This window comes from Streptomyces griseofuscus (assembly GCF_014673495.1).
Lineage (GTDB): Bacteria > Actinomycetota > Actinomycetes > Streptomycetales > Streptomycetaceae > Streptomyces > Streptomyces murinus.
The window spans coordinates 8030960-8087203 of the sequence record NZ_CP051006.1; the positions used below are offsets into that span (position 1 = coordinate 8030960).

Sequence of the window (56244 nt, forward strand, 5' to 3'; positions counted from 1 at the left end):
AGTCCGGGCAGGCCCGCGCAGGCCAGCCCGGTCGCCACCCCGAGCAGCACGGCCGGGAAGATCGGGCCGCCGCGCAGACTGCCCAGGCTGATGCCCCAGGCGAGCGCCTTGCACAGGACCAGCGCCACCAGCGCGAGCACCGACCACCCGTGCGGGTTCTCGGCCAGCTGCCCGAGCGTCGTCTGCCCCGACAGGGCCGCCTCCTCGGGCGAGCGGCCGGTCAGCAGGGCGTACGCGGTCAGACAGACCCCGGCGGCCACGGCGCACACCACGGTGCGCACCGCCGTACCCCGTGCGGAGGTCCAGCGGTGGGTGCGCTCGCCGAGCCCATGGGCCACCGAGACGATCACGGCGATCAGCGCGGCCGCGGGCAGCCCCCACAGGAAGTCGCCCGCGTCCGGGACGGTGTCCGGGGGCACCTTCGGCAGCCCGAGGGCGCCGATCGACAGGCCGGTCCAGTGGCCGAACCCGGTGAACACGAGTGCGCCCGCCCCGCTCGCGGCCAGGCAGGGCAGCAACAGCACGGCGAGCCGGGGCCCGGCGAGACCGGCGGCCTCCATGACCATGACGGCGGCCACCACCGGGCCGCCCAGGATGGTGGAGATGGCCGCGGTGGAGCCCGCGGTGGCCACGACCGTCGCCGAGGCGGCGTCCGCCGGGTGCCGGCGCAGCGCGCGCACCCCGAGCAGGGCGAGGGCGGACCCGACCGCCATCAGCGGCGCCTCGGGACCGAGGGTCACGCCCAGCGGAAGGGTGAGGACGGCGGCCAGCACCACGCCCGGCAGGGCGCGGGGGCCGATGGGGTCCCCGCCCAGACCGTGCACCGGGACATGCCCGCCGGCGCCGGGCAGCCGGGTGATGATCGGGGCCAGGATCAGTCCGGCCAGCGCCAGCGTGGGCAGCGGCCACCACCAGGGGGCGTGCCCGAGCCCGAGCGCGTGCGGCAGCTCCTGCCACACCTGGTGCTGGAGCCAGTGCTGGAGGCTGACGAAGAAGAAGCTGGCGAGCGCGATCGGCACCCCCAGGGCGAGGGAGAGTGCCAGCAGCCGGAGATAGCCGCGGCTCAGCAGAGCCCGCGCCGGGTCGTCGGCGGCGGGCGACCGGCCGTCTTCGGCCTCGCGAGATCGACCGTCCTCGGCCTCGCGGGACCGACCGTCGTCGGCCGCGGAAGGCCCGACCGTGCCGCTCACGCCCGCTCCACCTCCACCGCCCTCGGCGCCCTCGGACGGCGTTCGGCAACGCACCGGGCGGGCTTCAGTAAACGGCCGCCCGCCCCGCCCCGCATCTCGGCGGGCGCCTGATCAGCCCAAGGACCCGGGCGCGGCGGCTTCGTCCAGCGCCAGCCGCATGAGGGTCAGAGCGCCAGCCGCATGAGGGTCAGATCGAGCCGGCGGCCGAACTTGATCCCGGCCTCCCGGACCGTTCCTGCGTGCTCGAACCCGAAGCGCTCATGGAGCCGGATCGAGGCACCGTTGCCCGCCTCGATCCCAGCGATCATGAGGTGATGGCCCGCCGCGCCCGCCGCCGTGATGAGCGTGGTCAGCAAGGTGGAGCCGATGCCGAGCCCGTGCCGGCCCTCGCGGACGTAGACCGAGTCCTCCACCGTGTGCCGGTAGCCCTCCAGCTCCCGCCACGGCGCGAACACGGCGAACCCCGCCACCTCGCCGCCCGCCTCGGCCACGAACGCCGAACCGCGCTCCAGATGCCGCGCCAGCCAGGCCGCGCCCTCGGCGGCCGACTGCGGGATCTCCGTCCACAGGGCCGTCGAGTGCTCGATCGCGTGGTTGCGGATCGCACGCACCGCCTCCGCATCACCGGCGCACGCCGGGCGCACGGTCACCGCACGATCTCTCTCATATATTGGAAGCATGTCCAACATAGTAGATCCCCTGGTGGGGCGGATCGCGGCCCGGATCCGCGCGGAGCGGGAACGGCGCGGCTGGACCCTGGCCCAGCTGGCGGAGGCGTCCGGAGTCTCCCGCGCCATGATCAACCGGATCGAGCGCGGCGAGAGCAGCCCCACCGCCGTCGTGCTCGGCAAGCTGTCCGCCGCCTTCCAGCTGAGCGTCGCCTCGCTGCTCGCCCTCGCGGAGGGCACACGGCCGGAGTCCGCCGAGGAAGCGGGCGTGCGCCGTCATACCGAGGCGCCCGAATGGCAGGACCCCGCCACCGGCTACCGGCGCCGCCAGATCACCGGTGCGCACTTCCCCGCGGAGGTCGCCGAGATCCGGCTGCCCGCCGGGGCCCGGGTGCCGTACCCGGCCGCCGCCTTCGCCTTCGTACGCCAGGTCGTCTGGGTCCTCGACGGCCGGCTGACCTTCCATGACGGCACGGAGATCCATGAACTCGGCCCGGGCGACACCCTCGAACTCGGCGACCCCGCCCCGCGCGTCTTCGCCAACACCACCGGCGCGGAGTGCCGCTACGCCGTCATCCTGACCCGGGGTGCCAAGCCCTGATCAGTGCCGGTCAGCCCGTGCGGGTCAGCCCGTGCCGCCGGTCGGTCCGCGCCGGTCAGTCCTCGCCGTGCTGGCGGCGGATCCGGGAAGCCACCTCGTTCTGCTCCGTCTCCCACCAGGGCCGTACCCGTACGGCCTCGGCCCCGTCGGACGCGGCCTCCGCACGGCCCGGCGCGGACACCGGGGCCGCGACCGGCGTGAGGTCCCGGTCCAGCCGCCGGTCGAGGGCCGCGGCCTGCACACGCTCGGCGCGCGCCCACTGCACCAGGATCGCCAGCAGGAAGGGCAGCGCGACCAGCTCGGCGATGCTCAGCATGGCGCCGCCGCCGATCTGCTGGTCGCGCTGGACATCCGGCGACCAGGTGGGCGCGTGATGCAGATACCAGGCCCCGGCGATCAGCGTGCCGTGCGTCATCACCACCAGGCCGGGCACCGCGTCGATGATGCCGTCCAGGAACACCAGCGCCGCGCGCACCGGGTGACTGCACCACTTGGGCAGCGCCTCCTCCCGGGTGAGCACCGGTACGACGAACAGGCAGCCAGCCGCCAGCAGATGCAGATACATCAGCTCGTGCAGCCAGCCGACCCGCAGAGCGGTGGCGAAGTACGGCGTGAAGTAGACCGTCAGCTCGGTCCCCAGCACCAGCGCCGTGCTGACCAGGGGGAAGGTGAGCAGTCGTACGACCCGGCCGCTCATCACCTTCTGCACCCGCCCGCCGCCCTCGCCCGGCAGCGCCTCGATGGCGAGCCGCAGCGGATCGCCCAGGGCCAGGCCCAGCGGGGCGATGAGGTCCAGCAGGACGTTCTGCACCGCGGCCGGCCAGAACAGCACATGGTCGTAGACCGCGAGACTCGACATGGTGGCCACCGCGAGCCCGCCGAGGCCCAGCAGCGTGAACGCGAGGGTCCGGCCCGGCGACCAGGTTCCGCCCGCGCGGCGCACCCGGAGCACACCCCAGCCGTACAGGCCGCCCAGGAGGGCGATCAGGATCAGCGCGGGCACATCGAGCTGCCACGATCCCAGCGCGCGTGCGGGTGTCAGCTCCGGCAGGCTGCCGACCGCTACGACGGCCGTCGCGTGACCAGACATGGAAAAGCTTCCTCCACCTGCCTATAGGGAGCACACCGGACGACAGGTGACAGTAGCCGCTGACGGCAGGCGCCCCGTCGGCAGGGTCGGCCCCAGTGGGCCGGTCGGCCGGAGGTGCTGAAGCGGGCCGCGCGGCGCCGCGGATGGCGGTGGGCGACCTCCGCGCGAGGACCGGTCTCACCCGGCCGGGTCCGGTAGAGGAGACGCTTGCCCACCTCCACCAGGGCGAGACAGCACAGCACCATCCCGGCCAGCGCCGCGGAGTAGCCGAGCGGGAGCCGCTGGAAGCCGAGGGTGGGCGCGAGCGGGGTGATCGGCATCAGGGCACCCACCACGACCACCGCCAGCGTGGTCAGCACCAGCGGCAGACTCGCCCGGCGCAGATCCGCGGGCACCGCATCGCCGAGCCGCAGCTCCACCACATCACCCAGTCGAGTGACGTCGACCTCGCGCGGCCGGCCGCCGCGCAGCACCAGCACCGGCGGTCTTCTCCGCCCGGTACTCGTTGACGAAGCCGAGGCCCACCGAGAGCGCCACGATCACCGCGATGATCACGGCGTCGTTGCGCTCGCCCATGAAGTACGACACGACGGCGTGCGGCCAGCAGCAGACCGAGCAGTGGGGAACGCACCTGGTGCCAGAGGACCAGCAGCCCGCGCGCCCGGTGGGAGCGGACCGCGTTCGGCCCCCAGCGCTCCAGCCGCCGCGCCGCCTCCTGCTCGGTCAGGCCGACTGGTGTCACCTCCAGCTCGCGCAGCACATCCTCGCCGGGCCGGGCCGCCGCCGCGCCGATTCCGCTCGCGGCACCGGGTCCGGCGCCCACGGCCGTGGTCACCACGACCGGCCGCCGAGGTCGCTGCCGCTGGGTTGCCGCATGACGAGAACACTCCTGCCCGATGGGACGCCGGCCTTCCGGCCGCTCGGTCACCAGTCTCCGCGTCCGCCCCGCGATCGCCACGGGGCCGTTCGGTCCATCTCCAAGCGCCTGAACGGCCCCGCCCGTGGATCCGGTCTACGGCAGGATGGGCTCCGTGCCGACCAAGCCGAGCAAAACGGACCGTGCAGGCCGCGCAGACCAGGCGGACCGGATAGCGCTGACCGAGGACGAGCTGCGGGAGATCACGGGCTTCGCGGCCGACTGCGCCGCCAGGGTTCTGCACCTGTTCGAACAGAGCCTTCCCGCCGACCCGCGCCCCCGCGAGGCCATCGAGGCGGCCCGTGCCTTCGCGGGCGGCGGCAGGCGCACCCAAGCCCTGCGGATGAGCGGCTTCGCGGCGTTCCGCGCGGCACGCGAGCCCGCCGCACCGGCCGCCGCCGAGGCCGCACGCGCGGCGAGCCATGCGGCGGGCGCCGCGTTTCTCCACCCCCTCGCCGACGCCCACCAGGTCAAACACATCCTCGGCGCGGCGGCCCACGCCGCACGTGCGAGGGAACTGGCGGCCGACGGGGATCCGGCCGTCGCCGCGGACGCCCTCGCCTGGGCACGCACACACGCCCCGGCCGCCGTCACCACCGTCCTCGGCCGCCTGCCCGCGGCTCCCGCCGGGGGTGGGCAGGTGGGGGAGTACCTGCGGGGCCTGGACGGCGCGCTGCGCGCGTGAGCCATGCCACCGTCCCCAGCCAGCGCTCTGTCACTCAGCGCTCCGCGAGGCGGTCCTTCTTGACGCGGTCGTCCGTCGCTCAGCCCGCCTCGCGGTGCAGGACGCGGCGCGCCGCCTCGGCCTCGGCCGCCGGCGGGGAGAGTTCGTCCAGGGTGTCCAGCTCGTCGTCGGCCTCCAGTTCCCGCTCCCAGGCCGCGGCCAGCTGCTGCTGTTCGGCGCGTGGCTTCGCGCCGATGGCCGCCCGCTGGTCGGGGTCCAGAGCCGCCATGAATCGTCCGATCGCGTCCATCGGCATGCCGTGCTCCTTGTCGCGCAGAACTGCCGGTCTCAGCCCAGCATGGCCAATCGGCCGGGCGCCCGCCTCTCGGCGGCCGGTCAGACGGTCAGCTCCGTGCGCGCCGGTGCCGTGGTGGCGAGATCGTGCCGGATGAACCACTCCGTGCCCATCAGCCGCCTCCACTCCGGTACGGACAGACGCGCGAGCAGACCCGGTACGGCCCCGCGCTCCACCTCGGAACGGTGCGCCAGCACGGCGGCGATCTTCCGCTCCAGCCAGGGTCCGACATCGACCGCCGCCGTCACCTGCTCGTCCGGCACGCTGTAGGCCGTCTTGCGCTCCCCGACCACCGCCCGCAGCGCCGGCACGGCCGAGTGCGGATGGGTCGCCAGGTACAGGGCGCGCGGCTGCCAGGGAGCACCGGCGTCCGGATGGAACCGCGCCAGCCCGGCCGCCTGGGCGGCGAGCATCGTCACCCGGTGGGTGTGCACATGATCCGGATGCCCCGTCACCCCGCCGTACGCGTCGTGCGTGACGACGATCTCCGGGCGGAACGCGCGGATGTGCGCCACCAGACGCCCTACCGCCTCGTCCAGCGGCGCGTCGCAGAACCGCGCGCGGCCCGGCGCCGACCGCGGCACCCGCGCGTCGGCGTACCCCAGCAGCCGGGGCTCCCCGGCGCCGAGGATCCGCAGTGCCTCGGCCAGCTCGGCGGCGCGACCGGTGTCCGCGGCCCAGGTCGAGGTGACGACGCCGGTACGGGCGCCCGCGGCCGCATGCCGGGCCAGCACCCCACCCGCCGACAGCGACTCGTCGTCCGGGTGCGCGAACACCGCGAGCAGACTCGGTACGGACATGGACGGACCACCTTCGTGACGGGGATCTGGCGGACGGCTCACACCGGCCGCGCGTACGCCGACCGACCGTCACCCTGGGGACGGCGCACGGTCAGGCCGCTCACCTCGAACGACATCTCGCTCGTCGCCGGCTCCGGCGGCGGGTGGTAGCGCCCGGCGCACACCGAGAGAGCGACGATGAGATGGGCCCGCCAGGCCTGCCCCACGCCCCGGTGGTCGGCGAAGACCGAGGCGCCGTTCAGCGACCAGATCACACAGCGCGGCCCGAACTCGGTGCGCAGATCCACCCAGGCGCCGGGCCGGACCGCCTCGTCATGGAGGTAGCAACTGGCGCTGCGCACACGGTTGGTGAACTCCAGATGGTCGGGGTTGTCCACGTGGTACTCGAACACGTCCACCCCCTGACCGCCGTCCCGCCAGGTCCTGATCGCGGGCCAGGCGCCGGTCTCCAGGGGCAGCCGGACGCGTGCCTCCAGCACATCGCCGGGCTGCACGGTGAACCCCTCCCGGCTGCCCTCCGTCGTCAGCAGCCCCGTGTCCCAGCGGCCGTCCGCCCGGCGGGTGGCCCGGAAGACGCCCGAGCGGCAGTAGCCGGGATCGGGCACCAGCCTGTCCAGCCGGTCCTCGTCCGGATGAGCCGGGCCACCGCCCGGGAACGCCCGCGAACGGCCCGCGACCCACTGGGTCGTGGAGGCGAAGTCCGCCGTGAACACCACATCGGTCGCGGCCGGGAAACGCGGGGCGCCCGATAACGGGTCGCCCCGCGGCGGTTCGTCCATGTTCATCTCCATGACCGATGTCTCACCGCCTGGGAGCCGGTCATGCGCCCGCGCCGCGAGTCTTGGCCGGATATACCCATCCGGGTGAACGGCCGGTATGCCCACTCGGCGACCGGCCCCCGGCAGGCGCTCCCGCGGACGGCGAACTCGGGCCGTCCGTACGGCTATTGCTCCGCCGTCTCGTCCTGCTCGGCCAGTCCTTCCGGGCGCCGTCCCCGGGGCTGCTGCGGCTCCGGGTGCACCGGCGGGGGCGGGACCGGGCGGTCCTGCGGCGCGTCGGTGGCCACGGTGACCGGGTCGCCGTAGTGCAGGACTGTCACCGGGTCGCCCTCCACCAGCCGGTAGCACACCTGCGTCGGACCGATGTCCACCTTCAGCCGGCGCCCGCGCACCTGCACCGTGAACACCACCCGGGACAGCGCCTCGGGCAACCGCGGCGCGAAGCCGAGCACATCCGGCCGCTCGTCCTTGCCGAGATGCCAGCGCAGGCCGCCGAAGCCGCCGACGACGGCGATCCACGTCCCGGCGAGGGAGGCGATGTGCAGCCCGTCGCGGGTGTTGTGCTCCAGGTCGTCCAGGTCCATCAGCGCGGCCTCGGCGAGATAGGCGTACGCCAGCCGGAGATGCCCGGTCTCGGCGGCGAGCACCGCCTGGCAGCACGCCGACAGGGAGGAGTCACGCACCGTCAGCGCCTCGTAGTAGGCGAAGTTGCGCGCCTTCTCCTCCTCGGTGAACGCGTACGGGCACTCCATCATCGCCAGCACCACATCGGCCTGCTTCACCACCTGCTTGCGATACAGGTCGAAGTAGGGGTAGTTGAGCAGCAGCGGATAGTTCTCGGGCGGGGTCCCCTCGAAGTCCCAGCGCTGGAAGTGCGTGTATCCGGCGGACTGTTCGTGCACACCCAGGGCGTCGTTGTACGGGATCGCCATCCGGGCCGCCGCGTCCCGCCAGGCCGCGGCCTCCTCGTCGTCCACACCGAGTTCGTCGGCCCGGTCCGGATGGCGGATGGCCACATCGGCCGCCGCCAGCAGGTTCTGGCGGGCCATCAGATTGGTGTAGAGGTTGTCCCGGGCGATGGCGCTGTACTCGTCGGGCCCGGTGACCCCGTCGATGTGGAAGACGCCCTCCGGGTCGTGATGACCGACGGAGCGCCACAGCCTGGCGGTGTCCACCAGGATGTCGAACCCCACCCCGCGCTCGAACTCCTCGTCCCCGGTCGCCGCGATGTACCGGACCGTGGCCAGTGCGATGTCCGCGTTGATGTGGAACGCGGCGGTCCCGGCCGGCCAGTAGGCGGAGCATTCGGCGCCGTTGATGGTCCGCCAGGGGAATGCCGCACCCTCCAGGCCCAGTTGACGGGCGCGTTCGCGGGCCGCGGGCAGGGTGCTGTGCCGCCAGCGCAGCGCGGACGCCACCGCCTTAGGCGCGGTGAATGTCAGCACCGGCATCACATACGCCTCGGTGTCCCAGAAGGAGTGCCCGTCGTACCCCGTCCCGGTCAGACCCTTCGCGGGGATCGCCCGGTTCTCGCCGCGGGCCGCCGCCTGGAGCACATGGAAGAGAGCGAACCGCACCGCCTGCTGGATCTGCGCGTCCCCCTCCACCTCGACGTCCGCGCCCGCCCAGAACTCGTCCAGATACGCCCGCTGTTCGGCGACCAGACCGTCCCAGCCGGTGCTGACGGCGACCGCCACTGCCCCGTCCACCTGGTCGTGCATGCTCGGCAGCGAACGCTCCCCGGACCAGCCGTAGGCCACGAACTTCACCAGCCGCAACGGCTGTCCGGGCGTCAGGTCCGCGGTCACCGTCAACCGGCTGACGTCGGGCTCGCACTGCGCCGACCAGCGGGTGTTCTCGGGTCCCTCCACCAGATGGTCGGCCGCCGCGCCCACCCGCAGCCCGCTGCGGTCGGTGTGGTGCACCAGCCGCAGCCGGGTCTCCTCCGCGTAGTGCTCCTCGGCCGTCAGCGGGGACTCGGTCGCGGCTGCGACCCGGGGATCGCCCTCCACATGGGGGAGTTGCTCATTGGCGACCAGCTCGGACTGGAGGGCCACCGAGGCCGGGCCGTCCTCCGGCTCCACCTCGTAGACCACGGCGGCCACCGCGCGCTGGGTGAAGGACACCAGCCGCCGTGAGGTGATCCGGACCGTGCGCCCGCCGGGCGAGGTCCAGCGGGCGGTGCGGCTGAGCACCCCGGTACGGAAGTCCAGGACCCGCTCGTGGGACAGCAGCCGGCCGTAGCGCAGGTCGTAGGGGTGGTCGTCCACCAGCAGCCGGATGACCTTGCCGTCGGTGACGTTGATCGCGGTCTGGCCGGATTCGGGATAGCCGTAACCGGCCTCCGCGTACGGCAGTGGATGCTGCTCGTGGACGCCGTTGAGATAGGCGCCCGGCAGCCCGTGCGGCTCGCCCTCGTCCAGGTTGCCGCGCCAGCCGACATGCCCGTTGGACAGCGCGAACACCGACTCGCTCTGCGCGAGCACATCCAGGTTCAGCTCGGTCTCGCGCAGGGACCAGGGCTCGACGGTGTAGCTGGGATGTGTGATCACGGCGACTCCAGAAGTTCCGCCAGGTCGCGTACGACGATGTCCGCGCCGTGCGCCCGGAGCTGCTCCGCCTGCCCCACCCGGTCCACCCCCACGACCAGCCCGAACCGTCCCGCCCGCCCGGCTTCGACACCCGCCAGCGCGTCCTCGAACACCGCCGCCGCGCCGGGCTCCACGGACAGTTCCCGCGCCGCCTCCAGGTAGGTGTCCGGAGCGGGCTTGCCGCGCAATTGCCGCTCGCGGGTCACCACCCCGTCGACCCGCTCGTCGAACAGGTCCGCGATACCGGCCGCGGCCAGTACGTCCCGGGCGTTCGCGCTGGACGACACCACCGCGCAGGCCAGACCCGCCGCGCGGACCTCGTGCAGAAAGCGGACCGAGCCCTCGTACGGCTCAACCCCGTCCTCCCGGATCCGGCGCAGCACCAGCTCGTTCTTGCGGGCGCCCAGCGCCTGGACCGTCTCGGCGTCCGGCGGATCCTGCGGCGAGCCCTCGGGCAAGTGCACCCCGCGCGCCGCGAGGAAGGTCCGCACCCCGTCCTCCCGGGGCCGCCCGTCCACGTACTCGTCGTAGTCCCGCACCGCGTCGAAGGGCACGAACTCCGTGCCCTCCCGCTGCGCGCGTTCGCGTAGATAGGCGTCGAACATCTCCTTCCAGGCCGCCGCGTGCACCTTGGCGGTCTGGGTGAGCACGCCGTCGAGATCGAACAGACAGGCGCGTACATGTGCGGGAAGCCGGGGCATGCTCCGAGGCTAGGAGCCACCGGCGACCGACGGCGCGGGGACACCGGACCGGCGCGCCGGAAGGCACCCGCTCGGGGGAGGCGTGCGCCGGGGCGCATGACAGGATGCGCTGATCATGAGTGCTGACTGGTACATCCTCATCGAGGAAGACATACGGGACACGAAACATCTCCAGGCCATCGAGTTCAGGCTGCATCACTGGAAGCTGGCGGCCGCGCACCGCGTCAAGGGGGACGAGGCCAGGATCGCCGCCGTGGCCGAGGACGCGGCGCTGCACTACCTGCCGACCACCCTGACCCGCTACGCCAAGCCGGGGGACCGGCCCGCGCGGCACGCCTTTCTGGCCCAGGACGGTTCGTGGGTGGTCCTCGTCGGGCTGCGAGGACACCAGTGCCACATACGGGTGAGCACCGCTCGGCTCATGCATGTGCACGAGGAGAAGGAGACCCCGCCGAAGACCCTCAAGGAGACGCTTCGCGGCGCGTGGGAGGGGCCGCCGCCCCCGGAGCAGCCCTGGTCCCCGCCGGCGGAGGACGAGGACCGGAGCGAATCCCGTACCGGCGAGGACCGGAGGGGGACCGTACTGGCGGAGAGGGCAGGATTTGAACCTGCGTGGACCCCATAAGGATCCGACCTCGAGGCGAGCTCGTCGGTCCCCGATAAACCACTCCGGGCACCTCTCCTTGTTCCCGGTCCGGGGTGGTGCCCCGTTCCGTTCACAAGAAGAGGATGGCAGCGGCCCCTGACCGGGTGCTGATGTGTCCCTGACGCGTCAGGGACGGGCCCGAGGGCAGGAGATGTCCGCTGCGGGCAGCCGGCCGGTCGCGAGGTAGGCGTTCACCGCGTTGTCCACGCACGCGCTGCCGAAGATGCCGAAGACCGCGTGCTGGTCGGCGTCGTGCAGGGTTATCAGGCGGGAGCTGGGCCAGCCGCGGTGGACCGTCTCGGCGCCGGAGTAGAGGGTGCGCGGGTCGCCGGTGGCGTTCACCAGCAGCGCCGGGAGGTCGGCGCGGATGGTGGTCGGCGCCTCACGCGGAGGAGCCCAGAACGCGCAGGCGTTGATGTTGTTCGTGACGGGAGCGAACAGCCGGTCCTCGGGGTCGGCCCGCCGCAGATCGCGCCAGTAGGACTCCGGATCGCGGGGCGCACTCCCGTCGGCGCACAGGATCGCCGTCTGCGCGCTGCCGTAGCCGGAGTCGTGTCCCGTCAGCAGGAACTGGAGCACGCCGGTCAGCCAGGGGGACGGGGACACCGGGCGCCCCTCGGCGGCGCGCCGCAGATCCCGCACCCCCTGGGCGAAGTCGCCGAAGGCCGTGGGGTTGTCCTGGGAGAGGCCGTTGAAGATGACGGTGGGGACGATCCGGTCGTCCACCCGGTAGCCGCCCACCCGCAGCGGAGCGCGCTCGGCGGCCGACTGGATCGCCTCCAGCGTCGCGAGGACCGCGCTCCTGGTACGGCCCAGTCCGTAGTCCTTGTCGCGGGCGGCGGTCCAGTCCGCCCAGTCGCTCAGGGCGTGCTTCCCGGCGGCTTCCGTGCCCCGCAGCAGCCGGGGACCGTAGCGGGCGGGGTCGATCACACCGTCGAGGACCACCCGGTCGGTGCGACCGGGGAACATCGTGGTGTACACCTCGCCGAGGTAACTGCCGTACGAGTAGCCGAGATAGGAGATCCGGCGCTCGCCCAGCGCGGCCCGGACGACATCCATGTCGCGGGCGGTGTCGCGGGTGCTCGCGTACGGCACCAGGTCGCCCGCGCGGGTGCGGCAGCGACGGGCGAGATCGGCGGAGAAGGACGTCATGTGATCGAACTCGGCGCGGCCCTTGCCCGCGCCGCGGATCATGCTGCCGGTCGGCCATCCGCAGTCCAGCGCGGTGCTGCGGCCCACGAAGCGGGGATCCACCCCCACCACGTCGTACCGTCCGCCGGCGTCCTTCATCGCCTTGCGCACCCACGGCGGATCACCGATGGTCTGCCCGCCGGGGCCGCCGCTGTTGAGCACGAGCGCGCCGATGCGGTGCGCGGAGTCGGTGGCCCGGATCCGGGAGAGCGCGACGGTGATCGTACGTCCGTCGGGGTGTGTGTAGTCCAACGGCACGGTGACATCGGTGCATTGGGCGCCCGCCTGCGCCAGCTCCTTGCCGGTCTCGTCGTCCGGGCCGAGCAGACAACTCTTCCAGGTGAGGTGCTGGTGGTGGTAGCGGGCCAGGGGATCGGCGGGGGTCGCCGGGGCGGCGGGGGCGGCGCTCAGGGTGAGCGCCCCGGCCAGGCACAGCGCGGCCACCGGGCCGGTCCGTGCGATGAGCCCGCGTAAGCGGTGCCCGCGGCGCAGGTCGTCCGCGACGAGTGAGGCGGTCATGCGGTTGTCCTTCCGTTGGGGGAGCCTTCGTCGCAGAAGGCCTTGTCCACGACGTCGAGGAAGTCCAGTTCGGCCTGGAGCGTCGCGGGTACCGCGTTCAGCGCCACGGCGACACTGCGCCCGCCCGGTCCCACGGCCACCAGCGCCCGGTGCCCGCCCGGCACCGTCCCGGCATGCCCCCACCAGGCGCCGCCGCAGGACAGCGGGGTCGTGATCAGACCGAGTCCGTAGCGCGCACCGGGCCAGAGCCGGTCGGGGTCGGCGGCCACCGTGCGCCGCATCTCCGCGAGTTGGGCCATGGGCAGCAGCCGCCCGCCGAACAGCGCGGTGGCGAACCGTGTCAGGTCCTCCGGCGTGGACACCAGGGCGCCGCCGACGTCCCCGAAGGTCATGTTCCAGTCGGTGCCGTCGGCCCGGTGGCCTGCGGCGTCCGTGAAGTAGCTCTGGGAATGGGGGCCTTGGATCCGGGGGTCGTCGCCGGGCCAGTAGGTGTCGCGCAGCCCGAGGGGCAGGATGACGCGCCGGGTGATCTCCGACTCGGGTGAGTGGCCGGTGACCGCCTGGACGATCAGCCCGGCGACGACGTAGTTGGTGGTCGCGTAGTGCCAGGACTGTTCCGGACGCGGCAACCGGATTGCGTCGGCGATGAGTTCACGTGGTTCGAAGTGGCGACGGCGCAGCGCCTCCGGGTTCGCCCACTCGGATGCTTCGAGGTAGTCGGGCAGACCGCTGGTGTGCTGGAGGAGCTGTCGGACGGTGATCCGGCGGCCGTCGTGGCCATGCCCCTGGATCAGGCCGGGCAGATAGCGCTCGACCGGGGCGTCCAGGGACAGCCGGTGCTCGGCGGCGAGTTGCAGGACCACGGTGGCGGTGAACGTCTTGGTGATACTGCCGATCCGCAGCCGGTCCGTGGTGTTCGTACGGCGGCCGGTGCGCAGGTCGGCGACCCCGTCCGTGACGGCCCAGCGGGCGCAACCCGGCACCGCGGACCGCCCGTTGACGAGGACCGCGGCCCCGGGGATCCGGTCCTCGGTGACCAGCCGTTGCACCGACCGCCGTACCGCCTCGTGCGTGGCGCAGGGCCGGGACGCGGCCGGTGCCCGGGCGGCGGCCAGGGGCGCGGCGAGCAGGACCAGGGTGACGGCCCAGGCCACGAGCGCGGCACCTCTGCGAAGCGCGGGTGAAAGTAAAGGAATTGCCATGCGCACCACGGTAGAGATCGCCCACGACACGATCACTCCTGCTGGCAGCCGGACCGGTACGGGGGCCAGCACCAGCCCGCGAGCGGGGGCGGACCGGAAGCCCCCCGGTCGGCTACCCCCCGACGAGTGGCTTGCCGTACACCGTGGAACTGCGCCGCACCGTCATCCCGATCCGCTCGTACAGCGCCAGCGCCCCCGTGTCCGAATGCGTCCACAGGACACAGCTCCGCCTGCCCTGGAGGTAGAAGGCGCGGAACGCCTCTCGCAGCAGCAGCCGCGCGATACCCCGGTTGCGCTGATCACGGCGCACCGCGACCCGCTCCACGTACCCCTCGCCGCCGTCCAGGTCCCCCGTGTCCAGCGACAGCACCGCGCCGACCAGCCGATCACCCTCGAAGGCGAGCGGCGACGCCCACGGGGCGAACGTCGTCCGACCGACCGTGAGCCGAGCCCACTCGGCGTACGGCTTGCGCCGCTGCTGCCACTCGTCGAACGCGTCCTCGGTGAGCCGGTACACGGCCTCCTCGTCGCCCGCGCGAAACGCCCGCACCGTGATCCCCGCGGGCGGCTCCGGAACCACCGGTTCGCCGGGCAGCGGCATCTCCAGCAGCCACTCGGTGACCATCCTGACGTACCCGGCGGAGCGCAGCAGTGCCGCGGCCGCGAGATCGCTGTCGGAGATCGTCTGGGCCAGCCGGTCGCCGCCCAGCTCCCGGGCCCGCGCCTCGGACCAGGCGAGCAGGGCGGTTCCCAGCCCCCGCCCCAGGTGCCCGGGATGCACCTGGACGGTGGCCCGCCGCCCCCGTACCCAGGCCCAGGCGGCCGGGTCCCCTGCGGGACCGGTGACCAGCACCGTGTCGCACGCCGCGGCGTCCCCTGTCATGCCGAGATCGGCCGCGATGCGATCGGCGTCGGTCGTGGCCAGGCCGTGCAGCGCGCGCTCGCCCGCGCCGACCAGGTGGTGCACGGCATCGGTGTCGGCGGTGGTGGCGGGGCGGACTCGATAGCCGGCCGGCCATGCTCCCGCGGAAGGATCAGCCATGGAGGAACCCTGCACCGGGGCACCCCACCGGAAACAGGGAGAAGGCCCCCGGTCGGCACTGACGCCGGCCGGGGGCCTCTCCATACCCGGTCGGGTGCGTCAGCCGTCGTTCTCCGGCGACGGGATGTACGCGCCCGGGACGTCGTTCGGCGCGTACAGCTTCTTCTCACCGGGGTACGGCTTGGCCCAGTTGTGGGTCTGGTACCACGTGTAGTGGTTCATCTGGGCCGGGTTGGCGTAGTCGGGAACCGCGTTCGGCCCGGTCAGCCGCTGCTTGGACTTCCAGCTGTCCCACTGCGCCGCGAGCGGCTTCTCGGCCGCCGGGACCTTCGTGGCGGGCACCGCGGCGGCCTTCGGGTCCTGCGGCGCCGGGGTGTCCACACCGCAGGACGGCGGGGTGCTCAGACCGTCGGTCAGTGAGGTCCGGTTGGGCAGCGCGGTGAACGGCGTGTAGTCCGGGTGACCGGTGAACGCCCTGGTCATCGGGGTGGCCGCGCTGTCCTTCTGGTTCATCGGGTGGATCCCGAGGATCTGCTCGATGGTGCGGATCACCGTGATCTGCGAGTAGTAGTGGCTGTCGACCTTGCCGTGCTGCGACCAGGGGCTGATGATCTGGATCGGGGCGCGGTGGCCGTCGACGTGGTCGAGACCCGCCTGGGAGTCGTCCTCGACGACGAAGATCGCCGAGTCCTTCCAATACTTGCTGTGCGAGATCTCGTCCACGATCCTGCCGGTGGCGAGGTCGTTGTCCGCGACCTGCGCGCTCGCGCTCGCCGGACCACCGGTGTGGTCGCTGGAGAGCCAGAACATGTTCAGGTTGGCCGGACCGTTCTTCTCGAAGTCCTGCTTCCAGACCTGCTCCCGGTAGACGTCCGGCACGCTGGTGTCGAACTTCGCGAAGCCGTGCACCGACACGTCGTTCAGGGACGGGATCGGCGAGGACGAGTTCAGCGTGTAGGCGGAGCCCTGACCCGTCGCGTCCATGTTCTTGGCGTCGCAGTACAGGTTCTGCCAGCTGGAGCCCGACGGCTTGGTCAGGAACTGCTGGAACTCGCCGAAGTCCCGCACCGACTTGCCCGCCGCCTGCGCACCGGTCCACAGGAACCCGGACTTCTGGTGGCCGAGGGCGTCGTCCTCGGTGTCGTAACTGCGCGCGTACTCACCGGCGGAGGACTCGGTGTACTCCGGATTGTCCGCCTGCATCAGCCAGTTGTGGCCCTCGGCGGAGTTGGTGCCGATGTCGTACGTGTTGTCGTACAGGCCGAACTGCGAGGCCATCGCATGCTGGTTGGGCGTGACGTTCTCGCCGAACTCCGTCAGCGACGGGTCGCCGTTGCCCTCGGGCATGTCGCCGAGCACCTGGTCGTAGGTGCGGTTCTCCTTGACGATCAGGAAGACGTGCTTGATCGTCGACGGGTCGCCGAGGCGCGCCGGGACCGGCACCGGCCGGCCCTTGTCCTTCCCCTTGGCGAACTTCACCGAGCCGGCGGTCCAGCCGTTCTGCCGGAACACCTTGGACGTCTGGGCCCGGATCACGCTGTCGTCGGGCAGTGTGAAGCGCTGCACGCTCGACGTGGTGTCGTGGGTGCCGTGCCCGGCGCTGGTGGTGGGCCGCAGCGCGTCGATGCCGCGGGTGTTGGAGACCACCACCTGCCGGCCGACGCTCGCGATCTCCGAGGGGAAGTAGTCCGTCGGCAGCAGACCGACGTAACTCACCGGCTCCAGCGGGCTGTTGTAGCGGTAGACGGCGACCGCGTTCGCCCGGCCGAGCGTCACCAGCAGATGCCCGTCGTCGGTGAGGGTCACCGCGTCGGGCTCATAGCCCACCGACGCCTCCGGCCACGGCTGGGTGGAGATCGTCTGGACGACCTTGTCCTTGGCCGTGTCGATGACCGACACGTCGTTGCTCGCCGTGTCGGTGACGAACAGCGCGCCCTCCTTGGCGTACAGGGCGGTCGGATGCAGCCCGACGTCGATGCTGCTCGCGGCGTCGGCCGGGTGCGCCAGGTCGATGACGCTGACCGTGCCGGTGGTGGTGGCGCCGGTCTCCGGGTCGGCCGGCACCTGGGTGCCGTACGAGTTGATGGTCGTGTCGCCCGGCTTCGCCGGGCGGCCGCCCTCGTTGCTCACGTACAGCTTGTCGCCGACCTGCACCAGGCCGCGCGGGGCGTTGCCGACGGCCCAGCTCTGCTTGATGCTCCCGGTCGCCGTGTCGATGGCGACCACCCGGTTCTGGCCGTTGACCGCCGAGTACACGGTGGAGCCGTCGGCCGAGAACACCGTGGCGCCCACCAGCGCGTGCTTGGCGCCGTCCGCCGGGACGGTGATGTACGTCGGGTCGGCGACCGTGCCGTCCGCGTTCACGGTGAAGCGGGTGTAGCCGTTGGTCTGGCCGAGCCACAGCTGCTTGCCGTCGGGGGAGTAGGTGGGGCCCTCCTGGCCGACGTCGTTGCCCTTGATGCGCGGGCTGGAGGAGGCGGCGTTGCCGACGACCTGCTGCACCTTCCAGCCGTTCAGGTCCACGACGGCCAGCGCGGCGTTGCCGTCGGTGACGGAGGCGGCCAGGTGGGTGCCGTCGGGGCTGACGGTGGACGACATGATCTTGCCGTTGTTCACGACCAGATGCTCGCCGTACGGCGCGAGGTACTGGTCGCTGGAGATGACCTGGCCGTTGTGGGTGGTCTGGCCGACCTGCTCGGTGCCGAACTGGTGGGTCTGAGCGAAAGCGGCACCGGCGGCGACGAGTGCGAGCGCGGAGGTCCCAGCGGTCACCAGTGGTATCCGGCGGCCGAAGCGTCTGGACAGAAAGCCCGAACGCTCCTTCTGGACACGCCTGCGGTGGCGTGTTACCTGCATGGGTTATCCCTTCGAGGTGGGAAGCAGCTCGACGTTGCCGTCGAACTGCCACAGCGGGTTCGGCGCGTCCCCCTCGGGGGTGCGCACCAGGAAGTAGCCGTTCACTTCCTTCGGGCCGTCGCCGTCGGCGACGAACCGCCCGTCCGAGGTGACGTCGAGCTGGTAGACGGCCGTACCCGTGGCCTCGACGCCGGGCAGATGCCAGGACACGACACAGCGCCAGTCGTTGCCCGGCCCCTGGGCGGCGACACGGTCGCTGCCCTTGTCGCACGCCGCCGTGGCCCTCAACTGCGCCTCGGTGACGGCCGGTCGATGGAGCTGCTCGGTCTGCATCCGGTACAGATGGGCGAAGGCGGTGGCGAGCGAGCGCTGGACCTTGTCCTGCTCGATGCCGGAGCCCGACACACCGGTCGCCGGTGCGATCACGGCGGCCGAGACGGCGAGCAGCCCCGCGAGCGGCAGGAGTCCCGCCGTGACCGCGCGCCTGCCCGAACCGTCGTAGCCCAGATCGGTGAAGTCGCGCCGCAGGAACAGCACATAGGCCAGCACGGTCGCGGTGAGGGCCCAGGCGAGGCTCACCGCGACGCCGATGAGCAGCGGGCCGACCTGCCCCGGGTCGGTGAACAGGCCGTTCCAGGCGATGAAGGCGTACCCGGGCAGCGCGAGGCGTACGACGAGGGGCAGCGGCAGCATCTGGGCGAGCTGCATCGCGAGCGCCACGACCGCGGGCAGCAGCAGCCCCATGGGGGAGCGGCCCAGGGTCACGGAGCCGAGCAGCCCGATCCCGGCGAGCGCCAGCGTCGGGGCGAGCACCGCGACCCAGGCCAGCAGGACCTTGACGGCGGCGTCCGAGGGCGCGAGCAGATGGCCGTCGAGACCGGCCAGCGGCTGGTTGCCGACCGCCAGCAGCCCGCCGACCGCGCCGGAGACGGCCAGCCCGGCCATGAGCAGCAGGATGACGGTCAGGCTCGCCAGGGTCTTCGCCACGAAGATGCGCCGGGCCGACCGTACGACCACGAGCAGATGCCGCCAGGTGCCCAGCCGGTCCTCGGCGGCGAACACATCACCGGCGACCACCGACGTCAGCAGCGGCAGCGCCCAGGTGCCCGCGAATCCGAGCACCACCAGCGGTCCGGCCCAGCCGGTGGCGTGCATCCAGCGCCCGAACAGGGTGTCGGAGGGCAGGGTGCTCTGCACACTCACCCCGGCGACGAACAGCGCCGGCACGATCCAGCAGGCGAGCACCAGCAGCCGGATCCGCCACTGCGACACCAGCTTGACCAGCTCGAAGCGGTAGGCGCGCGGCACGGAGACCGGACGGGCGGGGGCGACGCGCTCCGCCGCCAGGGTCGCGGTCATCGGCCGGCCTCCTGCTGTTCGGTGAGCGCGAGGAACGCGGCCTCCAACGGGGAGACCACGGGCGCCAGTTCACGCACCGCGATCTGTGACCGCACCACCTGGGACACGAGTCGATCGAGCGCGGGCACCGACGCCCGTACGACGAGCACCTCGTCGCCGTGGCGCGTCCCGCCGTCCTCGACGACCCGGACGTCCTCCGCCTCGGCCGCCAGCCGGCGTGCGGCGGCGGGGTCGGAGGTGAGCAACCGGTACTCCAACTCCCGGTTCTCGGCGGCCAGTTTGGCGAGCGGGCCGGAGAAGACGACCCGTCCGGTGGCGAGGATGGTCACCTCGGAACACAGCGCCTCGACGTCGTCCATCCGGTGGCTGGAGAGCACCACACTCGTGCCGTCCGCCGCGAGCCGGTTCAGGACACGGTGCACCTGCCGCTTGCCCGAGGGGTCGAGGCCGTTGGAGGGCTCGTCCAAGACGAGCAGGCGGGGCCGGGTGAGCAGGGCGGCGGCGAGCCCGAGCCGCTGCCGCATGCCGAGCGAGAAGCCGCGCACCCGGTCGTCCGCCACATCGCGCAGACCGACCTCGGTGAGCACTTCCCCGATCCCCGCCGTACGCGCGTCGCGCCCGCGCAGCGAGACCAGCGCGGTCAGGTTCTGCCGGGCGGTCAACGACGGGTACAGGCCCGGCCCGTCGACAAAACCGGCCACTCCGTCAACGGCCGAAAGACCGCGCCCGACCGGCACGCCGAGGACCTCCAGAGTGCCCGCGTCGGCGACGGCGAGCCCCAGCAACAGGCCGAGCAGCGTTGTCTTCCCGGCTCCGTTCGGCCCGACCAGGCCATGGATCTGACCCTGGGTCACATCCAGGTCGACACCGTCGAGCGCGACCACATCACCGAAGCACTTCGTGATCCCGCGCGCCCGCACCGCGAGCACTGCGTCCATGAACTCCTCCTTCGAGACCGCAAGGACCGTAGGCGTGTGCCGAAGAACCCTGGCAGGGAGGTGAGTTGAACGTTCCGGGAACGAGGAGCGACAGATGGTCGACCCCTCGCGCGCACCCTCCGCACCCGGCCCGATCCGGACCGCGTGGCACCCCCGCCCCCACCCGCGCGTGCGCGTCCGGCGCCTCTCCTGCCCCGCGGGTGAGGCGCCGCAGCGGTCACCCTAGAGCGCGTTCCGCCCGGCAGGGGGGCCGTACCGCGATGCCCGGCCAGCGGCGCACGCGGTCCGGGCGCACAGGCTGGCCGGGTACCCTGCCCCCCCACTGCGTCGGCCGTCGTATTGCCGAAGCGTGACCGGACGCTGGCGTACAGGTGGCGTCGGCCAGGCCCTACACTCACTTGGTAGCCGCAAGCAACGGAATGTGAGTGATGATCGGCGCAGAGAGCCGCAGAGGCCATGAGGGCGCCGTACGGATGGATGCCGTACGGGCGGACGACGCGCGCACGGACGACGCACCGTCCGCCGGGGCGGCGTGCACCGCGACCGCGCTCGCCGACGCGGTGGGTGCCGAGGCCGCGGTGATCACGGAGGCCGTGGGTGCCGAGGCCGCCGCGTCGGGACTCGGCGCCGAGATGGTCCGCCTCATGCGGCTCTTCGCCGCCTGGACCCAGCGCGCCGGATTCGAGTGCGGGGCCGCCGACCGCGTGCTGCTCGCCCGGCTGGTGACCTGCGGCAGGCGCCGCGCGACCGACCTGGCGGCGGACGTCTTCCTCGATCTGTCGACGGTCAGCCGGCAGGTGCGCTCGCTGGTGGACCGGGGACTGGTGGAACGCCACCCGGACCCGGAGGACCGGCGCGGCTCGCTGCTCAGCGCGACCGAGGCCGGTCGCGCCGCGTACCAGAGCGCCGTACGCCGCCGCGAGGCGGAACTGACCCGGCTCCTCGAACCGTGGCCGATCGAGGACCGCACCGTTCTCACCCGCCTGCTGAAGCGCCTCAACGACGACCTGGTGGACAGCACGTACACGAGCCTCGGAACCGGGCAGCACCCGGTGGGCGAGGCGAGGCAAGGAGATCTGCACGCATGACCATGTCCGCGTCCCCGGCCCGCGGGGGAACATCAGCGATATCCGCGTCGCCGCCGCCACCGGCCGGCCGGCTGACGCACCGCCAGATCATGACGATCCTCAGCGGTCTCATGCTGGGCATGTTCCTCGCCGCCCTCGACCAGACCATCGTCAGCACCTCGATCCGCACGATCGCGGACGATCTGCACGGACTCAGCGCGCAGGCGTGGGTCACCACCGCCTACCTGATCACGTCGACCATCAGCACCCCGCTGTACGGCAAGCTCTCCGACCTCTACGGCCGCAAACCCTTCTTCCTCGCGGCCATCACGATCTTCATCGCCGGCTCGGCGGCCTGCTCCTTCGCCACCTCGATGAACGAGCTGTCGGCCTTCCGCGCCTTCCAGGGCATCGGCGCCGGCGGTCTGATGTCGCTGGCGCTCGCGATCATCGGTGACATCGTGCCACCCCGCGAGCGCGCCCGGTACCAGGGCTACATGCTCGCCATGTTCGGCTCCTCCAGCGTCCTCGGCCCGCTGATCGGCGGCTTCCTCGCCGGTCGCAGCAGCATCCTGGCCATCGCGGGCTGGCGCTGGGTGTTCCTCGTCAACGTCCCGGTCGGCATCATCGCGCTCTTCGTCGTCGCCAAGGTCCTGAACCTTCCGCACACCCGGCGCGAGCACCGCATCGACTGGTGGGGCGCGCTCACCATCGCCATCGGCGTGGTGCCGCTGCTGCTGGTGGCAGAGCAGGGCCAGACCTGGGGCTGGACCTCCACCAAGTCGTACGTCTGCTACGCCGTCGGCCTGGTCGGCCTGATCGCCTGGGTCTTCGTGGAGCGGGCCATGGGCGACGAGGCGCTGATCCCGATGCGCCTGTTCCGCAGCTCCGTGTTCAGCAAGATGAGCCTGCTGTCCGTGCTCATCGGTATGGGCATGTTCGGCGGGATGATGATGGTCCCGCTGTACCTCCAGATCGTGAAGGGCGTCAGCCCCACCAAGTCCGGCCTGCTGATGCTGCCGCTGATGGTGGGCATGATCGCCGGCACCATGGTGGTCGGCCGGATCATCTCCAAGACCGGCAAGTACAAGATCTTCCCGATCGTCGGCACAGTCCTGCTGATCGCCGCCATGCTGCTGTTCCACTACCGGGTCCAGTGGGACAGCCCGCTGCCGGAGACCATGGCCTACATGGCGCTGTTCGGCCTCGGCCTCAGTGGCTGTATGCAGATCCTGACCCTGGCGGTACAGAACTCCGTCGAGCCCAAGGACATGGGCGTCGCCACCGCGTCGGCCACCTTCTTCCGGCAGATGGGCGGCACCGCCGGTACGGCGATCTTCCTGTCCGTGCTGTTCAGCACCGTCGGCGACAAGATCAGCTCCGCGTTCCGGTCGGCCGCGCAGACGCCCGCGTTCCAGGCCGCCCTGCACGACCCTGCGGTGCGCGCCAACCCGGCGAACGCCCCCGTGCTGGACATGCTCAAGCACCCCGCGGCGAGCGGCGGCGGCTCGGGTGTGCTGGACGACTCGTCCTTCATCCAGCAGCTCGACCCGCGGCTGGCCCAGCCCTTCAAGGAGGGCTTCACCGACGCCATGCACGTGGTGTTCCTGTGCGCCGCGGCCATCATGGTGCTCGGCTTCCTGGTCGCGGTGTGGACCAAGGAGGTGCCGCTGCGCAAGGTCTCCGGCCTGGAGGCACGCGCCGCCGAGGCGGACGGCACGCAGGCCGAGGCCGCCGATGTGAAGGACGCCCAGGTGAACGCCGTGGCGGCCGACAGCGGCCAGGCGCCCGCTGTCCCGCTCGTGGAGGACGCCCCGGTGGCCGTCGCCTCCGTGGCCGCCACGGGACGGCTCGTCCGCGGCCGGGTCCTCGACGGCGCGGACGCCCCGGTTCCGCAGGCGGCGATCACCCTGATCGACGTCCGCGGCCGGCAGCTCGACCGCGCGGTCAGCGCAGTGGACGGCACCTACACGGTGTCGGTGCCCGGCGCCGGCACGTATGTGCTGATCGGCGCCGCCGGTGCCCGTCAGCCGCAGGCCGTCACCGTGCTGGTCGGCGACGAGCCGGTGGTCTGCGATCTCGTCCTCGGCGGCAGCAGCGCCGCGCTCACCGGCTCCGTCCGGGACGCGGCCCAGGGCAACCCGTTGCCGGGCGCCCTGCTGGTCGCGACCGATCTGCGCGGTGAGGTCGTGACCTCCGCGACCTCCGCCGCCGACGGTGGCTTCTCGCTGGTGGACCTGGTCCCGGGCAGCTACACCCTCGCCGTGAACGCGCCGGGCTACCGTCCGGCCGCCGTCCCCGTCGAGGTCACCCCGGGCGCGGCCGAGCCCTGCGAGATCCGTCTCGAATCCGGTGCCCAGCTGCACGGCGTCATCAGCGCCGCCACCGGCGGGCCGCTCGGCGATGCCAAGGTGACGCTGCTGGACGCGGCCGGCAATGTGCTCGGCACCGCGACCACCGGCGCGGACGGCGCCTACGGGTTCACCGACCTCGACCTCGGTGAGTACACCGTCATCGCCAGCGGGTACGCCCCGGTCGCCACCTCCGTCCGCGTGGACGCCGGCGGCACCACGGACTTCGACCTCGAACTGTCCCACGAGGACACCGCCAAGTAGCGAGTCCGAAGCACCCCCGGGGGAACCCGACCAGGGCCCGCGATCCACCGGATCGCGGGCCCTGGTGTCATGCCCGGGTCCCTCGTAGGGCCGTGTTCCGGGGCCGCGCCGAGCGCCTCGGTGACCGGCCCCGCCGTGTGCCGCTTGACTTGGAGAGCACTCCAATTCGTAGCGTGCCGGGCATGAGTACTGCACAGCACAAGATCGGGTCCGGATTCGGCGCCACCAGCACCGCCGACGAGGTCCTGGAGGGTATCGACCTCAGCGGCAAACTGGCCCTGGTCACCGGGGGCTACTCGGGGATCGGGCTGGAGACCACACGCGCGCTCGTCAAGGCCGGCGCCCGGGTCGTCGTACCGGCCCGTCGTCCGGAGACCGCGGAGCAGGCGCTGGCCGGGCTGCCCGGTGTCGAGGTGGACGAGCTGGATCTCGGGGATCTGGAGAGCGTGCGCCGGTTCGCGGAACGGTTCCTCGCCTCCGGACGCGGCCTGGACATCGTGATCGACAGCGCCGGGATCATGGCCTGCCCCGAGACGCGGGTGGGCGACGGCTGGGAGGCGCAGTTCGCCACCAACCACCTCGGCCACTTCGCCCTCGTCAACCGGCTGTGGCCCGCGATCGCGCCGGGCGGCGCCCGGGTCGTCTCCGTGTCCTCGCGCGGCCACCACGCCGCCGGCATCCGCTGGGACGACATCCACTGGCGGCAGGGCTACGACAAGTGGGAGGCGTACGGCCAGGCCAAGACCGCCAATGTCCTGTTCGCCGTCCAGCTCGACAAGCTCGGCCGCGACGCCGGGGTCCGCGCCTTCGCCCTGCACCCAGGGGGCATCCTCACGCCGCTCCAACGGCACCTTGCCCAGGAGGAGATGGTCGAGCGCGGCTGGATCGACGAGGAGGGCAACCTGCTCCACCCCGAGGTGTTCAAGACCCCGCAGCAGGGCGCGGCCACCCAGGTCTGGGCGGCGACCTCCCCGCAGCTCGACGGTCTCGGCGGTCTCTACCTGGAGGACTGCGACGTCGCCGAGCCCGCCCAGGACACCGACGCCCGTGAAGGCGTCAAGGACTGGGCGATCGACCCGGAGCAGGCGGCCCGGCTGTGGACGCTGTCGGCCGAGCTGACCGGGGTGGACGCGTTCGCGTCCTGACCGGGACCGCTCGCCCGCGCGGTCGGCGGGGCGAGGCGTCCGCCGTCACCCGTCCGGCGCACCGTACCGGCGCCGCCTCCGTGCCGCGCGCTCCCGCGTGCGCCGTTGGAGTGCGGCCGGGTACGGCTGTGCCGGGGGCCTTCGGCGGCCCGGGATTCCGCACGGCGGCGCAGCATACTGGCCCGAAAGGGGCATAACACCCGCCCGACTCGCGGAGGTGCCAGGATGCGCGACGACGTCGAGCACGACGACGGGCCCGTCGAGGAAGCCGAGCCGTACGACGCGGTCGATGACGAGTACGAAGAAGGGTACGAGTACGAGGCCGACGGCCCCGAGGCGTACGCCGAGACCGAGCCGTACGCGGAGGACGCCCCGGCGGTGGTCCGCGGGGGCGGCGCCGAGGTGGACCCCGATGTCTTCCTCGACGTCCCGCACCTGAGTGTCGACGAGATCGAACTGGACGTGGAGGACCTGCGGGCCCGTGTCTCGCTCCAGGCCGAGGTTCTGGACCTGCTGAAGCTGAACGTGGGCGCCGATGTGGCCCTCGGGCGGGTGCACCTGGGGATCTCGGGCGTGGAGGCGCAGGCGCAGCTCAAGGTGCGGCTCGACAATGTCGCGTCGATCATCCACCGGGTGCTCACCACCCTCGATCGCAACCCGCAGATCCTGGAGGAGCTGGCACGCGGCGTCGGCTCGGCGGTGCGGGACGTCGGTGGCGGGGCTCGCCTCGCCGTGGGCGAACTGGGTACCGGGGCGGGCAGAGCCGTCGAGGACGTCGGACGGGGCGCCGGGTACGCCGTGGAGGGTGTCGGGCGCGGAGTCGGCGGCGCCGTCGAGGATGTGGGCCGGGGCGCGGGTTCGGCGGTGCGGGATGTCGGCCGCGGTGCCGGCTCCGCCGTGCGGGTCGTCGGTGAGGGCGCGCAGGGAGCCGTCGAGGACGTGGGCGGGGGAGCCGGGCGGGTGGTGGGGGACGTCGGGGGCGGCGCTGGACGTGCGGTGGAGGACGTCGGCGGCCGGGCCGGCCGGGCCGTGAGTGACGCGGGTGGAGTGGTGCGGGAGACCGGGCGGGCCGCGGGGCGCACCATGAGGAAGACGGGAGGCGCCGCGGGCGAGGCGGTCGATGTGGCGGGGGAGCCGGCCGACACGGGGGACGTCGGGGGCGGCGCTGGACGTGCGGTGGAGGACGTCGGCGGCCGGGCCGGCCGGGCCGTGAGTGACGCGGGTGGAGTGGTGCGGGAGACCGGGCGGGCCGCGGGGCGCACCATGAGGAAGACGGGAGGCGCCGCGGGCGAGGCGGTCGATGTGGCGGGGGAGCCGGCCGACACGGGGGGCGAGGCGGCCGACGTCGAGGGGAAGGCGGCCGAGCGCAGCGCCGCTCGGCGGACGGCGCGGTCGGCCAAGAGGGCCGCCGGCCGAAGCGGGGAGAGCGAACGCGGGCGGACCGCCGGGACGCGACGTTCCCGCGAGGGGGACGACGAGGACGAGGGCAACGGTGAGCGGCGTCGAGAGGGCGACCGTGGCGGTGATGACGAGCGGCCGGACCGTCCCGTCCGGCGCCGTGCCCGCAAGGCGCGGGACGAGCCGCCGTGAACGGGGGCCCGCCGGGGATCCGGCGGAGCCGCCACGGGGCGGGTGAGCCGATCACCTGCCGCGCGCGGCTCCGAGGGATCCCCGGAACCGGACATCTCGTTCGAGGCGACGGTCCGCGGCGACCGTCTCCGCTTCGCGCAGCGGCCCCGCACCGCTGTCGGCTTCCCCGGCGACGGTGAGCGGGAGTCCTCCGCCCGCAGCGAGCGGACCCATCTCCCCGACCGGGTCGCCCCCGGCCGGGAGTACCGCGATGTCTACGTCGCCTACCGCCTCGCGACCCGTCTTCTCTCGTCTACCACCGGTACCAACGCCCCCGGCGGCCGCCGCTCCCGGCGGGCCGGACGAGGAAGCCCAGCAGCCACAGCACGAGCACGATCACCGCGATCCACCACAGCGCCTTCAGTGCGAAACCCGCGCCGAAGAGGATCAGGGCCAGAAGAAGAACCAGAATCAGGGGAACCATCGTTATCAACCTCCTGGCCACCGAATGCCCTTGCTTCGTTTCCGCAAGCACACGGAAGACCGGTTACTTCCACGGAACGAAGGGAAAGGGCATCCGTTCGGATGGTTTGCTCTTCGCCGCCCCAGCACTGGCGGACCCGGCGTAGGTGAGTCGCCAGGGCAGGAAGTTGCTGATCCGCTGTTCGGCGGAGGTGCGCATCAGGAGGCCGACGTCGGGCGGGCTGTTCGGGCACGTACAGACGCCGGGTGAGAGCGGCGGGGCCGATGTCCTCGGGGCGGACGCTGCCCGTCACCGCCTTGGCCGCCAACGCGCGGGCCGCTGCGGTCAGTTCGTCCCGGCCGCCGTAGTCCGCGCAGACGGTGAGCACGTCGTCGTAGTGCAACTGCACGCCGAGTAGGAGGGCGTGGACGAACGGTTGGTACGGCGGCCCCACCATGCCGGTGACCGGAACCGCACCGCCTCGTCCAACAGCGCGCGTCAGCACCCGAGTTGGACCTCGATGAACGCGTCCAGCCGCCCTCGGCGGATAGCAGCGGCCCGTCGCCAGATCGGCCGGCAGGTCCTCGAACAGGTCACCCGTGTGACACGCCTCGGCCAGCACCGACACCAACCGCAGGGCCCCGGCTCCCTGCGGCTCCACCAGGGCCGCCCACAGCTCGGCCGTGGCCCCCGAACATCCGCGCAGATAGTGCCGCAACCACCGAAGGAGTCCGTCCGTACCGCCCAGCCGGCGATCGCATGGACGAACGGGCGGACCTCCACGGGTAACAGGGTGCCGATCAACGCCCAGAGCCGAGGCACGAACCCCCGAACCCCTTCGTCCCCCGGCCCTCGTGACCGGCAGCCTCCGCCACGGCTGACGACCTATGGGCCGCATGCGGTGCGCTCAAGCGGGCGAGGCCGCCTCGGCGGCCCGGCAGGCGGCGCAGATGACCTGGGCCCCGTGGCCGTAGCGATGGGTGAGTCCCTGACAGCGCGGGCAGTACCCGACCTCGTCCGGCAGACAGCCCAGCAGCTGCGCGGCGGCCGCCCGGTCCGTGGCGGGGTCGATGCGCCGCGGCTTCTCCTCCATGGGCGCGAATGTACGACGGCCCCGCGGGACCGGCATCTCGACGCCGGGCCCCTTGCACCGGCTGCCTCCAGGGCGTGTCGGATGAGAGGGGGCCGGGGTCAGCTCTCCGGCAGCGACACGAGTGCGGCCATCCGCCGCAGGCGTCGGAAGTACTCGATCTCCTCGGTCCCGGTGAGCAGGGGAAGAACCTGGTCCAGTTCCAGGACGCACCGTTCGGCGATCTCCAGGCGCCGCGTGTCGGGGGAGCCGGCGCGGTTGAGCCAGGAGGAGACGCAGCCGGCGATGCTCGCGTCGAGCAGCACCATGTCGATGCCGGCTCGCTCGGCGCCCCGTAGGCCGACTGGGAAAGGCGCGGCCATATGGGCCCGCCACAGGTCGGTCAGGGTGGTTCGGTGATCGCTTGCCTCGGGCATCCGCTCAGCTTCCCCTCAGGTCGTCCGCGACCAGTGAGAACAGGACCAGGTCGACCCGCCCGTCATGCACGAACCCGGCGTTGCGCAGGATGCCCTCGTGCCGGAAGCCGGCCGCGAGGGCGGTCTTCCGGGAGGCGGTGTTGGCGGTGGCGGCACGCAGTTCGAGGCGTTCGAAGCGGTGGTCGGTCAGCGCCCACTGGGCCAGGGCGCGAGTCGCCTCGGCGGCGATGCCGTGGCCGCGGGCCCACGGGGAGACCCACTAGCCGACCTCGCTCGTCCGCCCCCGCCAGTCGGTCTTCTTCAGCCCGACGGTGCCCATCAGCCGGTCGGCGCGGGTGTCGGTGACGGCGAAGTGGATGCCGTCACCGGACTCGCGCAGGCCGGGGGAGACGGACGCACACCACGCGGCGGCGGCGTCCAGGGTGTACGGGCGGGGGAGCGGGAGCCAGCGCTGGGTGAGCACGTCGGCGCAACTCGCCTGTGTGTCCTGTGCGTCGGCGGCCGTGAACGGGCGGAGGAGCAGGCGGTCCGTGTGCAGCACTGTCTCCGGGAACATCCGTCCATCCGTCCGTGGGTGATCATATGGCGCGGCCGAATGTAACAGGCCCGCTCCATGACCGCGGCGGGCCCTCAGTGCTCGTGGGCCCCGGAACTCCGCGTCCCTGTGACGTGCACCGTGAACGCCGCCGTACGGACCTTCCCCTCCAGAGGTCCTCCGGATGCTCGATGCCGACCGACATCCGCACGGTGCCCGCGCCCATCCCGGAGGCGAACGCGATCGCCGCGGCCCCGCCCTCCAGACCGGCCGGCGTCTGCTCCAGCGCCCGCACGGCGGGGTTGCCGCGCCGGGAGTAGACGTACGCCCCGTCCGGTCCGCTCATGGCCTCGGCCGGTTCGGCGGCGGAGTCGAAGGCGAAGGCCGAGGACTGGACGATCGGCACGCTCAGCGGCCGACCGCCGCTCGTCGGGGGTTCGTGCCGCACCTGTACGGCGCGGGTCTGGATGTCCATGGGACGACTCCTTCCGTGCATGGGACAGGGCCGCCCGTTCCGGTTGCCCGGGGCCGGACGGCCCGTTGAGGGGGTTGGTTGTCCAGGGGGGCGGGGCTCGGCCGTCGCCGCCGTTCCGGTCCGCCGTGCGTGCTGCCCGTCAGACACCGGCCCGTTCGCCGGATGCCTCCTGTGCGGCGCCCGGCTGTGGCGCCGCCGCGTTCTCGCCCCGCATGGCGAGCAGCGTGACCAGACCGCCCACGGCGGCGATCGCCGCGGCCCAGATGAACGCCGCGCTGAAGCCGTCGGTCAGGGCGGGCAGATCGCCCAGCTTTCCCGCGCCCTCCGAGGTGGCCACGGCGGTCAGCGCCGCGAGGCCGAGGGCGGAACCCACCTGGTACGTGGTGTTGACGATGCCGGAGGCCAGACCCGCCTGCTCCTGCGGGGCGCCGGACATCGCGGCCATCATCGCGGGGATGTAGGCGAGCGACATGCCGAGGGCGGCGACCAGCGACGCGGGCAGGACGTCGACCACGAAGGTGCCCGTGGGCTGCACCTGGGCCAGCCACACCAGACCCGCCGCGAGGACCAGCAGACCGCCGCCGATCAACGGCTTGGCGCCGAACTTCGCGAGCAGCCGGGCCGTGATGGCCGTCATGAAGGTCATCAGCAGCACGGTCATCGGGAGCAGCGCGGCGCCGGACGCGAACGCGCCGTAGCCCAGGACCTGCTGGAGGTACAGGTTGAGGAAGTACCACATCGGGATCCACGCGGCGCCGAGCAGCGCCATCGCCAGGTTCGCCGAACCCAGGCGCGGCACCCGCCAGATGCCGAGCGGCATCAGCGGCCCGCGCACCGTCTTCTGGATCACGAGGAACAGGGCGAGCAGCACGACCGCGCCGGCCAGCTCCAGCACCGTGCCCATCGAGGACCAGCCGGTCTCGGGGGCGCGCACGACGGCGAACACCGCGAGCGCGAGACCCGCCGTCACGGAGACGGCGCCGAGCACGTCCACCCCGCCGCCGCGCCTGCCGCCGACGGCCGGGAGCAGCTTGGTGGCCGCGAGGGTGCTGAGGCCGATCGGGATGTAGATGATGAACACCCACGGCCAGCTCAGCCACTGGGTGAACACACCGCCCATGAAGACACCGGCGGTACCGCCCGCGGGCGCCGCGGCACCGTAGAGCGCCATGGCCTTGCCCAGTTCCTTGGGGTCGTGGGCGAAGAGCATCATGAGCAGCGTCATCGCCGAGGGCGCGATCAGCGCGCCGCCCACGCCCTGGACCGCGCGGCCGACGACCTCCACGGACGCGCTCTGCGCCGCGGCCGTCACGATCGAGCCGGCGACCAGCACCGTCCAGCCGGTGATGAACACCTTGCGGGCGCCGAGCAGATCGGACAGCCGGCCGCCGAGCAGCAGCAGACCGCCGAAGGCGATGACGTAGGCGTTGAAGACCCACTGCAACTCGCCCTGCGAGAAGCCGAGGTCCTTCTGCATCTCGGGAAGCGCCACCCCGATGATCGACGTGTCCATGATGACCATGAACTGGGCGGCGGCGAGCACGACCAGTGCCCACCAACGCCGGGGATTGACCGCTGACATGACTCCACCCTTCGTTTTATATACCCCTAGGGGGTACTGTCGCGCTGCACCGTAGCATACCCATGGGGGGTATATAAGAGGTCGCGAAAAAGGCGAAGGCCCCTCCAGCTCTTGGGAGTTGGAGGGGCCTTCGCCCGGAGGTTGCGCGCCCTGCCGGCGCGGAGCCTCAGATCTGGCCGGCGAGCTCGTAGCCCGCCTCGTCCACGGCGGCGCGGACGGCCTCCTGGTCGAGCGGGGCGGTGGAGGTCACCGTGACCTCGCCGGTGTCGGCGACCGCCGTGACCGCGGTGACGCCGTCCAGTGCGGAGACCTCCTTGGAGATGGCGGACTCGCAGTGGCCGCAGGTCATGCCGGAGACCTTGTACACGGTGGTGACGCCGCTGCCGTGGACCTGCACGCCGGTCGCCGCGCCGGTGCCGCAGGAGCCGCAGCAGGAGCCGGAGTTCGTCTGTTCGGTCATGGTCTCTTCCTCGGGTGTGAGCATGGTTCGGTCCGCGGAAGGGCGGTCGCCCGGCCTTCCGACAACAAGAACGATATACCCCCCAGGGGTATCTGGTCATCTGATCGTCATCTCGGAGGGTCGTCTGGACGTCGTACCCCTAGGGGGTATAGTGGCGTGCCTGGAGCCTGTGGCGGACGGGACGTGGTCCCGCATCGTGTGGTCTCGGGCATGGCCTCGAAAAGGGGAGGGCGGCAGGTGACGTACCGGCGGACCGGTTCCCGCGGCGGCGCGGCGCGCCGGTCGTGGGCGGCCGTCCTGGCCCTGCTCGCCGCCTTCGTCGTCCTGGTCCACCACGACCTGGGCCCGGCCCCCGCCGCACCCGCGACCGCCATGAGCGCGATGCCCGGCACGGATCACACCGGACACCGCATGACCGGCCAGGACATGGCCGCCGAGGCCCTGACCTCGGCCATGGACCATGACACCGGCGGCGCCTGCTCCGGCGCCGACATGCAGCACTGCACCTCGGGGGCCGTCGGCTCACCGCAGTGGCTCGACCCGCCGACCGTGCCGACGCACACCGTCCAGGCCGCTCCGCCGCGGGGCGTCCTCGCCGGGCACGGTCTGCCGGGCAACCCGCACCGCGCGCCCCCGGACCTCTCCCTCCTCTCCCGACTGCTGATCTAGGCCGCTCCCGCGCGGCCCGTTCCCCCGTACCCCGGGGGGGCGATGCCGCGTGCGCGCAGGTCAACGGCATCGAGAGAAGAGGCATCACAGATGAACAGCATCAACCGTCGCTCCGCCCTGCTGGCCGGTCTCGCCGTCGCCGGGACCGGAGCGCTCGCCGCGTGCGGCGGCTCCGGGTCCACGCCGGCCCTGGTGAGCCCCGACAGCAAGGTGGTCGCGACCACCGAGCGGAAGCGCAAGGGCAGCGGCAAGGTGCGCGAGGTGACCCTGACCGCCGCGCCCGCCGTGCTCGACCTCGGCGGCAAGGTGACGGCGAAGAGCTGGGCCTACGGCGGCCGCACCCCGGGCAAGGAGATCCGGCTGGCGGCCGGCGACACCCTGGCCGCCGAGCTCTCCAACCAGCTCCCGGACCGGACCACGACGTCCGTCCACTGGCACGGCATCGCCCTGCGCGCCGACATGGACGGCGTGCCCCCGGCCACCCAGAACGCGGTGCGCGCCGGCCGCAACTTCACCTACCGCTTCCTCGCCGACACCCCCGGCACCTACTTCTTCCACCCCCACGTCGGCGTCCAGCTGGACCGGGGACTGCACGCCCCGCTGATCGTGGAGGACCCGAGGGAACCGCTGTCGTACGACGACGAATGGGTCGTCGTCCTGGACGACTGGATCGACGGTGTCACCGGCACCCCCGACCAGGTCCTCGCCGAACTGAGCCATGGCATGGGCGACATGGACATGAGCGGCTCGGGGCACGGCGGCTCCTCCGGCCATGACATGGGCGACATGGGCGGGATGGACATGGGTGACATGGACGGCATGGACATGAGCGGCGGCGATACGGGCAAGGGGGGCGGCAAGACGTCGTCCGGCTCGATGAAGTTCATGCTCATGGGCGCGCGGAGCAGTCTGCTGGGCGGCGACGCCGGTGACGTCAAGTACCCGTACCACCTGGTCAACGGCCGGATGCCGAGCGACCCCGACGTCTACACCGGCAAGCCCGGCAAGCGGGTACGGCTGCGCATCGTCAACGCCGGCGGCGACACGGCGTACCGCGTCGCGCTCGGCGGCCACAAGCTGACCATCACCCACACGGACGGCTTCCCGGTTGCCCATCAGCAGGTCGACGCGCTGCTGGTGGGCATGGGGGAGCGGTACGACGTCCTGGTCACGCTCGCCGACGGGGTCTTCCCGCTGGTCGCCCTCGCCGAGGGCAAGGACGCGAGCGGTCTGGCGCTGGTGCGCACCGGGTCCGGTGCCGCGCCGAGGGCGACCGTCCGCCCGAAGGAGCTGGACGGCATGATCATGAACGCCGCCGGGCTGAAGGCCGCCGACGACGTCCGCCTGGACACGAGGAGGACCGACCGCGTCCACCGGATCGAGCTCACCGGCGGGATGGCCGGGTACGACTGGGGCATCAACGGCAGGCGGTACGACATGAAGCACCCCACCGCCGACCCCGTCCTGGTCGAGCAGGGGCAGCGGGTCCGGCTGGACTTCGTCAACAAGACCGACATGTGGCACCCGATGCATCTGCACGGGCACACCTACCAGCTCGGTACGGGCGGCCCGCGCAAGGACACCACCATCGTGCTGCCCGGACGCACGGTGTCCGTGTACTTCGACGCCGACAACCCCGGCCAGTGGATGCTGCACTGCCACAACGCCTACCACGGCGAGGCGGGGATGATGGCGCTGCTGGCGTACGAGGCGTGACAGCGCGAGGGGGGTGGTGCGGGTCGCCCGGCCCGCACCACCCCCCTCCTGTGCGTCAGACGTTGCGCCGGTACTGGCCGCCCACCTCGAAGAACGCCTCGGTGATCTGCTGGAGGGTGCACACCCGCGCGGCGTCCATGAGCACCGAGAACACGTTGTCGCCCGCGACCGCCGCCGCCTTCAGGGCGTTCAGCGCGGTGTGCGCCTCCTGCTGGTGCCGGGCCTGGAAGTCATGGACCCGCTCCAGCTGGGAGCGCTTCTCCTGCTCGGTGGCACGGGCCAGCTCGATGGCGCCCGGCTCGGCACCCTCGGTGTGCGGGTTGCGGAAGGTGTTGACGCCGATGATCGGCAGCGAACCGTCGTGCTTGCGCTGTTCGTAGAGCATCGACTCGTCCTGGATGCGGCCGCGCTGGTACCCGGTCTCCATCGCGCCGAGCACACCGCCGCGCTCGCTGATCCGCTCGAACTCCAGCAGCACCGCCTCCTCGACCAGGTCGGTGAGCTCGTCGATGATGAACGACCCCTGGAGCGGGTTCTCGTTCATCGCGAGGCCCCACTCGCGGTTGATGATCAGCTGGATGGCCAGCGCCCGGCGGACGGACTCCTCGGTCGGGGTGGTGACCGCCTCGTCATAGGCGTTGGTGTGCAGGCTGTTGCAGTTGTCGTAGATGGCGATGAGCGCCTGGAGCGTGGTGCGGATGTCGTTGAAGTCCATCTCCTGGGCGTGCAGGGAGCGGCCCGAGGTCTGGACGTGGTACTTGAGCTTCTGGGAGCGCTCGTTGGCGCCGTACTTCCGCTTCATCGCGACCGCCCAGATCCGGCGGGCGACCCGGCCGAGCACCGAGTACTCGGGGTCCATGCCGTTGGAGAAGAAGAACGACAGGTTCGGCGCGAAGTCGTCCACGTCCATGCCGCGCGCCAGATACGCCTCCACGTAGGTGAAGCCGTTGGCCAGGGTGAACGCCAGCTGGCTGATCGGGTTCGCGCCCGCCTCGGCGATGTGGTAGCCGGAGATGGACACCGAGTAGAAGTTGCGGACCTTGTGGGCGATGAACCACTCCTGGATGTCCGCCATCATCCGCAGCGAGAACTCGGTCGAGAACAGACAGGTGTTCTGGCCCTGGTCCTCCTTGAGGATGTCGGCCTGCACCGTGCCCCGCACGCTCGCCAGCGCGTGGGCGCGCAGCTGCTCCGCCTCCTCGGCCGAGGGATCGCGGCCCTCGGCGGCGCGGAACCGCTCGATCTGCTGGTCGATCGCGGTGTTGAGGAAGAACGCCAGCACGGTGGGCGCCGGGCCGTTGATCGTCATCGACACCGAGGTCGTCGGCGCGATCAGGTCGAAGCCGTCGTACAGCGCCTTCATGTCGTCCAGGTTCGCGACCGAGACACCGGAGGTGCCGACCTTGCCGTAGACGTCGGGGCGCTCGCCCGGGTCGCGGCCGTAGAGGGTGACCGAGTCGAAGGCGGTGGACAGCCGGGTGGCGGGCTGCCCCTCCGAGAGCAGCTTGAAGCGCCGGTTGGTGCGGAACGGATCGCCCTCGCCCGCGAACATCCGCGCCGGGTCCTCGCCGTCCCGCTTGAAGGGGAACACGCCCGCGGTGAACGGGAAGTAGCCGGGCAGGTTCTCCCGCCGCCAGAACCGCACCAGCTCCCCGTGGTCGGTGAACCGGGGCAGCGCCACCCGGGGGACCTTGTTGCCCGACAGCGACTCGCGGGTCAGCTTGGTGCGGATCTCCCGGTCGCGGATCTTCACGACCTGCTCGTCACCGGAGTACGACGCCACGACGGCGGGCCAGTTCTCGATCTGCTCGCCGACCTCGTGCGGCAGCTGCCTGCGGGCCTCGGTGAGCAGCGCGTCCACATTGTCCGCGTCCGAACCGGCCGCCGCCAGCTCGCCCTTGACCAGGTCCAGGCGCTGGACGCGCCGGGCCGCCTCGGCGAGCACCTCGGTCTCGGCGTGGTACGCGCGGACCGCCTCGGTGATCTCGGCGAGGTAGCGCACGCGGTCGGCGGGCACCACCTGGCGGATGCCGGAGGAGTGGCGCACATCGACGGGGGCGAGGGTGCCCTCCTGGAGGTGCAGCCCCTTCTCGTCCAGGGCCGACTTCAGATGCTGGAAGAGCGCGGTGACCCCGTCGTCGTGGAAGGTCGCGGCCGAGGTGCCGTACACCGGCATCTCCTCGGGCCGCTTGTCGAACGCCTCGCGGTTGCGCACCAGTTGGCGGCTCACATCGCGCAGCGCGTCCTTGGCGCCGCGCCGCTCGAACTTGTTGACCGCGACCACGTCGGCGAAGTCGAGCATGTCGATCTTCTCCAGCTGGGACGCGGCGCCGAACTCCGGCGTCATCACGTACAGCGAGGTGTCGACGAACGGCACGATCGCCGCGTCGCCCTGGCCGATGCCCGGGGTCTCCACGATCACCAGGTCGTACCCGGCTGCCTTGACCACATCGATCACATCGGTGAGGTGCGCGGGCAGCTCATGGCTGCCGCGGGTGGCGAGGCTGCGGAAGAACACCCTGTTGCCGTCCAGGGAGTTCATCCGGATCCGGTCGCCGAGCAGGGCGCCGCCGCCGCGCCGGCGGGTCGGGTCGACCGCGATCACCGCGATGCGCAGCTTGTCCTGCTGGTCCACGCGGAAGCGGCGCACCAGCTCGTCGGTCAGCGAGGACTTGCCGGAACCGCCGGTGCCGGTGATACCGAGCACCGGCACCACCCGGCCGGCCGCGGCGGTCCGCAGCCGGGCGAGGAACTCCGGTGGCAGCTTGCCGAGTTCGGCGCCCGTGATGGCCCGGGCGGTGGCGAACCGGTCGCCCGCGAGCACGGCGTCCGCGTCGGCGGGCTTGCCCTCCCACAGGTCGAAGTCGCAGTCCCGTACGACGGAGTTGATCATTCCGGCGAGGCCCATCCGCTGGCCGTCCTCGGGCGAGAAGATGGTCACCCCGTGCGCGCGCAGCCGGGTGATCTCCTCGGGCACGATCACGCCGCCTCCGCCGCCGACCACCCGGATGTGCTCCGCGCCCCGCTCGCGCAGCGACTCGACCAGGTACTCGAAGTACTCGACATGGCCGCCCTGGTACGAGGAGACGGCCACGCCGTGCGCGTCCTCCTCCAGCGCCGCGTTCACGACCTCCTGCACCGACCGGTTGTGCCCGAGATGGATCACTTCGGCGCCCTGGGACTGGAAGATGCGCCGCATGATGTTGATCGACGCGTCGTGCCCGTCGAACAGAGCGGATGCGGTGACCAGGCGTACGGGGTGCACGGGGGAGTGCAGTTCGCTCATCGGGGGCCTTCCGGGACAGGTCGAGGGGACGCTGATCAGATAAATACTAGGACGTCCTAGTAAAACGCAGTAGTCGGTCCGGATGTGAGCAGCGGCACACTCGGCGACACCTCTTTGTGAATCCGGATCAGTGTGCGGGTGCGGCGCAACGGGTTCCGGTCGCCCCGCTCCGCCCGCCGCCAGTTCACCACTTTCGCCGCAAGTGAATCCCGAGTAGTCTCCGCTGGCGCATTCGGTCGCACGACGGCACCGCCGCGGTTCACGATCCCTCTGAGAAAGCTGATCATGAAGCGAACCCTTTTCGAAGCCGAGCACGAGGACTACCGCGAGAGCGTGCGGGCCTTCATCACCAAGCATGTGGTGCCGCACTACGCGGACTGGGACAAGGCGGGCATCGTGCCCCGTGAGCTGTTCACCGGTCTGGGCGAACTCGGCGCGCTCGGCATCGCCGTGCCAGAGGAGTTCGGCGGCGCGGGGATCAAGGACTTCCGCTACAACACGATCCTGCACGAGGAGGGCGCGCGGGTGGGCGCCATCCCGGCGATCCTCGGACCGACCCTGCACGCGGACGTGGTCCTGCCCTACTTCCTCGACCAGACGAACGACGAGCAGAAGGCGCGCTGGCTGCCCGGCATCGCCTCCGGTGAGACGATCACGGCGGTCGCGATGACCGAGCCCGGCACCGGTTCCGACCTGTCCGGCATCCGCACCAAGGCGGTCCGCGACGGCGACCACTACGTCATCGACGGCGCGAAGACGTTCATCACCAACGGCATCAACGCGGACCTGGTCGTCGTCGCCGTGCGCACCGGCGAGCACCCGCACCGCGGGCTCAGCCTGATCGTCGTGGAGCGCGGCACCCCGGGCTTCGAGCGCGGCCGCAAGCTGGAGAAGGTCGGTCTGCACGCCCAGGACACCGCCGAGCTGGTCTTCACCGGCGCCAGGGTGCCGGCGGCCAACCTGCTGGGCGCGGAGGGCGAGGGCTTCTTCGCCCTGACGCGCAATCTCGCGCAGGAGCGGATGTCGGTCGCGATCGCCGGCCTGGCGCAGGCGGTGGCGGCCTTCGACTGGACCGTCGAGTACGTGCGCGAGCGCAAGGCGTTCGGCAAGCCGATCGGCTCCCTCCAGGTGATCCGGCACCGGCTCGCCGAGCTGGACACCGAGATCGAGATCGCCCAGCACTACCTCGACCGCTGTGTACTCGCCCTGAACTCGGGTGAGTTGACGGTCGTCGACGCCGCCAAGGCCAAGTGGTGGTGCACCGAGTTGCAGGGCCGGGTCATGGACGCCTGCGTCCAGCTGCACGGCGGATACGGCTACATGCTGGAGTACCCGATCGCGCGCGCCTGGCAGGACAGTAGGGTGAGCCGGATCTACGCGGGCACGACCGAGATCATGAAGGAGATCGTCGGCCGTTCGCTGGAACTCGGCTAGACAGCCGGTCCAGGATGAGTCGGCTCGCTGTCTGGAGGTGCCGGTGATGATCGAGGTCGGGACGGAGCCGGGGACCGGCGTGGAGCCGCTCGCGCCGCGTGGTGCGGCGACGAGGGCCGGCGTGGAATCGGTCGCGTCGGCTGGTACGGCGGTGGCAGCCGCCGGTGTGGAGACGGCGGCTCCGGGTGGTACGGCGACGGTGGGGTCCGGTGTCGAGTCGGTCGGCTCCGGTGGTACGGCGACGGTGGGGTCCGGTGTCGAGTCGGTCGGCCCCGGCGCTACGGCCGCGGCGGGACCCGGTGCGGAGCCCGCCGCCCCGCTCGTGCGGGCGACGCGGCCGCGCAATCGCCGGGAGCTGATCATCGCCGCCGCGCGCGAGCTGTTCTCCCGGGACGGCTACGCCAACGCGGCGATGAGCGACATCGCGGCGGCCGTGGGCATCGGCCCCTCCGCCCTGTACCGGCACTTCGGCGGCAAGCAGGAACTGCTGCACGCCGTCGTCTCCGAGGCCCTCGACTCCTGTCTGGCCGGCCTGTACCCGGCCGGGCCCGGCGAACTCGACGTCCTGGTACGGGACTTCGCCGAGTCCGCGCTCGCCCGGCGCGAACTGGGTGTGCTCTGGCAGCGCGAGGCCCGGCATCTGCCCGCCGAGCAGTACGCGGAACTCACCCGCCGGCTGCACGCGGCCCGGCGCACCCTCGCCGGGCAGCTGACCGCCGCCCGGCCGGAGCTGGACCCCGCCCACACCGAGCTGCTGTCCTGGGGCACGCTCGGGGTGGCGGCGAGCCTCGCCTACCAGCGGGTGGAACTGACGTCGCCGGACCTCGTCGCGCGTCTGATGCACCGCGTGGCCACATCGGTCCCGCCCGGACTCGGTGAGCCCCGGCTCGACGCGCCCCGCGGCACCCTGCGCCACCGCTCCCGCCGGGAGGCCCTGCTCGCCGCCGCGACCGAGCTGTTCGCCGAGCGCGGCTACGCCTCGGTCAGCCTGGAGGACACCGGCGCGGCCGTCGGGATCGCCGGGCAGAGCATCTACCACCACTTCGCCAGCAAGCACGACCTCCTCGCCACCGCCGTGCACCGGGGCGTCGAACGGCTGTGGGTCGACCTGGCCGAGGTGCTCGCCCCGGCACGGGACCACGCGGACGCGCTACGACACCTGGTGTGGCGCTACATCCGCATGGCGCTGGTCTCCCGGCATCTGGTGACCGTGATCGCCACCGAGGCCGAGCACCTCCAGGAGGCGGACCGGCTGCGCACCCGGCAGTTCCAGCGCGACTACATCGCCGAATGGCTGCACCTGCTGCACGCGGTCCACCCGGCCATGACGCCGGCCGAGGCCCGCGTGCGGGTGCAGACCGTCCTCACCGTCGTCAATGACGTGGCCCGCACGCCCCGGCTCGCCACCCGGCCGGGCATAGGCCGGGCTCTGTATCAACTGGGCTGCGAACTCCTTGAGTTGGAGGCCGGTCCGCTGCCGGAGTGACGTCCGGCCTACCGCGATCCCGCCGCCACCGGCTGCGGGCCCGCCTCGATCACGATGTCCAGCAGGGCGCGCGACGCCTGGAGATCGTCGATCGCCCGGCTGATCCGCTCCCGCTCCCCGCGCAGCCCCGCGACGAGGTCCGCGCAGACCGGCACCAGCCGCTCGCCCTCCTCGCGGACACAGGGCAGCACCTTCGCGATGGTGTCCGTGGTGAGTCCGGCTGCGAGCAGGGCGCGGATCCGGCGGACCGTCTCGACGTCCTGCTCCCCGTAGACGCGGTACCCGCTGGGCAGGCGCTCCGGCGTCAGCAGGCCCTGCTCCTCGTAGTAGCGCAGCAGTCGCTCGCTGACCCCCGTGCGCCGCACCATCTCACCGATCCGCATGGCGGCCTCCCCGGCTTGACTCTCACATCGATGTCAGACTTTAGCGTGAGCTCCGACGCGGGACCACGACGGCCGCCGCCCGGCCGGAACACGGCCCGGAAGATGAGGAGTTGACGCCATGCGCGCAGTGCGGATCGAAGCACACGGCGGGCCCGAGGTGCTCACGGTGCGCGAGATCGCCGCCCCGGGGCCGGAGTCGGGGCCGGCGTCGGACGGGAAGCCGGAGCCGGACGTGGCCGCGGGTGAGGTGCTGGTGCGGACCGTCGCGAGCAGTCTGAACCCGGTGGACTGGAAGACCCGGGCCTGGGACGTGGGCCCGGCCCTGCCGGCGACGCTGGGCTGGGACCTGGCCGGGATCGTCGTGGCGAGTTCCGCGCCGGAGTTCGCGGTCGGCGACCGGGTGATCGCGATGTCCGCGCAGGTCGCCACCGGCCTGGGCACCTGGGCCGAACTGGTCCGCCTGCCGGTACGGCTGCTCGCCCACGCCCCCAGGACGCTCACCCTGGCCGAGGCCGCGACACTGCCGCTCGCCGGGACCACGGCGGTACAGGCCCTCGCGGCGCTGCGCCCGGAGAGCCGCACCCGGCTCCTGGTCACCGGGGCCGCGGGCGCGGTGGGCGGTCTGGCGGTCCAACTGGCCCGGCAGGCGGGGGTGTCGGTCGACGGGCTGGTCTCCCGCCCCGAACACACCGAAGTCGTGCGCGAGTTCGGCGCCGCGACCGTGACGCACTCCGTCGCGGAGCTTCCCCAGGGGGCGTACGACGCGGTGCTCGACACCGCGGGCGTCGACGTCACCCGGGCGCTCGCCGACGGCGGGTCGTACATCTCGGTCTCCGACGCGCCCCTGCCGGACGCCCCGGGCGCCGCGAAGAGTTATGTCCAGGAGAGCGGCAAGGACCTGGCGGAACTGGTGGGCCTGGTCGACGCGGGGCGGCTGAAGGTGCGGGTGGCCGCGTACTATCCCCTGTCGGAGGTGCGCGCGGCCCATGAGCGGTTCGAGGCCGGTGGTCTGTCGGGCAAGGTCGTGCTGCTGTTCTGAGCCCGGCCGGTGGCCGGGACCGGGCGGGCGGCGCGGGGCGTTCGTGGCAGGATCTGCCGCCATGGAATTCTCCGAGGTGATCCGCCGCAGGCGCATGGTCAGGCACTACTCCGACAAGCCGCTGGCGCCCGAGGTGGTCGAGCGGATCCTGGCCTCCGCCCTGCGCGCCCCCTCGGCCGGCTTTTCCCAGGGCTGGGCCTTCCTCGCCCTGACCGACCCCGCGGACCGCGCCCGCTTCTGGCCCTTCGTGCCCGTGCGGGTGGAGAAGACGCCGACGATGCAGGACGCTCCGCTGGTCGTGGTGCCGCTGGCCCACAAGGAGGCGTACCTGGACCGCTACGCCCAGCCGGGCAAGGGCTGGGCGGACCGCTCCGAGGCCCGCTGGCCCGCGCCCTACTGGTACATCGACACCGGCATGGCCTCCCTGCTCATGCTGCTGAGCGCCGTCGACGAGGGCCTGGGCGCCTGCTTCTTCGGCATCATGCCGGAACACATCCCGCCGTTCCGCGAGGAGTTCGGCATCCCCGACGCGTACGACCCCGTCGGCGCCCTCACCATCGGCTACCGCGCCACCGACCTGCCCCCACAGAGCCCCGGCGTCGAAGCACGGCGCCGTGACGCGGAGGAGGTCATCCACCGGGGGAACTGGGGACGGCACGACTGAGCCCGCTCCCTTGGCGGACGGGGGCGCACGAAACACACGAACCAGGAACCGGGCGCCCGCCGCACACGTCTCTCCCACCATGATTTCTCACCCCGCCCCGGCGTCCGCGGTGGCCGTGGATTCGCCGAAGGTCAATGACTACACCGGCTTCGCCGAGGCGTACGCGGCCGACAACGAGACCAACCTGCTCAACGCCCACTACGAGCGGCCCGCGATGCTGGATCTCGCCGGGGACGTGGCCGGGCGGCGGATCCTAGACGTCGGCTGCGGTGCCGGACCCCTGTCCGCGGCGCTGCGGGACCGTGGGGCTCTGGTGAGCGGGTTCGACGCGAGCGCGGGGATGGTGGAGCTGGCCAGGAGACGGCTCGGCGACGACGCGGACCTCCGGGTGGCCGACCTGGGCAGCCCTCTTCCCTACGCCGACGACACGTTCGACGACGTCATGGCGTCCCTCGTGCTGCACTATCTGAAGGACTGGGCACCGGCGCTGTCCGAGTTGCGCCGCGTGCTCAAGCCCGGCGGCCGGCTGATCGCGTCCGTGGAGCACCCCTTCGCGATGAACCTGATGCACCGCCAAGCCGGCCGCGAGGCCGAGTACAACTACTTCGACACCACCAACTGGACCGACGAGTGGACCATGGGCGGCCGTACCGCCCTGATGAGCCGCTGGCACCGGCCGCTGCACGCGATGACCGACGCCTTCACCGCGGCGGGCTTCCGGATCACGGTCATCAGCGAGCCGGCCCCCGATCCCGCCGCCCGCGAACTGTTCCCCGAAGCCATCGCGGCCGCGCCACGCTTCCTGTGCTTCCTGTTCTTCGTCCTGGAATCCGACCGGGCCGTCTCCGGCGGCTGACGCACCTCACGCCAGGGTGACGTCCATGCCTCCGTCGGCCAGGGCTTCGAGGACCGCGGTGAACAGGTCGTAGGGGTCGCCGTCCGGGGTCAGGGCCCGGGACAGATGTGCCCGTGCGGTGGCCGAGTGCCGCCAGTGCAGGGTCGCGGGGGCGGTGTGGCCGAAGGTGCCGCGCAGGCAGTCGGCCAGGGCGGCGACGCAGCCGCCGAAGTAGCCGCCAGGACCGTTCACCGCCTCGCCGAGCGCCAGATGGAGGCCCGGTCCGTCGGTGATGTACCGGCCGTCGAGTTCGTAGGCGTGACCGGCCGGCCGGGCACGGTGGGTGCGTCGGCAGCCCCGTTCCTGGACGAGGCCGAGCCAGGCCCCACGCTGTCTGGTGCCGAGACCGGTCCAGGCCCCCGGGGTGTCCGGCGCCCCGGCGAGCCACCGTTCCCAGACGGGCCGCGCGTACCCCGGGACGGGCATGCAGAGGCTTTTGTCGAGCTCCAGGTCGATCAGCTCCGTACCGTACCGGGACGGACGCCAGGCGAAAACCTTGCCGTGGAGCAGGCGTTGGGTGAGCGGCTCCCCCTGGTCGTCGCGTATCTCCAGCGCGGCCTCCCCCAGATCCAGGGCCCCCCGGGTGCCCTTCGACAGCGCAGCCCGCAGCCGTTCCGCCGGGGCGAGCCCGCGCAGGACGAGCCGGGGCGCCGGTGGTTCGGCGGCCGGCAGGACGCGGGTGAACTCCCGGCAGGAGCCCAGCCATCGGCGCCCGTCGTGCACCCGTACGCGCTCCCGATGTCCCTCGGGCGGCCCCTCGCAGTCGTCCAGGCCGGTGAGTACGAGACTGTCCGTTCCGGGGGAGCGGCCCAGGTCCTGGCTCTCCGCGTCCTCCAGCAGCCAGGGGCCGAGCGCCTGGTCGTCCGGCACCAGCCACACCCGGTCGCCGACCCAACCGCGCACCCGAGCCCGCGGCGCCCAGCCGAACAACTCGTAGGTCACGCGCCCGGGATCCCCGAACAACCCCTCGACCTCGGCACAGACGCCGAAGGAACCCCCGTTCTCCGGGTCGGTCAGCGTGTACCGCGACGATCCTCGTGCACCCGGGAATGATGCCGCGTCCGCATCCCCAACCACGAGCCACCACCGCCTTTTTGGGCAACTGTTCTGCCCTCGCGTACCTGGCCCCCGTCGCCAAGGGCCTGTATCCAAGGGGCGGAGCCTAGCGAAGGAGCCCGTATGCACGCCCGAGACAGCGCCGAGGCGGCCGAGCGCACCGGCATCCGCAAGCCGCCTGCTCCGGCCGCCGCGACACGGCAGGCTCCGGGCACGCTGGCGCCGCTCCAGCGCAGCGTCGGCAACGCGGCCGTCGTCCAGATGCTGCGCCGGAACCAGGACGCGGGCGGACATGGCGCGGAGGAGGAGGCGGCGGTCCAACGGTCCGCCGTACAAGGGGTGTTGCGCGCTCCCGGACGACCGCTCGCCGAGCCGGTGCGCCAAGAGATGGAGGCGCGGTTCGGGACGGACTTCTCCGATGTACGCGTCCATGACGACGCCGCCGCGCAGTCCTCCGCCGCGGGCCTCGGCGCCCGCGCCTACACGTCCGGCAGTCATGTGGTGATCGGACCCGGCGGCGCCGACCGGCACACGCTCGCCCATGAGTTGACCCATGTCGTCCAGCAGCGGCAGGGCCCGGTCGCGGGCACCCCGACCGGCGACGGGCTGCGGGTCAGCGATCCCGCCGACCGCTTCGAGCGGGCCGCCGAGGCCAACGCCCACCGGGTGCTCGCCGGTCCGGTGCCCGCCGCCCGGCGGGAGCAGGAGGAGGCCGCGGGCAGGTCGGTCGCGGGGGGCGAGGGGTCGGTGCAGCGGTTCACGGACCAGGACGTGGACGACATGGGTGAGTTGCGGGTCTCGGTCAACGGGGCTTTCGCCATCGATGACGGCGCGGACCATATATGGGTACGGGCCGACGCCCTCGGCGCGATCGCCCCGGCCCTCCAGGCGGACAACCGGCAGGCTCAGTTCCTGGGGAACACCTACCACCGCTACTCGCTGGGCGGTGATGTGCTCAACCAGTGCCTGCATGTGGCCGAGGAGATCATCAACAACCGGGTCAACCAACTGCCGCACGGCGAGTACGCCAGCACGATCGACACCCACAGCAACAGGCACGGCGACCGGACCGAGTTCTTCGGCCAGCCCAACGACGGCACCAACCGCCGTATGGCCAGGGAGTTCACCGGCGCCCGCGACGAAGCGGCGAACCCCCAGGTGGGCCAGGCGTTCGTGATCGTCGCGCTGCGGCCGGGAGAGCGGGAGATGAGCCAGTTCCACGCCGCCGCGGTGGTCGCGAGGGACGGTGACGACTGCGTCACCCTGGAGGCGTTCGCGGGCGCCGAGGAGCAACTGGAGCCCGCCGCGGCCCGGATGTACACCGTCAACGGCGGAGGGGAGTCGTTCCACGGCTACTGGACCGGCGAGGAGATGTATTACCACGGGGTCAGCGCCACCACGGTGATCATCAACCCCAACCCCGATCTGTGACGGCCGGGCGGTGAGCGGACCGCGCCGGGCGCGGAGGAGCCGCGGAGCGACGGCAAGGACGGGGCGGCCACCGGGGCGCGCCGGTGTCATCCCAGCCCGAACAACTTCGCCGCGTTGTGGTGGCAGACGGCCCGCAGCCATTCCGCTCCGAGGTCCAGCCGCTCCAGGGCGTGGAGTTGATGGAGGTAGGGGTAGGGGATGTTGGGGAAGTCGGAGCCGAGCAGGACGCGGTCGCCGAGGTCCGCGAGCCGGGGGAGGGCCCGGCCGGGGAACGGCATCAGTGCCTCGGTGAAGTCGGTGAACGCCATCGTCGTGTCCAGCCGTATCTCCGGGTAGCGCTCGGCGAGACCGAGGAAGTCCTCGTACTCGGGCATCCCCAGGTGCGCGACGATCAGCCGCAGCCCCGGGTGCCGGGCCAGCACCCGTGCGATCGGTCCGGGGCCGGTGTGTTTGCCGGGCGCGGGTCCGGACCCGCAGTGGATCACCACGGGGACCTGGGCCTCGGCCAGCACTCCCCAGGCCGGCCGCAGCAGCTCGTCCGCGGGGTCGTACGCCCCCACCTGCACATGCGCCTTGAACACCCGCGCGCCCGCCTCGACCGCCTCGCGCACGTACGTCTCGACGCCCGGCTCGGGGAACAGGGTGGCGGTGTGCAGGCAGTCGGGGGTCCGCCGGGCGAAGTCGGCCGCCCAGCTGTTGAGCCACCGGGCCATGTCGGGCTTGTGCGGATAGAGCATGGCGGTGAAGGCCCGGACGCCGAACCGCCGCAGTACCTCCGCGCGTTCCGCCTCCTGCTGCCGGTAGCTGATCGGCCAGGCCAGCCCGCCGGTCAGCGGACCCTGTGCGTCGAAGTACTCCCAGACCTTGTCCAGGACGCGCTCGGGCATGAAGTGCGTATGGACGTCGATGAGACCGGGAAGCCCGAGCCGGCCCCAGAAGCGGCGGACCTCGGCGGCCTCCTCGTCGAAGCGGCTCGCGCAGGTGCCTTCGGCGAGGTCGGCGAAGGCCGGTCGGTGATCGTTCATGGCGCCCACGATCGTCCCGCGCCGCCGGTCACGTCAATCCACGTCCCCGGTCACGTCGATCCGCGCCGCCCGTTACGCCAATCCGCGTCCCCGGTCATGTCGATCGCGTCCGTCCGGCGTCGGCGGCGCGAGTACGGCCCGTAGCGCCCGCCGGAACAGCGCGGCCGTGGTCGCGTCCAGCGGGGCGAGGAACTCGTCCTCCGCCGCGAGATACGCCGCGTCGGCCTTTCGGTAGAGCGCGAGCCCGGGCCCGGTCAGCTCGATGGCGTTGCGCCGGCGGTCGGCCGGATCGGGCTTTCGGATGACGATCCCCTTGGCCTCGAAGCCGTCGATCAGGGCGACCATCGTGGTGCGGTCGACGCCGAGCTTCGCCGCGACCGCCTGCTGCGACATCGGCTCACGCCCGGCGAGCACACGCAGCACGCCGAAGTCCTTGCTGTCGACGCCGAGCGGGGCGAGCGCGGCATCGGTCAGCGCCGTCAGCCGCAGGTGAGCGTGCTTGACGAGGTACCCGAGCGCGTCGTGCGGCTCCTTGGCATGCGGGGCGGGGGTTGGCATACCCCACATCCTACCTCTAGGCTGATAATCAGTAGCACTGACAATCAGCTGGACTGACGGAAGAGACCGTGATGATTCTTGTGACAGGCGGAGCCGGCTTCATCGGTTCGCACACCGTTCGCGCGCTTCACGAGACGGGCGAGGAATGCGTGCTCCTCCAGCGCCGCACCCCCGCCCTGCCACCGCGGCTGGCCGACGTGCCCGCGGCGATGGCGCAGGGCGATATCGCCGACCTGGAGAGCCTGCGCGCGGTGGGCGGCCGGTACGCGATCACCGGCATCGTCCATCTCGCCATCACACCGCCATGGGCGGCGGACGACGAGGATGCGGTCGAGGCCGCGGGACGCGCGCTCGACGGCTTCCTCAACATCGTGCGGGTCGCGAAGGAATGGGGCGTACGGCGTGTCGTCGTCGCCAGCACCATCGGCGTCTATGGAGGCGTGCCTGTCGACGGCGCGCTCGGCGAGGACCTGCCGCTGCCGATGCGGCATTTCCACGCCATCCCGACCCTGAAGAAGATCACCGAACTGCTCGCCGGACAGCTCGCGGCCGAGTCCGGCATCGAGATCGTCGCCGCGCGCATCTCCGGCACCTGGGGTCCGGGCGGCCACCTGCCCGACCCCTTCTTCCCGGCCTCGTCACTCGTCCACGCCGCCGCGCATCGCACCACCCCCGACCTGTCCGGCCTCGCACACCAGCCGTACGCCGAGGACTCGCTCGACCTCTGCTACGTCAAGGACACCGGCCGTGCCCTCGCCCTCCTCCAGCTCACACCGGAGCTGCGCCACACCACGTACAACGTCGGCTCGGGCCGGGCGACGAGCAACGCCGAGGTGATCGCCGCGATCGCCGCCACCGAGCCCGGCTTCCACACCGCACTGCCCTCCCGCGACACCACGACACCGCGCCAGTGGCTCGACACGACCCGCCTGCGCGAGGACACCGGCTTCACCCCGAAGTACGACACCGCCGCGGCCGCCGCCGACTACCTCGCATGGCTGCGCGCGGGCAACGAACGCTAGGCAGTGTTTTGAAAGATCACCGTCCTTAGGACCCGACGACCTTCCCGAGGTTGTCCATCTCGTTGGCTCGTCCGGCCGCGAGTCGCCGGGTCCATTCCTCGTCGTGCATGGTGTCGGCCGTCATGGTCACGTGCGTTCCGCCGTCGGTGGTCGGACGCAGCTGGACCTCGGTGAGGAATTCGTACGGCTCGACGTCGGGGATGAAGTCGGCGAGCGTGGTGTAGGCCAGGCTCCGGGTGGGTTCGACATGAGTGAACGTCTTGTGCGAGGTGGTGCTCAGCGGCAGACCTGCTCCTTCCATGAACGCCACCTGCTCGGGGCCGGTGGCCGTCATGGTGTACGTCAGGGTTCCACCGGGGCGCAGGTCCAGTGCGTCGACGTGCGCGGTGAACCCCTCGGGTGCCCACCATGCCTCGATGCCGGCGGCGGTGGTCCACAGTTCCCAGATCATCTCCGGGGCGGCGGGGTAGGTGCGCTCGATCTGGATCTTCTGCGTGGTCATGATCTCTCCTGGTTCCCGTGTGGGCGGTGCTTTCACAGAGTTGGACGTCCGCCGGGGAGATCCGTCATCGGTGTCGTGTTGCCGAGGTGTTCGGCCGGCAGCGTGAGGGGGAGGCCGAAGGCGGTGACCAGGTGCGCTTCGAACGTGGTGATCTCGACGATCTGGCCGGACTCGATCCGCAGCACATCGACCATCTGTGCACGGAACACCGAGGTTCCCGGCCGCTGAACGTAGCCGGCGACGGCCGCTTGCCGGTTTGCCCCGACCGGCAGATGCCTCCAGCGCCCGAAGTACCCCGGGGACGTCGAGTCGAAGATGCGCCCGAGCTGCTTGAGCAACGCGTCCCGCCCGTCGAACCAGACCGGGTTGGGCGGCATCGTGACCAGCACGTCGACGCTGAGCAGGCCGGCCATCATCGACACGTCTTCGCGTTCGGCCGCGGCAATGTAGCGGCGTACGATGTCCCGCTCCTGCCGGCCGTGGTCCCCTGCCGTCCAGTCCACCCGCCGCTGCGGCAACCGTTCCCGCAGAGTGTGTCGGGCGCGCTGCAATGCGCTGTTGCAGGCAGCGACGCTCATGTCCATCAGCATCGCGGTCTCCTCCACCTGACGATCCAACACATCACGGAAGATCAGCACGGCACGCTGACGGGGTGGCAGGTGCTGGAGAGCGGCGAGAAAGGCCAGTTCCATGGTCTCCCGCGACACAGCGGCGGCCTCCGGCTGTTCGTCCTCGGCCGACAACTCGTCGAGCAACCGGTCCGGATAGGGTTGCAACCAGGCTTGACGTTCCGGAGGCTCCCGGCCTCCGGGGTCGACGCCGGGGGCGGGTTGATAACGCTGCGGTCGGCGGCCTGTCCGGCGCAGTGGTCGATGCAGACGTTGGTGGCGATCCGGTAGAGCCAGGTTCGGGTCGCTGCACGGCCCTCGAAGCCCGACCGGTCACGCCATGCCTTGAGCAGGGTCTCCTGCACGAGGTCCTCCGCGTCGTCGTAGGAGCTGACCATGCGATAGCAGTGCAGGTGCAGCCACGCGCGGTGGGTCCCCACCAGGGAGGCGAAGTCCGCCTCATCCTCCAGGCGTGGGGGTGGTGCCGCCGATTTCGTCACAGGAACCTGCGTGACGTTTTGTGCCAGGCGTCGCAGCCGGCGCGCTGACGCCGCCAATGCCTCGGCATCGGCGCGGAACGCCGCTGGCGGCTCCAGCGCCAGTCCTGCCACCTGGCGCTTGATGTCCGCGAGGACGGCCGCGGGTGTCTGGCTTTCCGCGGTGCTGCGCAGACGGTAGGCACGTTGCCGACAGGCCGCCGAGCAGTAGACGGAGGTCCGGCCGCGTCCGCGATGGGCGAGTACGCCACCGCAGCTCTGACACCTGCGTTCCTGCATCAGGGCTCCAGTCCTCGTCACGGGGATATGGCGTGACGGAATAGAGCATAGGAGGGGCAGGCCCAGGCGTCGCAGATCCGGCGCAGCTCGTCGCCGGCCGGCGGCGGTCCGGCTGCACGACGCCGCCGAGCCCTCGGTCGCGGCCGTCGCGACCGAGGGCGAGCTCGCCTGGACCTTGTCGCAGTCCGCCGCGGAGTGCCGTCTTCAGCTCGTTGGCTCTGGGCGGCTCCGGCCCTTGAGCCACAAGACGATGCCATAACGGACACGTGCATCGCGAGTTCGATGTCCCGGGGTGTGCACGCCGGGGCCGTCGAGAGCGCGCAACCCCCGGGCCGTCGTCCGTGGTGAACCCTGCCTTGTCCGTGCAAGGCAGGGTCAGCCGCGCTGCGGATCCTCACCCTCTCGCTTGACGAGCCGATCACCCACGCTGAGTTGCTTCCACAGGTCCGGATCCACCTTGACCTTGATCAGTGTCCCGTCGTCGAGTCGCAGCTCGAGGCGTCGGTAGAGGTTGGAGCCGTCGAGCAGGGCGCGTGACTTCTTCACGACCGTGCCGTGCCAGGTGTTCTCTCGCGTTGCCATACGCCCACGCTAGGGCGCTAACGGGATCCGGCACCTCGGGAGGGAGAGGGATCTTGTGCCTGCGACTTCAGGATGAGAGCCGGGCGCGCACCAGTCCGAGGTCGTAGGCGAGAACGACGGCTTGGACCCGGTCGCGGACCCGGAGTTTGCGCAGGACGGCGAGACATGGGCCTTCACGGTGGCCTCGGTGACGGTGAGGCGGGCGGCGATCTCGGCGTTGGAGGCGCCTCGGGCCAGCAACGCCAGCACCTCGCGCTCGCGCTCGGTGAGATGATCGAGGCCGTCGGTTGACGCGGGCGGGGTCACATCGGTGGCCAGGAACCGCTCCAGCAGCCGCCGGGTCGCGGTGGGTGCCAGCAGGGCCTCGCCGTCCGCCACCACTCGCACGGCCTCGACCAGGTCGGCCGGTCGTGCGTCCTTGGGCAGGAAGCCGCTGGCTCCGGCCCGCAGCGCGGAGTACAGCGGTTCCTCCAGATCGTACGTGGTCAGGATGATCACGTTGGGCGGGTGCGGCGCCGTGCTGAGCCGGGCGGGGGCCGAGATGCCGTCCAGGCCGGGCATCCGCACGTCCGTCAGCACCACGTCGGCCCGGGTCTGCGTGGCCAGCCGGACCGCCTCCGCGCCGTCACCCGCCTCGCCCACCACCTCGAGGTCGTCGCGGGCCTCGAGGATCATCCGGAAGCCGGAGCGCACCAGCGCCTGGTCGTCGGCGATCAGCACCTTGACGGTCATGATCCCTCCCGGATCGGAAGCCGGGCGTCCACCTCGAAGCCGGCGGCGTCCCACCGGGGTCCGGAATACAGCGTGCCGCCGAGCAGCGTGGCCCGCTCGCGCATGCCCACCAGTCCATGACCACCGCCCCGGCCCGGTGCGCCGCCTCGGCCGTCGTCTGTGATGCGCACTCTCACCTGCGTTTCGTCGATGTCGAGCAGGACCTGCGCCGACGAAGCCCGGGCGTGGCGCAGCGTGTTGGTCAGCGCCTCCTGCACGATCCGGTACACACCCGGCGGCACCTGGCCGTCGCCCTCCCGCAGCAGTGTCACCGCCAGCCCGGCCTGGTTCATCGTCTCGGTGAGCCGAGGCACGTCGTCCAGCGTCGGCTGCAGTGCGGCCTCGTTCGCGCCGCCGTCGGCTCGCACCGTGCGCAGGAACCCGCGCAGTTCGGCCAGGGCCTGGCGGCCGGCCTCCTCGGTGCGGCGCAGCGCCGCCCGGGCCTGCTGCGGGTTCGATTCGAACACGTCGTCGGCCGCAGCGGCCTGCACCACCATCGTCGGCACGGCGGTAGGTGGCGGCCACGGATCCTCCGAGGGGCACGGGTGCTGTCGAGGTCGGCATGGCATGCTGCCCGACGGCAGGCGCCTCACAGCCACTCGCCGATCGCGGCGATGAGCACGCTCGCCTGGAAGCGGACGGCGAGTTTGTCGTAGCGGCAGGCGACGGCCCGGTGGCGCTTGAGGCGATTGATCCCGCACTCCACCGCGTGGCGCTCGCGGTAGTCGACCTTGTCGAACTTCGGCGGTCGGCCCCCGCGCGAGCCCATCTTCCCGCGGTTGGCGACCTGGTCCTTCTTCTCCGGGATGGTGCACTGGATCTTGTGTCGCCTCAGGTAGGCGCGGTTCGCGCGCGAGCCGTAGGCCTTGTCCGCGCGGATCTTGTCCGGACGGGTGCGGGGGATGGCCGGGACCGTCGCAGGGCACGCGGATGGCTTCCAGAACGGCAGTGAACAGCGGCGAGTCCCCACGCTGGCCCGCTGTGATCAGGATGGCGAGGGGCTTTTGGCGCTGCTCGCAGGCCAGGTGGATCTTCGTGGTCAGGCCGCCCCGGGACCGGCCGAGGGCGTGATCGGCGGCCCGTCACCAGGCCGCCCGGGGGTTCCTTCTGGGCGTCGCCGTCCCGACGGGCCCCGGCGGCGTGCTGGTGGGCCCGGCAGACGGTGGAGTCGACGTTCACGGTCCAGGTGATGCGGCCCAGCGTGTTGGCGCGCGCCTGGAGTTTGGTGAGCAGTCCCGCCCACACGCCGGTGCGTTGCCAGCGGCGGAACAGCCCATAGACCGTCTGCCAGGGCCCGTAGCAGGACGGGATGTCCCGCCACGGAGCCCCGGTCCGCACCCGCCACCGGATTCCGTTGATCAGCATCCGCTTCGACCTGGAAGGTCTGCCGGTCGTCGCCGAGGCCGGCAGAAGCGGCTCGAGCACGGCCCACTGATCGTCTGACAGATCTCCCCGCCCCACGCGAAGATCATCACGGACGGCGGTGCTCTTTCAAAACACGGCCTAGGTGTGCTGTTCGGACAGGTTGGTGACGCGGCTGGCGGGTGGTTGGCCGCTGATGCCGGTGTGGGGTCGGTGGTAGTTGTACCAGTCGAGCCAGTCGGGAAACGCGGCCTGTCGTTCGGCGTCTGAGGTGTAGGGCCGGTGGTAGGCCCATTCGTCGAGCAGGGTGCGGTGGAAGCGTTCGACCTTGCCGTTGGTCTGCGGGCGCCAGGGCCGGGTCCAGCGGGGGCTGATACCCAGGTCGCGGCAGGTGTCGCGCCAGGTGTTCTTGGTGTAGGCCCAGGCGTTGTCGGTCAGGACGCGTTCGACGGTCATGCCGCATTCGGCGAACCAGGCGACTGCTCGCCGCAGGAAGCCGGCGCAGGTGGCGGCGGTTTCGTCGGGCAGGTCTTCGGTGTAGGCGAGGCGGGTGTGGTCGTCCAGGGCGGTGTGCAGGTAGGCGTAGCCGGCTCCGTTGCGGCGGTCCTTGTTCGGGCTGCCGGCCGCCCGGCCGAGGACTTTGTGGCCGCCGCCGTCGGGGATGCGGCCGAGTTTCTTGACGTCGATGTGGACCAGTTCGCCGGGCCGGGAGCGTTCGTAGCGGCGGATGGGCTCGCCGGTGGCCCGGTCCGTGGCGGCCAGGGCGGGCAGGCCGTGCCGGGCCAGGATGCGGTGGGCGGTGGAAGCGGCGACACCGGCTCGGGCGGCCAGCCGCACCGGCCCGATCCGGTGCTGGCGCCGAAGCCGCACGACTTGCAGCTCGACCGCGGCAGGAGTCTGGCGCGGGCTGTTGTGCGGGCGGCTGGAGCGGTCGTGCATTGCGGCCTCGCCCAGTTGCCGGTAGCGGTTCGCCCAGCGGGCGGCGGTCGTATGGCTGACCTGGAAGCGTTCCGCGGCCTGCCGCAGCGGCCAGCCGTCGTCCACGACACACCGGGCCAGACGCAGCCTGCCGGTCGGAGTCAGCGGGGCATTACGGTGGGACACGAGGGCCTCCTGGGCGTTGGTGCAGATGTCGCAATTCACACCGAACCCAGAAGGCCCTCACCTGTTCAAGCACCCAGCACGCGTGTCACCAACGTCCCGGGACAGCACACCTAGGGCCGGGTACGGCACCGCCTTCCTGGCAGTGCCGCTTGCGGCCGTCAACCGGCGCGCGGCGTGAGGACCGTACGGTCGAACGGGCCGCTGTGCGCGGCCGCGTACGCGACGGCCTCGTTCACGGCGTCGAGCGGGAAGGTCCGGATCAGGTCGGGGGAGAGGTCGAGCGTCCCGGAGGCGATGAGCCGGATCAGACCGACGTTCGCCGTGCGCGGGCACGACCACCGGCCGCGCACGGTGACCGAGTTGCGCATGAGCCAGGGGTAGGGAAGGGCGAGGTCCGCGCCGCCGAGCATGCCGACGCCGCCCATGAGGACGACCCGGCCGAACTCGCGGACGGTCAGGGCCGCCGTCCGCGTCACCGAACTGGGCGCGGAAGGCGGGAGCAGGTCGAGCACCACGTCGATCGGGCCCTGGGCGGCCGCGGACATGGCCTCGCGGTCCGTCTCCTCGTCGCCGGTCAGCTCGACCGGCCGCACCCGCCGGCCGAACCGGTCCGCGAGGAGGTCGAGCGCGGCGCGATTGCGGCCCGGTGCGATCACGCGGCCCGCCCCCATGGCGAGCGCCATGGCGACCGCGGCGCTGCCGAGGTTGCCGGTGGACCCGCTGACGAGCACCGTCTCCCCGGCTTCGAGACCCGCCGCCAGCAGCCCTCCGTAGGGGATGGCGTAGACGACGAGGGAGGACCAGCGGGCCGGGTCGTCCAGCGCTTCGGGCGGCAGGGGGTGGACGTTCTCCGTGGGCACCCGCATGAATTCGGCGAACGCCCCGTCGGGCAGATGGCGGGCGAGCCGGGCGCCGCCCTCGCCCCGGGAACTCAGGCCCTGAAGCATGATGTCGGGCGTCAGCGCGTCATCGCGGGAACGCACCGTCGGATCGCACCACACCAGGTCGCCGACGCGCAGCCGGGTGGCATCCGGGCCGACCCGCACGACGCGTCCCACGCCACCGGGACCCGGTACCACCGGGGGTTCGAGCGGATAGTTGCGCCGGCCGCCGAGGACCTCCCCGGTGTACGGCAGGACACACGTGGCCAGGACCTCGACCACGACTTCGCCACCGTCGGGCCGGGGATCGGGCACCGATCGCACGCTCAGCGGGGCACCGAACCCGGTCAGAACTGCTGCTCGCATCTGCGGCCTCCTTGATCGCCTGATGCGAGGCTAGGGATACACAGGGCATGCGCCAAGCGACGATCTGGCACATCTGGTATGCGTAGTGCGCATGGACTTCTCCAGCACGGCTCTACGGGTTCTGCGGCAGGTCGCCGACTCGGGGAGCTTCACCGCGGCCGCCGCCCAGCTCGGCTACACCCAGTCGGCGATCTCCCGCCAGGCGGCGGCCCTCGAACGGAGCGCCGGCGCCGTCCTGTTCGAGCGCCGCTTCGACGGGGTGCAGCTCACGCCCGCCGGACTGACCCTGCTGCGGCACGCCCGGACGATCCTGGACTCCGTCGCGGCGGCCGAGCAGGAGCTGACCGGTTCCGCCGCGCCGACGGCACCGGTGCGGCTGGGGATGTTCCCCAGCGCGGGCGCGGTGATCCTCCCCGGTGTGCTCACCCGGCTCGCGGCGACCGCCCCGCACCTCACCGTGACCACCCGCGAGGGCAGCACACCCGCCCTGCTCCGGGCCCTGCGCGCGGGCTCGATCGACCTCGCCGTACTGACGTCCCGCCCACCGCACCGGCCCTCCGACGGCGAGTCGCCCCGGCTGCACATCGACCCGGTCGAGGACACCGAACTGCGGCTGGGAGCACCGACGACCGGCCTGTTCTCCGGCCGTACGGAGGTGCACATCGACGAACTCGTGGACGCTCCCTGGATCGCCGCGCCGTCCACGAGCACCGAACCCCTGCTCGGCGTCTGGCCCGGACTGCCCGGACGGCCGCGGATCGTGCACACCACACGGGACTGGCTGACGAAACTCCGGCTGGTCGCGGGCGGTTTCGGCGTGACCACGATCCCGTCCCGCATGTCCGCGGTGCTGCCGCCCGGCGTGAGCCTGCTGCGCGTGGACGGAGTGCCGGCCGAGATCCGCCGGATCCTCATGGCCCGGCTCCCCGGCCGACCGGACCCGGGGATCACCGACGTCCTGCGCGTGATCACCTCGGCGGACTGATCCAGGTAGGTGCCCAGGAGAGAACCCCGGTCGCGACAGCACCGGTTGGGGTCTCTCGGAAACGGACGGATACGGGCGAGCCGTCACCCGGGGTCGTGACCGGCCCGCATCCCCGCCA

General features: G+C 71.9%; 51 protein-coding genes and 5 pseudogenes (2 of these 56 only partly in view). 16 read left to right on the forward strand and 40 right to left on the reverse strand.

All coding sequences use genetic code 11. The annotated features are described in order from the left end of the window. Both HEP81_RS36400 and HEP81_RS36405 read right to left on the reverse strand, forming a co-directional pair. Positions 1 to 1190, reverse strand: partial view of a chloride channel protein gene (locus HEP81_RS36400; protein WP_106979888.1) — the 5' portion only. 226 nt of this gene lie to the left of the window's left edge; 1190 of the gene's 1416 nt are visible here — the first part of the coding sequence; it begins with the start codon at positions 1188 to 1190; its stop codon lies beyond the left edge, outside the window. A gap of 164 nt (positions 1191 to 1354) precedes the next feature. Then, positions 1355 to 1870 (reverse strand): GNAT family N-acetyltransferase, encoded by a 516-nt coding sequence (locus HEP81_RS36405; RefSeq protein WP_037653967.1) that lies wholly within the window; start codon positions 1868 to 1870, stop codon positions 1355 to 1357. On the opposite strand from HEP81_RS36405, the gene HEP81_RS36410 reads away from it, so the two are divergent. Continuing rightward, positions 1869 to 2459, forward strand: coding sequence for a helix-turn-helix domain-containing protein (locus HEP81_RS36410; protein WP_037653968.1), 591 nt, complete (start codon positions 1869 to 1871; stop codon positions 2457 to 2459). The genes HEP81_RS36405 and HEP81_RS36410 overlap by 2 nt on opposite strands. Before the next feature lie 55 nt (positions 2460 to 2514). Here the strand turns inward: HEP81_RS36410 and HEP81_RS36415 are convergent, their stop codons facing one another. From HEP81_RS36415 to HEP81_RS42425, 3 genes are read right to left on the reverse strand one after another with little or no spacing between them, the layout of a single operon-like run. Beyond that, positions 2515 to 3549 carry a cytochrome c oxidase assembly protein gene (locus HEP81_RS36415; RefSeq protein WP_037653969.1) on the reverse strand — a complete coding sequence of 345 codons (1035 nt, stop codon included), beginning with the start codon at positions 3547 to 3549 and terminating at the stop codon, positions 2515 to 2517. Beyond that, the gene (locus HEP81_RS41820) at positions 3522 to 3908 is read right to left on the reverse strand and encodes a hypothetical protein (RefSeq protein WP_243279711.1); all 387 of its coding nucleotides are present in this window, start codon (positions 3906 to 3908) and stop codon (positions 3522 to 3524) included. Before HEP81_RS41820 ends, HEP81_RS36415 begins: the two co-directional genes overlap by 28 nt. Next, on the reverse strand, positions 3902 to 4507 hold the full coding sequence (locus HEP81_RS42425) for a cation-transporting P-type ATPase (protein ID WP_338058756.1): 606 nt from the start codon (positions 4505 to 4507) through the stop codon (positions 3902 to 3904). The genes HEP81_RS41820 and HEP81_RS42425 overlap by 7 nt, the downstream gene beginning before the upstream one ends. Before the next feature lie 73 nt (positions 4508 to 4580). Between HEP81_RS42425 and HEP81_RS36425 the strand changes: the two genes are divergently transcribed. Beyond that, complete coding sequence (locus tag HEP81_RS36425) at positions 4581 to 5150, forward strand: putative immunity protein (RefSeq protein WP_243279713.1); 570 nt, start codon at positions 4581 to 4583, stop codon at positions 5148 to 5150. 79 nt (positions 5151 to 5229) lie between these two features. Here HEP81_RS36425 and HEP81_RS36430 read toward each other — a convergent pair whose 3' ends face one another. From HEP81_RS36430 to HEP81_RS36485, 12 genes and pseudogenes are all read right to left on the reverse strand, one after another. Next, positions 5230 to 5445 (reverse strand): hypothetical protein, encoded by a 216-nt coding sequence (locus tag HEP81_RS36430; RefSeq protein ID WP_037653971.1) that lies wholly within the window; start codon positions 5443 to 5445, stop codon positions 5230 to 5232. A gap of 80 nt (positions 5446 to 5525) precedes the next feature. Then, the gene (locus tag HEP81_RS36435; RefSeq protein WP_037653972.1) at positions 5526 to 6284 is read right to left on the reverse strand and encodes a PIG-L deacetylase family protein; all 759 of its coding nucleotides are present in this window, start codon (positions 6282 to 6284) and stop codon (positions 5526 to 5528) included. 38 nt (positions 6285 to 6322) lie between these two features. Further along, complete coding sequence (locus HEP81_RS36440; protein WP_051850071.1) at positions 6323 to 7063, reverse strand: LamG domain-containing protein; 741 nt, start codon at positions 7061 to 7063, stop codon at positions 6323 to 6325. Positions 7064 to 7227: 164 nt separating this feature from the next. Continuing rightward, positions 7228 to 9615 carry a glycoside hydrolase family 65 protein gene (locus tag HEP81_RS36445; RefSeq protein ID WP_037653973.1) on the reverse strand — a complete coding sequence of 796 codons (2388 nt, stop codon included), beginning with the start codon at positions 9613 to 9615 and terminating at the stop codon, positions 7228 to 7230. After that, the gene (locus tag HEP81_RS36450; protein ID WP_037653974.1) at positions 9612 to 10355 is read right to left on the reverse strand and encodes an HAD family hydrolase; all 744 of its coding nucleotides are present in this window, start codon (positions 10353 to 10355) and stop codon (positions 9612 to 9614) included. Before HEP81_RS36450 ends, HEP81_RS36445 begins: the two co-directional genes overlap by 4 nt. Positions 10356 to 10939: 584 nt before the next feature. Continuing rightward, positions 10940 to 11038, reverse strand: a pseudogene (locus HEP81_RS36455). 89 nt (positions 11039 to 11127) lie between these two features. Then, the gene (locus tag HEP81_RS36460) at positions 11128 to 12711 is read right to left on the reverse strand and encodes an alpha/beta hydrolase (RefSeq protein WP_051850061.1); all 1584 of its coding nucleotides are present in this window, start codon (positions 12709 to 12711) and stop codon (positions 11128 to 11130) included. After that, entirely contained in the window at positions 12708 to 13865 is a 1158-nt protein-coding gene (locus HEP81_RS36465) for a serine hydrolase domain-containing protein (protein ID WP_243279714.1), read from the reverse strand. Before HEP81_RS36465 ends, HEP81_RS36460 begins: the two co-directional genes overlap by 4 nt. A gap of 160 nt (positions 13866 to 14025) precedes the next feature. Continuing rightward, positions 14026 to 14955: a GNAT family N-acetyltransferase gene (locus HEP81_RS36470; RefSeq protein WP_037653976.1), complete on the reverse strand. Its 930-nt coding sequence runs from the start codon at positions 14953 to 14955 to the stop codon at positions 14026 to 14028. 99 nt (positions 14956 to 15054) lie between these two features. Next, positions 15055 to 17811 (reverse strand): bifunctional YncE/alkaline phosphatase family protein, encoded by a 2757-nt coding sequence (locus HEP81_RS36475; protein ID WP_037653977.1) that lies wholly within the window; start codon positions 17809 to 17811, stop codon positions 15055 to 15057. A gap of 3 nt (positions 17812 to 17814) precedes the next feature. After that, positions 17815 to 19170 (reverse strand): ABC transporter permease, encoded by a 1356-nt coding sequence (locus HEP81_RS36480; RefSeq protein ID WP_037653978.1) that lies wholly within the window; start codon positions 19168 to 19170, stop codon positions 17815 to 17817. Continuing rightward, positions 19167 to 20108, reverse strand: a complete 942-nt coding sequence (locus HEP81_RS36485) for an ABC transporter ATP-binding protein (protein WP_037653979.1) — start codon at positions 20106 to 20108, stop codon at positions 19167 to 19169. Before HEP81_RS36485 ends, HEP81_RS36480 begins: the two co-directional genes overlap by 4 nt. A 428-nt stretch (positions 20109 to 20536) precedes the next feature. Between HEP81_RS36485 and HEP81_RS36490 the strand changes: the two genes are divergently transcribed. The 4 genes from HEP81_RS36490 to HEP81_RS42775 all read left to right on the forward strand — a co-directional run bounded on the left by HEP81_RS36490 (position 20537) and on the right by HEP81_RS42775 (position 26525). Beyond that, entirely contained in the window at positions 20537 to 21196 is a 660-nt protein-coding gene (locus tag HEP81_RS36490) for a MarR family winged helix-turn-helix transcriptional regulator (protein ID WP_421673943.1), read from the forward strand. Then, positions 21193 to 23790 carry an MFS transporter gene (locus tag HEP81_RS36495; RefSeq protein WP_037653980.1) on the forward strand — a complete coding sequence of 866 codons (2598 nt, stop codon included), beginning with the start codon at positions 21193 to 21195 and terminating at the stop codon, positions 23788 to 23790. The genes HEP81_RS36490 and HEP81_RS36495 overlap by 4 nt, the downstream gene beginning before the upstream one ends. Before the next feature lie 182 nt (positions 23791 to 23972). Then, positions 23973 to 24935 (forward strand): SDR family NAD(P)-dependent oxidoreductase, encoded by a 963-nt coding sequence (locus tag HEP81_RS36500; RefSeq protein ID WP_037653982.1) that lies wholly within the window; start codon positions 23973 to 23975, stop codon positions 24933 to 24935. 225 nt (positions 24936 to 25160) lie between these two features. After that, positions 25161 to 26525 carry a hypothetical protein gene (locus tag HEP81_RS42775; protein WP_421673944.1) on the forward strand — a complete coding sequence of 455 codons (1365 nt, stop codon included), beginning with the start codon at positions 25161 to 25163 and terminating at the stop codon, positions 26523 to 26525. A gap of 292 nt (positions 26526 to 26817) precedes the next feature. On the opposite strand, the gene HEP81_RS36510 is transcribed toward HEP81_RS42775, so the two are convergent. From HEP81_RS36510 to HEP81_RS36545, 8 genes and pseudogenes are all read right to left on the reverse strand, one after another. Beyond that, positions 26818 to 26988 (reverse strand): DUF5670 family protein, encoded by a 171-nt coding sequence (locus tag HEP81_RS36510; protein WP_037653984.1) that lies wholly within the window; start codon positions 26986 to 26988, stop codon positions 26818 to 26820. A gap of 63 nt (positions 26989 to 27051) precedes the next feature. Continuing rightward, on the reverse strand, positions 27052 to 27186 hold the full coding sequence (locus tag HEP81_RS42430; RefSeq protein ID WP_338058757.1) for a hypothetical protein: 135 nt from the start codon (positions 27184 to 27186) through the stop codon (positions 27052 to 27054). A gap of 688 nt (positions 27187 to 27874) precedes the next feature. Next, positions 27875 to 28060 (reverse strand): hypothetical protein, encoded by a 186-nt coding sequence (locus tag HEP81_RS36520; RefSeq protein ID WP_037653986.1) that lies wholly within the window; start codon positions 28058 to 28060, stop codon positions 27875 to 27877. A 98-nt stretch (positions 28061 to 28158) separates the two neighbouring features. Next, the gene (locus HEP81_RS36525) at positions 28159 to 28473 is read right to left on the reverse strand and encodes a hypothetical protein (protein ID WP_037653987.1); all 315 of its coding nucleotides are present in this window, start codon (positions 28471 to 28473) and stop codon (positions 28159 to 28161) included. 4 nt (positions 28474 to 28477) lie between these two features. Next, a pseudogene (locus tag HEP81_RS36530) lies at positions 28478 to 29029 on the reverse strand (GNAT family N-acetyltransferase). A gap of 22 nt (positions 29030 to 29051) precedes the next feature. Next, positions 29052 to 29483: a PLP-dependent transferase gene (locus tag HEP81_RS36535; RefSeq protein WP_037653988.1), complete on the reverse strand. Its 432-nt coding sequence runs from the start codon at positions 29481 to 29483 to the stop codon at positions 29052 to 29054. 139 nt (positions 29484 to 29622) lie between these two features. After that, positions 29623 to 31065, reverse strand: a complete 1443-nt coding sequence (locus tag HEP81_RS36540) for an MFS transporter (RefSeq protein ID WP_037653990.1) — start codon at positions 31063 to 31065, stop codon at positions 29623 to 29625. Between the two features lie 166 nt (positions 31066 to 31231). Then, positions 31232 to 31525, reverse strand: coding sequence for a heavy-metal-associated domain-containing protein (locus HEP81_RS36545; protein ID WP_190276069.1), 294 nt, complete (start codon positions 31523 to 31525; stop codon positions 31232 to 31234). 237 nt (positions 31526 to 31762) lie between these two features. Here HEP81_RS36545 and HEP81_RS36550 point away from each other — a divergent pair, with 237 nt between their 5' ends. Together HEP81_RS36550 and HEP81_RS36555 are read left to right on the forward strand one after the other, a co-directional pair. Then, the gene (locus HEP81_RS36550; protein ID WP_037653993.1) at positions 31763 to 32194 is read left to right on the forward strand and encodes a DUF6153 family protein; all 432 of its coding nucleotides are present in this window, start codon (positions 31763 to 31765) and stop codon (positions 32192 to 32194) included. A 90-nt stretch (positions 32195 to 32284) separates the two neighbouring features. Further along, positions 32285 to 33910, forward strand: a complete 1626-nt coding sequence (locus HEP81_RS36555) for a multicopper oxidase family protein (RefSeq protein WP_037653994.1) — start codon at positions 32285 to 32287, stop codon at positions 33908 to 33910. A 55-nt stretch (positions 33911 to 33965) separates the two neighbouring features. Here the strand turns inward: HEP81_RS36555 and icmF are convergent, their stop codons facing one another. Continuing rightward, positions 33966 to 37196: a fused isobutyryl-CoA mutase/GTPase IcmF gene (gene icmF / locus HEP81_RS36560; RefSeq protein WP_037653995.1), complete on the reverse strand. Its 3231-nt coding sequence runs from the start codon at positions 37194 to 37196 to the stop codon at positions 33966 to 33968. A gap of 285 nt (positions 37197 to 37481) precedes the next feature. Here icmF and HEP81_RS36565 point away from each other — a divergent pair, with 285 nt between their 5' ends. Both HEP81_RS36565 and HEP81_RS36570 read left to right on the forward strand, forming a co-directional pair. Continuing rightward, the gene (locus HEP81_RS36565; protein WP_037653996.1) at positions 37482 to 38630 is read left to right on the forward strand and encodes an acyl-CoA dehydrogenase family protein; all 1149 of its coding nucleotides are present in this window, start codon (positions 37482 to 37484) and stop codon (positions 38628 to 38630) included. A gap of 46 nt (positions 38631 to 38676) precedes the next feature. Continuing rightward, entirely contained in the window at positions 38677 to 40116 is a 1440-nt protein-coding gene (locus tag HEP81_RS36570; RefSeq protein ID WP_157854397.1) for a TetR/AcrR family transcriptional regulator, read from the forward strand. 8 nt (positions 40117 to 40124) lie between these two features. On the opposite strand, the gene HEP81_RS36575 is transcribed toward HEP81_RS36570, so the two are convergent. Beyond that, complete coding sequence (locus HEP81_RS36575) at positions 40125 to 40499, reverse strand: MerR family transcriptional regulator (protein ID WP_037653997.1); 375 nt, start codon at positions 40497 to 40499, stop codon at positions 40125 to 40127. Positions 40500 to 40617: 118 nt separating this feature from the next. On the opposite strand from HEP81_RS36575, the gene HEP81_RS36580 reads away from it, so the two are divergent. The 3 genes from HEP81_RS36580 (at position 40618) to HEP81_RS36590 (ending at position 43058) form a co-directional block, all read left to right on the forward strand. Beyond that, entirely contained in the window at positions 40618 to 41538 is a 921-nt protein-coding gene (locus HEP81_RS36580; RefSeq protein ID WP_037653999.1) for an NADP-dependent oxidoreductase, read from the forward strand. Positions 41539 to 41599: 61 nt separating this feature from the next. Next, a complete protein-coding gene (locus HEP81_RS36585) occupies positions 41600 to 42202 on the forward strand; it encodes a nitroreductase family protein (RefSeq protein ID WP_037654000.1) in 603 nt (200 codons plus the stop codon). Between the two features lie 79 nt (positions 42203 to 42281). After that, positions 42282 to 43058, forward strand: a complete 777-nt coding sequence (locus HEP81_RS36590) for a class I SAM-dependent methyltransferase (RefSeq protein WP_037654001.1) — start codon at positions 42282 to 42284, stop codon at positions 43056 to 43058. Positions 43059 to 43064: 6 nt separating this feature from the next. On the opposite strand, the gene HEP81_RS36595 is transcribed toward HEP81_RS36590, so the two are convergent. After that, entirely contained in the window at positions 43065 to 44114 is a 1050-nt protein-coding gene (locus tag HEP81_RS36595) for a barstar family protein (protein WP_037654088.1), read from the reverse strand. Between the two features lie 162 nt (positions 44115 to 44276). Between HEP81_RS36595 and HEP81_RS36600 the strand changes: the two genes are divergently transcribed. Continuing rightward, a complete protein-coding gene (locus tag HEP81_RS36600; protein WP_037654002.1) occupies positions 44277 to 45584 on the forward strand; it encodes an eCIS core domain-containing protein in 1308 nt (435 codons plus the stop codon). An 86-nt stretch (positions 45585 to 45670) separates the two neighbouring features. Here the strand turns inward: HEP81_RS36600 and HEP81_RS36605 are convergent, their stop codons facing one another. Continuing rightward, positions 45671 to 46609, reverse strand: coding sequence for an amidohydrolase family protein (locus HEP81_RS36605; RefSeq protein WP_037654003.1), 939 nt, complete (start codon positions 46607 to 46609; stop codon positions 45671 to 45673). A 72-nt stretch (positions 46610 to 46681) separates the two neighbouring features. Then, positions 46682 to 47167 (reverse strand): MarR family winged helix-turn-helix transcriptional regulator, encoded by a 486-nt coding sequence (locus HEP81_RS36610; protein ID WP_037654004.1) that lies wholly within the window; start codon positions 47165 to 47167, stop codon positions 46682 to 46684. 71 nt (positions 47168 to 47238) lie between these two features. Here HEP81_RS36610 and HEP81_RS36615 point away from each other — a divergent pair, with 71 nt between their 5' ends. Continuing rightward, positions 47239 to 48189 (forward strand): NAD-dependent epimerase/dehydratase family protein, encoded by a 951-nt coding sequence (locus HEP81_RS36615; protein WP_037654005.1) that lies wholly within the window; start codon positions 47239 to 47241, stop codon positions 48187 to 48189. Between the two features lie 25 nt (positions 48190 to 48214). Here the strand turns inward: HEP81_RS36615 and HEP81_RS36620 are convergent, their stop codons facing one another. The 9 genes and pseudogenes from HEP81_RS36620 to HEP81_RS36655 all read right to left on the reverse strand — a co-directional run bounded on the left by HEP81_RS36620 (position 48215) and on the right by HEP81_RS36655 (position 55141). Next, positions 48215 to 48691 (reverse strand): SRPBCC family protein, encoded by a 477-nt coding sequence (locus HEP81_RS36620; RefSeq protein ID WP_037654007.1) that lies wholly within the window; start codon positions 48689 to 48691, stop codon positions 48215 to 48217. Between the two features lie 32 nt (positions 48692 to 48723). Beyond that, entirely contained in the window at positions 48724 to 49596 is an 873-nt protein-coding gene (locus HEP81_RS42435; RefSeq protein ID WP_338058776.1) for an RNA polymerase subunit sigma-70, read from the reverse strand. Positions 49597 to 49604: 8 nt separating this feature from the next. Beyond that, positions 49605 to 50075, reverse strand: a pseudogene (locus HEP81_RS42440) (sigma factor); the annotation flags it as partial. A 375-nt stretch (positions 50076 to 50450) separates the two neighbouring features. Continuing rightward, the gene (locus HEP81_RS36630; protein WP_037654008.1) at positions 50451 to 50657 is read right to left on the reverse strand and encodes a DUF7489 domain-containing protein; all 207 of its coding nucleotides are present in this window, start codon (positions 50655 to 50657) and stop codon (positions 50451 to 50453) included. Between the two features lie 67 nt (positions 50658 to 50724). Continuing rightward, a pseudogene (locus tag HEP81_RS36635) lies at positions 50725 to 51389 on the reverse strand (response regulator). Then, a complete protein-coding gene (locus HEP81_RS36640; RefSeq protein WP_037654009.1) occupies positions 51386 to 51925 on the reverse strand; it encodes a sensor histidine kinase in 540 nt (179 codons plus the stop codon). Before HEP81_RS36640 ends, HEP81_RS36635 begins: the two are co-directional and overlap by 4 nt. A gap of 92 nt (positions 51926 to 52017) precedes the next feature. Then, positions 52018 to 52889 (reverse strand): annotated as a pseudogene (locus HEP81_RS36645) (IS5 family transposase). 42 nt (positions 52890 to 52931) lie between these two features. Further along, entirely contained in the window at positions 52932 to 53894 is a 963-nt protein-coding gene (locus HEP81_RS36650; protein ID WP_190275998.1) for an IS481 family transposase, read from the reverse strand. 158 nt (positions 53895 to 54052) lie between these two features. Then, positions 54053 to 55141 carry an alcohol dehydrogenase catalytic domain-containing protein gene (locus HEP81_RS36655; RefSeq protein ID WP_078967632.1) on the reverse strand — a complete coding sequence of 363 codons (1089 nt, stop codon included), beginning with the start codon at positions 55139 to 55141 and terminating at the stop codon, positions 54053 to 54055. A 91-nt stretch (positions 55142 to 55232) separates the two neighbouring features. Here HEP81_RS36655 and HEP81_RS36660 point away from each other — a divergent pair, with 91 nt between their 5' ends. Beyond that, positions 55233 to 56126, forward strand: a complete 894-nt coding sequence (locus tag HEP81_RS36660) for a LysR family transcriptional regulator (protein WP_037661332.1) — start codon at positions 55233 to 55235, stop codon at positions 56124 to 56126. Between the two features lie 83 nt (positions 56127 to 56209). On the opposite strand, the gene HEP81_RS36665 is transcribed toward HEP81_RS36660, so the two are convergent. Then, a protein-coding gene (locus HEP81_RS36665) for a CynX/NimT family MFS transporter (protein WP_154823891.1) crosses the window boundary here: on the reverse strand, positions 56210 to 56244 show its 3' portion. It continues 145 nt past the right edge of the window; the window shows 35 of its 180 coding nt (coding positions 146-180); its start codon lies off the right edge, out of view; it ends in the stop codon at positions 56210 to 56212.

Bases quoted from the DNA above. Each gene is read 5' to 3' on its own strand.
- HEP81_RS36430 (WP_037653971.1), bottom strand. From the start codon at position 5,445: ATGCCGATGGACGCGATCGGACGATTCATGGCGGCTCTGGACCCCGAC.
- HEP81_RS36570 (WP_157854397.1), top strand. From the start codon at position 38,677: ATGATCGAGGTCGGGACGGAGCCGGGGACCGGCGTGGAGCCGCTCGCG.
- HEP81_RS36495 (WP_037653980.1), top strand. From the start codon at position 21,193: ATGACCATGTCCGCGTCCCCGGCCCGCGGGGGAACATCAGCGATATCC.
- HEP81_RS36490 (WP_421673943.1), top strand. From the start codon at position 20,537: ATGATCGGCGCAGAGAGCCGCAGAGGCCATGAGGGCGCCGTACGGATG.
- HEP81_RS36535 (WP_037653988.1), bottom strand. From the start codon at position 29,483: ATGGACATCCAGACCCGCGCCGTACAGGTGCGGCACGAACCCCCGACG.
- HEP81_RS36525 (WP_037653987.1), bottom strand. From the start codon at position 28,473: ATGCCCGAGGCAAGCGATCACCGAACCACCCTGACCGACCTGTGGCGG.
- HEP81_RS36590 (WP_037654001.1), top strand. From the start codon at position 42,282: ATGATTTCTCACCCCGCCCCGGCGTCCGCGGTGGCCGTGGATTCGCCG.
- HEP81_RS36450 (WP_037653974.1), bottom strand. From the start codon at position 10,355: ATGCCCCGGCTTCCCGCACATGTACGCGCCTGTCTGTTCGATCTCGAC.
- HEP81_RS36540 (WP_037653990.1), bottom strand. From the start codon at position 31,065: ATGTCAGCGGTCAATCCCCGGCGTTGGTGGGCACTGGTCGTGCTCGCC.
- HEP81_RS36615 (WP_037654005.1), top strand. From the start codon at position 47,239: ATGATTCTTGTGACAGGCGGAGCCGGCTTCATCGGTTCGCACACCGTT.
- HEP81_RS36555 (WP_037653994.1), top strand. From the start codon at position 32,285: ATGAACAGCATCAACCGTCGCTCCGCCCTGCTGGCCGGTCTCGCCGTC.
- HEP81_RS36485 (WP_037653979.1), bottom strand. From the start codon at position 20,108: ATGGACGCAGTGCTCGCGGTGCGGGCGCGCGGGATCACGAAGTGCTTC.
- HEP81_RS36475 (WP_037653977.1), bottom strand. From the start codon at position 17,811: ATGCAGGTAACACGCCACCGCAGGCGTGTCCAGAAGGAGCGTTCGGGC.
- HEP81_RS36440 (WP_051850071.1), bottom strand. From the start codon at position 7,063: ATGGACGAACCGCCGCGGGGCGACCCGTTATCGGGCGCCCCGCGTTTC.
- HEP81_RS36510 (WP_037653984.1), bottom strand. From the start codon at position 26,988: ATGGTTCCCCTGATTCTGGTTCTTCTTCTGGCCCTGATCCTCTTCGGC.
- icmF (WP_037653995.1), bottom strand. From the start codon at position 37,196: ATGAGCGAACTGCACTCCCCCGTGCACCCCGTACGCCTGGTCACCGCA.
- HEP81_RS42430 (WP_338058757.1), bottom strand. From the start codon at position 27,186: ATGCGCACCTCCGCCGAACAGCGGATCAGCAACTTCCTGCCCTGGCGA.
- HEP81_RS36620 (WP_037654007.1), bottom strand. From the start codon at position 48,691: ATGACCACGCAGAAGATCCAGATCGAGCGCACCTACCCCGCCGCCCCG.
- HEP81_RS36660 (WP_037661332.1), top strand. From the start codon at position 55,233: ATGGACTTCTCCAGCACGGCTCTACGGGTTCTGCGGCAGGTCGCCGAC.
- HEP81_RS36545 (WP_190276069.1), bottom strand. From the start codon at position 31,525: ATGACCGAACAGACGAACTCCGGCTCCTGCTGCGGCTCCTGCGGCACC.
- HEP81_RS36610 (WP_037654004.1), bottom strand. From the start codon at position 47,167: ATGCCAACCCCCGCCCCGCATGCCAAGGAGCCGCACGACGCGCTCGGG.
- HEP81_RS36655 (WP_078967632.1), bottom strand. From the start codon at position 55,141: ATGCGAGCAGCAGTTCTGACCGGGTTCGGTGCCCCGCTGAGCGTGCGA.
- HEP81_RS36575 (WP_037653997.1), bottom strand. From the start codon at position 40,499: ATGCGGATCGGTGAGATGGTGCGGCGCACGGGGGTCAGCGAGCGACTG.
- HEP81_RS36600 (WP_037654002.1), top strand. From the start codon at position 44,277: ATGCACGCCCGAGACAGCGCCGAGGCGGCCGAGCGCACCGGCATCCGC.
- HEP81_RS36500 (WP_037653982.1), top strand. From the start codon at position 23,973: ATGAGTACTGCACAGCACAAGATCGGGTCCGGATTCGGCGCCACCAGC.
- HEP81_RS36470 (WP_037653976.1), bottom strand. From the start codon at position 14,955: ATGGCTGATCCTTCCGCGGGAGCATGGCCGGCCGGCTATCGAGTCCGC.
- HEP81_RS36630 (WP_037654008.1), bottom strand. From the start codon at position 50,657: ATGGCAACGCGAGAGAACACCTGGCACGGCACGGTCGTGAAGAAGTCA.
- HEP81_RS36415 (WP_037653969.1), bottom strand. From the start codon at position 3,549: ATGTCTGGTCACGCGACGGCCGTCGTAGCGGTCGGCAGCCTGCCGGAG.
- HEP81_RS36405 (WP_037653967.1), bottom strand. From the start codon at position 1,870: ATGCTTCCAATATATGAGAGAGATCGTGCGGTGACCGTGCGCCCGGCG.
- HEP81_RS36435 (WP_037653972.1), bottom strand. From the start codon at position 6,284: ATGTCCGTACCGAGTCTGCTCGCGGTGTTCGCGCACCCGGACGACGAG.
- HEP81_RS42775 (WP_421673944.1), top strand. From the start codon at position 25,161: ATGCGCGACGACGTCGAGCACGACGACGGGCCCGTCGAGGAAGCCGAG.
- HEP81_RS36565 (WP_037653996.1), top strand. From the start codon at position 37,482: ATGAAGCGAACCCTTTTCGAAGCCGAGCACGAGGACTACCGCGAGAGC.
- HEP81_RS36520 (WP_037653986.1), bottom strand. From the start codon at position 28,060: ATGGAGGAGAAGCCGCGGCGCATCGACCCCGCCACGGACCGGGCGGCC.
- HEP81_RS36580 (WP_037653999.1), top strand. From the start codon at position 40,618: ATGCGCGCAGTGCGGATCGAAGCACACGGCGGGCCCGAGGTGCTCACG.
- HEP81_RS36605 (WP_037654003.1), bottom strand. From the start codon at position 46,609: ATGAACGATCACCGACCGGCCTTCGCCGACCTCGCCGAAGGCACCTGC.
- HEP81_RS36640 (WP_037654009.1), bottom strand. From the start codon at position 51,925: ATGGTGGTGCAGGCCGCTGCGGCCGACGACGTGTTCGAATCGAACCCG.
- HEP81_RS36460 (WP_051850061.1), bottom strand. From the start codon at position 12,711: ATGACCGCCTCACTCGTCGCGGACGACCTGCGCCGCGGGCACCGCTTA.
- HEP81_RS36480 (WP_037653978.1), bottom strand. From the start codon at position 19,170: ATGACCGCGACCCTGGCGGCGGAGCGCGTCGCCCCCGCCCGTCCGGTC.
- HEP81_RS36410 (WP_037653968.1), top strand. From the start codon at position 1,869: ATGTCCAACATAGTAGATCCCCTGGTGGGGCGGATCGCGGCCCGGATC.
- HEP81_RS36585 (WP_037654000.1), top strand. From the start codon at position 41,600: ATGGAATTCTCCGAGGTGATCCGCCGCAGGCGCATGGTCAGGCACTAC.